Annotated in this window: 43 protein-coding genes; 25 read left to right on the top strand and 18 right to left on the bottom strand. The window is 69.8% G+C overall.

Annotated elements, in window-relative coordinates; genetic code table 11:
• Positions 1-7: 7 nt before the first annotated feature.
• On the top strand, positions 8-1,702 hold the full coding sequence (locus ACZ56E_RS28410) for a proline--tRNA ligase (RefSeq protein WP_471218475.1): 1,695 nt from the start codon (positions 8-10) through the stop codon (positions 1,700-1,702).
• Between the two features lie 56 nt (positions 1,703-1,758).
• Here ACZ56E_RS28410 and ACZ56E_RS28405 read toward each other — a convergent pair whose 3' ends face one another.
• The 3 genes from ACZ56E_RS28405 to ACZ56E_RS28395 are packed head-to-tail and all read right to left on the bottom strand — an operon-like array spanning position 1,759 to position 3,737.
• Complete coding sequence (locus ACZ56E_RS28405; RefSeq protein ID WP_471218473.1) at positions 1,759-2,667, bottom strand: aminoglycoside phosphotransferase family protein; 909 nt, start codon at positions 2,665-2,667, stop codon at positions 1,759-1,761.
• Between the two features lie 27 nt (positions 2,668-2,694).
• Complete coding sequence (locus ACZ56E_RS28400) at positions 2,695-3,180, bottom strand: ferritin-like domain-containing protein (RefSeq protein ID WP_471218472.1); 486 nt, start codon at positions 3,178-3,180, stop codon at positions 2,695-2,697.
• Positions 3,177-3,737 carry a hypothetical protein gene (locus ACZ56E_RS28395; protein WP_471218470.1) on the bottom strand — a complete coding sequence of 187 codons (561 nt, stop codon included), beginning with the start codon at positions 3,735-3,737 and terminating at the stop codon, positions 3,177-3,179. The genes ACZ56E_RS28400 and ACZ56E_RS28395 overlap by 4 nt, the downstream gene beginning before the upstream one ends.
• Before the next feature lie 267 nt (positions 3,738-4,004).
• On the opposite strand from ACZ56E_RS28395, the gene rimP reads away from it, so the two are divergent.
• From rimP to ACZ56E_RS28350, 9 genes are all read left to right on the top strand, one after another.
• Entirely contained in the window at positions 4,005-4,502 is a 498-nt protein-coding gene (gene rimP / locus ACZ56E_RS28390; RefSeq protein WP_471218468.1) for a ribosome maturation factor RimP, read from the top strand.
• Positions 4,503-4,504: 2 nt separating this feature from the next.
• Complete coding sequence (gene nusA / locus ACZ56E_RS28385) at positions 4,505-5,503, top strand: transcription termination factor NusA (protein ID WP_471218466.1); 999 nt, start codon at positions 4,505-4,507, stop codon at positions 5,501-5,503.
• 133 nt (positions 5,504-5,636) lie between these two features.
• Positions 5,637-5,927 carry a YlxR family protein gene (locus ACZ56E_RS28380; protein ID WP_471218464.1) on the top strand — a complete coding sequence of 97 codons (291 nt, stop codon included), beginning with the start codon at positions 5,637-5,639 and terminating at the stop codon, positions 5,925-5,927.
• 146 nt (positions 5,928-6,073) lie between these two features.
• Positions 6,074-9,217, top strand: a complete 3,144-nt coding sequence (gene infB / locus ACZ56E_RS28375; protein ID WP_471218462.1) for a translation initiation factor IF-2 — start codon at positions 6,074-6,076, stop codon at positions 9,215-9,217.
• 139 nt (positions 9,218-9,356) lie between these two features.
• Entirely contained in the window at positions 9,357-9,650 is a 294-nt protein-coding gene (locus tag ACZ56E_RS28370; protein ID WP_398308555.1) for a DUF503 domain-containing protein, read from the top strand.
• A gap of 50 nt (positions 9,651-9,700) precedes the next feature.
• Positions 9,701-10,177, top strand: a complete 477-nt coding sequence (gene rbfA, locus ACZ56E_RS28365) for a 30S ribosome-binding factor RbfA (protein ID WP_471218461.1) — start codon at positions 9,701-9,703, stop codon at positions 10,175-10,177.
• The gene (truB, locus tag ACZ56E_RS28360) at positions 10,174-11,082 is read left to right on the top strand and encodes a tRNA pseudouridine(55) synthase TruB (protein WP_468611370.1); all 909 of its coding nucleotides are present in this window, start codon (positions 10,174-10,176) and stop codon (positions 11,080-11,082) included. Before rbfA ends, truB begins: the two co-directional genes overlap by 4 nt.
• A gap of 274 nt (positions 11,083-11,356) precedes the next feature.
• Positions 11,357-14,986, top strand: a complete 3,630-nt coding sequence (locus tag ACZ56E_RS28355; protein WP_471218458.1) for a trypsin-like peptidase domain-containing protein — start codon at positions 11,357-11,359, stop codon at positions 14,984-14,986.
• A 142-nt stretch (positions 14,987-15,128) separates the two neighbouring features.
• Entirely contained in the window at positions 15,129-16,082 is a 954-nt protein-coding gene (locus ACZ56E_RS28350; RefSeq protein WP_471218456.1) for a bifunctional riboflavin kinase/FAD synthetase, read from the top strand.
• Here ACZ56E_RS28350 and ACZ56E_RS28345 read toward each other — a convergent pair.
• From ACZ56E_RS28345 to eccE, 9 genes are all read right to left on the bottom strand, one after another.
• Positions 16,079-16,354, bottom strand: a complete 276-nt coding sequence (locus ACZ56E_RS28345; RefSeq protein ID WP_471218454.1) for a hypothetical protein — start codon at positions 16,352-16,354, stop codon at positions 16,079-16,081. The genes ACZ56E_RS28350 and ACZ56E_RS28345 overlap by 4 nt on opposite strands.
• A gap of 85 nt (positions 16,355-16,439) precedes the next feature.
• Complete coding sequence (locus ACZ56E_RS28340; RefSeq protein WP_471218452.1) at positions 16,440-17,426, bottom strand: ABC transporter ATP-binding protein; 987 nt, start codon at positions 17,424-17,426, stop codon at positions 16,440-16,442.
• Positions 17,427-17,547: 121 nt separating this feature from the next.
• A complete protein-coding gene (locus ACZ56E_RS28335; RefSeq protein WP_471218450.1) occupies positions 17,548-18,576 on the bottom strand; it encodes an ABC transporter ATP-binding protein in 1,029 nt (342 codons plus the stop codon).
• Positions 18,573-19,505, bottom strand: coding sequence for an ABC transporter permease (locus tag ACZ56E_RS28330; protein ID WP_471218448.1), 933 nt, complete (start codon positions 19,503-19,505; stop codon positions 18,573-18,575). The genes ACZ56E_RS28335 and ACZ56E_RS28330 overlap by 4 nt, the downstream gene beginning before the upstream one ends.
• Positions 19,502-20,596, bottom strand: a complete 1,095-nt coding sequence (locus ACZ56E_RS28325; RefSeq protein ID WP_471218446.1) for an ABC transporter permease — start codon at positions 20,594-20,596, stop codon at positions 19,502-19,504. The genes ACZ56E_RS28330 and ACZ56E_RS28325 overlap by 4 nt, the downstream gene beginning before the upstream one ends.
• 3 nt (positions 20,597-20,599) lie before the next feature.
• Positions 20,600-22,594 carry an ABC transporter substrate-binding protein gene (locus ACZ56E_RS28320; RefSeq protein WP_471218444.1) on the bottom strand — a complete coding sequence of 665 codons (1,995 nt, stop codon included), beginning with the start codon at positions 22,592-22,594 and terminating at the stop codon, positions 20,600-20,602.
• Positions 22,595-23,202: 608 nt separating this feature from the next.
• On the bottom strand, positions 23,203-26,343 hold the full coding sequence (locus ACZ56E_RS28315; protein ID WP_471218442.1) for an SCO5717 family growth-regulating ATPase: 3,141 nt from the start codon (positions 26,341-26,343) through the stop codon (positions 23,203-23,205).
• A 296-nt stretch (positions 26,344-26,639) separates the two neighbouring features.
• Positions 26,640-27,407 (bottom strand): hypothetical protein, encoded by a 768-nt coding sequence (locus ACZ56E_RS28310; RefSeq protein WP_471218440.1) that lies wholly within the window; start codon positions 27,405-27,407, stop codon positions 26,640-26,642.
• Positions 27,407-28,660, bottom strand: a complete 1,254-nt coding sequence (eccE, locus tag ACZ56E_RS28305) for a type VII secretion protein EccE (RefSeq protein WP_471218438.1) — start codon at positions 28,658-28,660, stop codon at positions 27,407-27,409. Before eccE ends, ACZ56E_RS28310 begins: the two co-directional genes overlap by 1 nt.
• 283 nt (positions 28,661-28,943) lie before the next feature.
• On the opposite strand from eccE, the gene eccB reads away from it, so the two are divergent.
• Together eccB and mycP are read left to right on the top strand one after the other, a co-directional pair.
• The gene (gene eccB / locus ACZ56E_RS28300; protein ID WP_471218437.1) at positions 28,944-30,476 is read left to right on the top strand and encodes a type VII secretion protein EccB; all 1,533 of its coding nucleotides are present in this window, start codon (positions 28,944-28,946) and stop codon (positions 30,474-30,476) included.
• Between the two features lie 18 nt (positions 30,477-30,494).
• Entirely contained in the window at positions 30,495-31,745 is a 1,251-nt protein-coding gene (gene mycP, locus ACZ56E_RS28295) for a type VII secretion-associated serine protease mycosin (protein ID WP_471218435.1), read from the top strand.
• A gap of 914 nt (positions 31,746-32,659) precedes the next feature.
• Here mycP and ACZ56E_RS28290 read toward each other — a convergent pair.
• Both ACZ56E_RS28290 and ACZ56E_RS28285 read right to left on the bottom strand, forming a co-directional pair.
• The gene (locus ACZ56E_RS28290; RefSeq protein ID WP_471218433.1) at positions 32,660-33,163 is read right to left on the bottom strand and encodes a hypothetical protein; all 504 of its coding nucleotides are present in this window, start codon (positions 33,161-33,163) and stop codon (positions 32,660-32,662) included.
• A gap of 32 nt (positions 33,164-33,195) precedes the next feature.
• On the bottom strand, positions 33,196-34,536 hold the full coding sequence (locus tag ACZ56E_RS28285) for a hypothetical protein (protein WP_471218431.1): 1,341 nt from the start codon (positions 34,534-34,536) through the stop codon (positions 33,196-33,198).
• Positions 34,537-35,432: 896 nt separating this feature from the next.
• Between ACZ56E_RS28285 and ACZ56E_RS28280 the strand changes: the two genes are divergently transcribed.
• The 4 genes from ACZ56E_RS28280 to ACZ56E_RS28265 all read left to right on the top strand — a co-directional run bounded on the left by ACZ56E_RS28280 (position 35,433) and on the right by ACZ56E_RS28265 (position 39,580).
• A complete protein-coding gene (locus ACZ56E_RS28280) occupies positions 35,433-35,906 on the top strand; it encodes a hypothetical protein (protein ID WP_471218429.1) in 474 nt (157 codons plus the stop codon).
• Between the two features lie 1,616 nt (positions 35,907-37,522).
• A complete protein-coding gene (locus ACZ56E_RS28275; protein ID WP_471218427.1) occupies positions 37,523-38,815 on the top strand; it encodes a S8 family serine peptidase in 1,293 nt (430 codons plus the stop codon).
• A 66-nt stretch (positions 38,816-38,881) separates the two neighbouring features.
• Complete coding sequence (locus ACZ56E_RS28270) at positions 38,882-39,220, top strand: WXG100 family type VII secretion target (protein ID WP_471218426.1); 339 nt, start codon at positions 38,882-38,884, stop codon at positions 39,218-39,220.
• 57 nt (positions 39,221-39,277) lie between these two features.
• Positions 39,278-39,580 (top strand): WXG100 family type VII secretion target, encoded by a 303-nt coding sequence (locus ACZ56E_RS28265; RefSeq protein WP_398308513.1) that lies wholly within the window; start codon positions 39,278-39,280, stop codon positions 39,578-39,580.
• Between the two features lie 92 nt (positions 39,581-39,672).
• On the opposite strand, the gene ACZ56E_RS28260 is transcribed toward ACZ56E_RS28265, so the two are convergent.
• Positions 39,673-39,978 carry a DUF397 domain-containing protein gene (locus ACZ56E_RS28260; protein ID WP_398308511.1) on the bottom strand — a complete coding sequence of 102 codons (306 nt, stop codon included), beginning with the start codon at positions 39,976-39,978 and terminating at the stop codon, positions 39,673-39,675.
• Between the two features lie 83 nt (positions 39,979-40,061).
• On the bottom strand, positions 40,062-44,036 hold the full coding sequence (gene eccCa, locus ACZ56E_RS28255) for a type VII secretion protein EccCa (RefSeq protein WP_471218423.1): 3,975 nt from the start codon (positions 44,034-44,036) through the stop codon (positions 40,062-40,064).
• 366 nt (positions 44,037-44,402) lie between these two features.
• Between eccCa and eccD the strand changes: the two genes are divergently transcribed.
• The 7 genes from eccD to ACZ56E_RS28220 all read left to right on the top strand — a co-directional run bounded on the left by eccD (position 44,403) and on the right by ACZ56E_RS28220 (position 53,242).
• The gene (gene eccD / locus ACZ56E_RS28250) at positions 44,403-45,929 is read left to right on the top strand and encodes a type VII secretion integral membrane protein EccD (RefSeq protein WP_471218422.1); all 1,527 of its coding nucleotides are present in this window, start codon (positions 44,403-44,405) and stop codon (positions 45,927-45,929) included.
• A gap of 51 nt (positions 45,930-45,980) precedes the next feature.
• Entirely contained in the window at positions 45,981-47,453 is a 1,473-nt protein-coding gene (locus ACZ56E_RS28245; protein WP_471218420.1) for an outer membrane protein assembly factor BamB family protein, read from the top strand.
• A 274-nt stretch (positions 47,454-47,727) separates the two neighbouring features.
• Entirely contained in the window at positions 47,728-48,015 is a 288-nt protein-coding gene (gene rpsO / locus ACZ56E_RS28240; RefSeq protein WP_362994044.1) for a 30S ribosomal protein S15, read from the top strand.
• Positions 48,016-48,383: 368 nt separating this feature from the next.
• Positions 48,384-50,600, top strand: a complete 2,217-nt coding sequence (locus tag ACZ56E_RS28235) for a polyribonucleotide nucleotidyltransferase (protein ID WP_468611346.1) — start codon at positions 48,384-48,386, stop codon at positions 50,598-50,600.
• Positions 50,597-51,976 carry a M16 family metallopeptidase gene (locus tag ACZ56E_RS28230; protein ID WP_398308501.1) on the top strand — a complete coding sequence of 460 codons (1,380 nt, stop codon included), beginning with the start codon at positions 50,597-50,599 and terminating at the stop codon, positions 51,974-51,976. The genes ACZ56E_RS28235 and ACZ56E_RS28230 overlap by 4 nt, the downstream gene beginning before the upstream one ends.
• Before the next feature lie 43 nt (positions 51,977-52,019).
• Positions 52,020-52,772 (top strand): 4-hydroxy-tetrahydrodipicolinate reductase, encoded by a 753-nt coding sequence (gene dapB, locus ACZ56E_RS28225; RefSeq protein ID WP_471218417.1) that lies wholly within the window; start codon positions 52,020-52,022, stop codon positions 52,770-52,772.
• A 17-nt stretch (positions 52,773-52,789) separates the two neighbouring features.
• Entirely contained in the window at positions 52,790-53,242 is a 453-nt protein-coding gene (locus ACZ56E_RS28220; protein ID WP_362994036.1) for a tetratricopeptide repeat protein, read from the top strand.
• A 12-nt stretch (positions 53,243-53,254) separates the two neighbouring features.
• Here ACZ56E_RS28220 and ACZ56E_RS28215 read toward each other — a convergent pair whose 3' ends face one another.
• Positions 53,255-53,836 carry a hypothetical protein gene (locus tag ACZ56E_RS28215; protein ID WP_471218415.1) on the bottom strand — a complete coding sequence of 194 codons (582 nt, stop codon included), beginning with the start codon at positions 53,834-53,836 and terminating at the stop codon, positions 53,255-53,257.
• A 117-nt stretch (positions 53,837-53,953) separates the two neighbouring features.
• Positions 53,954-54,193: a hypothetical protein gene (locus ACZ56E_RS28210; protein WP_468611342.1), complete on the bottom strand. Its 240-nt coding sequence runs from the start codon at positions 54,191-54,193 to the stop codon at positions 53,954-53,956.
• 355 nt (positions 54,194-54,548) lie between these two features.
• On the opposite strand from ACZ56E_RS28210, the gene dapA reads away from it, so the two are divergent.
• Together dapA and ACZ56E_RS28200 are read left to right on the top strand one after the other, a co-directional pair.
• Entirely contained in the window at positions 54,549-55,448 is a 900-nt protein-coding gene (gene dapA, locus ACZ56E_RS28205; protein ID WP_471218414.1) for a 4-hydroxy-tetrahydrodipicolinate synthase, read from the top strand.
• Between the two features lie 150 nt (positions 55,449-55,598).
• Positions 55,599-57,284 (top strand): ribonuclease J, encoded by a 1,686-nt coding sequence (locus tag ACZ56E_RS28200; protein WP_468611340.1) that lies wholly within the window; start codon positions 55,599-55,601, stop codon positions 57,282-57,284.
• Positions 57,285-57,671: the final 387 nt, after the last annotated feature.

The following is a 57,671-nucleotide window of genomic DNA, read 5'->3' as shown; positions in this document are numbered from 1 at the left end:
GTTCTCCATGGCCCAGGTCCAGCGCATGTCCCGTTTGATGGCGAAGACCCTGCGCGACGACCCCGCGGACGCCGAGGTGCTGAGCCACAAACTCCTCGTCCGCGCCGGTTACGTGCGCCGTACCGCCGCCGGCGTCTGGTCCTGGCTGCCGCTGGGCAAGAAGGTCCTCGCCAACGTGGAGCGCGTCGTCCGCGAGGAGATGGACGCCATGGGCGGCCAGGAGGTCTCGCTCCCCGCCCTCCTGCCCAAGGAGCCGTACGAGGCGACGGGCCGCTGGACCGAGTACGGCGCGGAGCTGTTCCGGCTCAACGACCGCAAGGGCGGCGACTACCTCCTCGGCCCCACCCACGAGGAGATCTTCACCCTCCTGGTCAAGGACCAGTGCACGTCCTACAAGGACCTGCCGGTGATCCTCTACCAGATCCAGACCAAGTACCGCGACGAGGCCCGCCCCCGCGCCGGCATCCTGCGCGGCCGCGAGTTCCTCATGAAGGACTCCTACTCCTTCGACCTGGAGGACGAGGGCCTCGCCCAGTCGTACGCCCTGCACCGCGCCGCGTACCAGAAGATCTTCGAGCGCCTCGGCCTCGACTACCGCATCTGCGCCGCCACCGCCGGCGCCATGGGCGGCTCGAAGTCCGAGGAGTTCCTCGCCCCGGCCGCGGCCGGCGAGGACACCTTCGCCGACTGCCCGAACTGCGACTACGCGGCCAACACCGAGGCCGTCTCCTTCGCCCTGCGGCCGGTCGACGCGGCCGACGTGCCCGCCGCCGAGGACATCCCCACCCCCGACACCCCGACCATCGAGACGCTCGCCGCGCACCTCGGCGTCCCGGCGTCGGCCACTCTCAAGAACCTCCTCGTGAAGGTCGACGGCGAGATCGTCGCCGTCGGCGTCCCCGGCGACCGCGAGGTCGACATGGACAAGGTCGAGGCCCACTTCGCCCCCGCCGCGGTGGAGCTCGTGACGGCCGAGGACTTCGCGGACCGCGCCGATCTCGTACGCGGTTACGTCGGCCCGCAGGGCCTGGAGAAGGTCCAGTACGTCGCCGACCCGCGCGTGGCCCCCGGCACCGCCTGGATCACCGGCGCCAACAAGGACGGCGTGCACACCAAGAACGTCGTCGCGGGCCGCGACTTCGAGGTCGACGCGTACGTCGACGTCGTGGTCGTCCAGGAGGGCGACCCGTGCCCGAACTGCGGCACCGGCCTCAAGCTGGACCGTGCCATCGAGATCGGCCACATCTTCCAGCTCGGCCGCAAGTACGCCGACGCCTTCCAGCTCGACGTCCTCGGCCAGAACGGCAAGCCGGTCCGCGTGACCATGGGCTCGTACGGCATCGGCGTCTCGCGCGCCGTCGCCGCCCTCGCCGAGCAGCACGCCGACGACAAGGGCCTGATCTGGCCGGAGGAGATCGCCCCGGCCGACGTCCACGTCGTCGCCGCCGGCAAGGCGCTCCAGACCGAGCTGGCCCTCGAGGTCTCCGACAAGCTGGCCGCGGCCGGTGTCCGGGTCCTGGTCGACGACCGGCCCGGCGTCTCGCCGGGCGTGAAGTTCACCGACTCCGAGCTGATGGGCGTACCGAAGATCCTGGTCGCGGGCCGCCGATCCGCCGACGGCGTCCTCGAGCTCAAGGACCGCCGCACGGGCGAGCGCGAGGAGCTCACGGTCGACGAGGCGATCGCCCGCCTGACGGCCTGACGACAGACGAAAGGGCGCACCCCGACCGGGGTGCGCCCTTTCGCGTACCGCTACCGCTACAGCCAGCCCGCGAACTCCAGCAACAGCTCCGCATCCTGCGGCCGCCCCACCCGCAGCGCCCGCACCCCGGACTCCACCGCCCGGAACAGCGTCCAGCCCCGCAGCCGCTCCTGGTCGACCTCCAGGGACTCGGCGAGCTTCTTCACGCGCCGCCGCGTGATCGAGGCGCCCGACGGCGACGCGATCAGGTCCTCCACCCGGTCACGGACGAGCCGCGCCAGATCGAAGGCCGGGTCGCCGACCACCGGGTCGGGGCCCACCGCAAGCCACGGCAGCCGGTCCCCGGCGAGCACCTTGCTCTGCCGGAAGGTGCCGTGCAGCAGCCGCGGCGCCACACCCCCGGACTCCCCGGCGAGCAGCTCGTCGCGGGCCGCGAGCGCCGCGTCGACCAGCGGCGCCACGTCCGCGTCGGCGGCCGCGGAGGCGCGCATCGCGTCGGCCTGCCGCCCCGTCCGCTCGGCGACGGTCTCGAAGCGGTGCCCGGCGGGCGGCTCCACCCACAGCCGCCGCAGCGTCCCCGCGGCTTCGAGGAGCGCCTTCGCCTCGGGCAGCGACCGCACGGACACGTCACGGTGCAGCCGCTCCATGAGCAGCGCCCCGTCCGAGAGCTCCGGGTCGAGCAGCCGCGCGGCGCCGAGTCCGCCCCAGTGGGCGAGCGCGGCCCGCTCGCTCTCCGGCCTGGACCGGGGCGGCACGAGCTTCAGCACGGCGGGTGTGCCGTCGGCCCGCCGCACCAGCAGCACGAGGCTGCTGCGGCCACCGGGAAGGTGCGTCCGCTCGACGGTCGACTCGCGTAGAGCGACGGCCTTGTCCACTGCCTCGGGCAGCTTCGCCAGCCAGTCGTCGCCGTCCTGCGCCGTCTCGCCGAGAGCGGTGACGAGGCGCTGCGGCGGTTCGAAAGCCATGCGCGAGTTGTTCCCTTCCTGAACGCGTTACGCCTTGGGAGTCGCCGGTGCGGACGACGGTGTCGACCGCTCGGCGAGCCCAGGGAAGGCTACGCTCCCGGCCCGCCACCGTGCCGCACGGACCGCCGCCTCCCGCAGCGCACGGGCCGCGGTGCCGCGCCGGGTGCCCGTCGAGGCGCGTACGAGATCGGAGTAGATGCCCGCGACCCGGTCCTCCAGCTCCGTGGCGAGCCGGGCGGCCGCAGCGGAGTCCGGCACCGGGAACGGCAGCGAGTACGCCGCGTCCGCGGACTGCGGCTCGCCGCCCAGGTCGCGGACCGCGCGCTGGAGCTCGTCGCGTCGGGCGCGGTGCGCGTCGTACGCGGTGCGCGCCTCGGGTCTGCGCTTGTCGCCGATCCGGCCGCCGACGACTCCGTAGCCGTACACCGCCGCGTGCTCGGCGCCGAGAGCGGCCTGAAGGGCCTTCAGCTCCTCGTCCTTCGACCCCGCCTTCGGGTCCTTCGCGTCGCTCACTTGTCGCCCTCCGGCTCGGTCAGCAGATATGCGTGGGCCGCGCCGGCTGCCGCCACCGAGGCGAGCAGCCTGCCCTCCTCGGCCGGGGCGTCGAGCAGCGCGTCGCCCCGGCGGTCGGCCAGCTCGCGCTCGGCCTTGGCGAGCGCGCGTACGGCGTCCTCGGGGTCGGAGGGCACGGACGGCGAAGGACCCGCGGGGGCGGACGGCGACGGGGACACGGACGGCGACGCGGCCGCGGAGGGCGTGGCGGACGGCGCACGGCCGGCCGTGAAGGCGTCGGCGTGCTGCTTCACCTCGGACCGCAGCGGCGCGAGCCGCCCGGCGAGCGAGGGATGCGCCGCGAGCACGGCGTCGTACCGCCCGAGGAGCTCCCTGCTGTCCTTGGCGGCCGCGGCACGCAGCCGCCGGGCGGCGGACGAGTCCTCTTCGGTGTCGGAGCCTGTGGAGTCCGTGCAGCCCGCGAGCAGCGCCGCGGAAGCGACGCCTGCGGCCCCGGTGAGCAGACTCCTTCGGCGCGGGCCCGGGCGGGACCGCGGGGCGGTGAGATACGACGGCACGGCAGACGTCCTCGGAAGGAAGGCCAAAAGGCGCGAGCGAGAGGGGAAGAGAAGGGAACAGGAAGGGAACAGCGGGCGGAGCGACGGGCACGGACTGTGTGATCACCGTACCTTCGGACCGGCTCCGCGCCCGCGAGCGGCTCGGGACGGAGCGGCGCATCGTCCGCTCCGTGGGCCGCAACACCCCTCGGGACCGGATACCCTTTGACCTGACACGCAGACTTGCAACGCACCCACAACAGCACACGCGGCCGAGGAGTCACCCGGATGAGCACCACCCAGAGCGAGAGGCTGCGGCAACTACTGGAACCGCTCGTCACCTCGCAGGACCTGGATCTCGAAGAGATCGAAGTGGCCTCCGTCGGACGCAAGCGGGTGCTGAGAGTCGTCATCGACTCCGAGGACGGCGTGGACCTGGACCAGATCGCGGAAGTGAGCCGTCTGCTCTCCGCGCAGCTCGACGAGAGCGACGCCATGGGCGAGGGGGAGTACGACCTGGAGGTCGGTTCCCCCGGCGCCGAGCGGGCTCTGACCGAGCACCGTCACTATGTGCGCGCCGTGGACCGCCTGGTGAAGTTCCAGCTGACCGAGGGCGGCGAGCTGACCGCCCGCATCCTCACCGTGGACGACGAGGGCCTCGACCTCGAAGTGCCCGGCGTGAAGGGCCGCAAGCCCACGTCGCGCAGGATCGCCTTCGACGAGATCGACAAGGCGCGTGTACAGGTCGAGTTCAACCGCAAGGACAAGAAGGAAGAGGAGGCGTAGCCGTGGACATCGACATGAGTGCCCTGCGGGGTCTGGTCCGGGAGAAGGAGATCTCCTTCGACCTTCTCGTCGAGGCCATCGAGTCGGCCCTCCTCATCGCCTACCACCGCACCGAGGGCAGTTTCCGGCGCGCACGGGTGAAGCTGGACCGCGAGACCGGCCACGTGACGGTGTGGGCGACGGAGGACCCGGCGGACCTCGAAGAGGGCCAGGAGGCCAAGGAGTTCGACGACACCCCGTCCGACTTCGGCCGCATCGCCGCGACCACGGCGAAGCAGGTCATCCTGCAGCGCCTGCGCGACGCCCAGGACGACGTGACCCTCGGTGAGTACGCGGGCCGGGAGGGCGACATCGTCACCGGTGTCGTCCAGCAGGGCCGCGACCCGAAGAACGTGCTGGTCGACATCGGCAAGCTGGAGGCCATCCTGCCGGTGCAGGAGCAGGTGCCCGGCGAGGAGTACCCCCACGGGATGCGCCTGCGGAGCTACGTCGTCCGGGTGGCCAAGGGCGTCCGCGGCCCGTCCGTGACGCTGTCGCGCACCCACCCGAACCTGGTGAAGAAGCTCTTCGCGCTGGAGGTCCCGGAGATCGCCGACGGTTCCGTCGAGATCACAGCCATCGCCCGCGAGGCCGGCCACCGCACCAAGATCGCGGTCCGCTCGACGCGCTCGGGGCTCAACGCCAAGGGCGCCTGCATCGGCCCCATGGGCAGCCGCGTGCGCAATGTGATGGGCGAGCTCAACGGCGAGAAGATCGACATCGTCGACTGGTCCGACGACCCGGCGGAGATGGTCGCCCACGCGCTCTCCCCGGCCCGCGTCAGCAAGGTCGAGGTCGTCGACCTCGGCGCCCGCTCGGCCCGGGTGACCGTGCCGGACTACCAGCTGTCGCTCGCCATCGGCAAGGAGGGGCAGAACGCCCGCCTGGCCGCCCGCCTCACGGGCTGGCGCATCGACATCAGGCCGGACACGGAGCAGCCCGACGACCGGGACGACCGGTAGCGGACCAGCGGCGGAAGTCGTCACGGGAATAAATTCCGGGCGGCGACCGCTTCGATCACGACAGTATGTGGCGAGTAGCCGTTCGATTCTTGCCCCGAAGGGGTGAGGTCGGTGCGGGGAGGTAGACTTAAGCGTGTCTGGCCGGACGCATGCCCGCGCACGCCCTGAGCGCACCTGTGTGGGGTGCCGGGAGCGAGCGGCCAAGAGCGATCTGCTGCGCATCGTGGCGAAAGAGGGCGTCTGCGCCCCCGATCCTCGCGGTACGCTGCCCGGCCGGGGTGCGTATGTACACCCCGCCCTGGTCTGTCTGGACCTGGCGGTCCGCCGCCGGGCGCTCCCGAGGGCCTTTCGAGCCCAGGGACCGCTCGACACGGAGGCCTTGCGCCGGGCTGTCGAGGCAGTTGCCGACCAGGCAACACCGTAAGACGTGGTCGCACGGAACCCCGTGCGGCCTTGGTATTCCGCGAGTTGGAAGTAGGTCGAGATTGCGATGAGCACTCGATGAGCACGCGATGAGTACGCCCATGAAGTAGCGACGGTCCGGCGTAACCCGGACCTAAAAGGAGCGAAGTGGCTAAGGTCCGGGTATACGAACTCGCCAAGGAGTTCGGGGTAGAGAGCAAGGTCGTCATGGCCAAGCTCACAGAACTCGGTGAATTCGTACGTTCGGCGTCCTCGACGATCGAGGCGCCCGTGGTACGCAAACTGACTGACGCATTCCAGCAGGGCGGCGGCAACGGCAAGTCCGCCGCCAAGCCCGGCGCGCCGCGCAAGCAGGCCGCCCCCAAGCCGCCGGCCCCCTCGGGCCCGGCGACCCCCTCTCCCGCGCAGGCCGCCCGTCCGGGTCCGGCCGCGCCCAAGCCGCCGGCGCCCAAGCCCGCCGCGGCCGAGAAGCCCGCTGCTTCGCCGGCGACCCCGGGCCCGCGCCCGACGCCGGGCCCGAAGCCGCCGGCCCCCAAGCCCGCGCCGGCCTCGCCGGCTCCGGCCGCCCCGGAGTTCACCGCTCCGCCGGCCGCCCCGGCTGCTCCGGCCGCCCCCGCGGCCCCGCAGAACCCCCGTCCGGCCGCCCGCCCGGGTGCCCCGAAGCCCGGTGGCCGTCCGGCCCCCGGTCAGGGCCAGGGTCAGGGTCAGGGCCGTGGCGACCGCAATGAGCGCGGCGACCGCGGTGACCGTCAGGGCGCCCCGCGTCCCGGCGGCCAGGGCGGTGCCCCGCGTCCCGGCGGTGCCCGTCCCGCGGGTCCCCGTCCGGGCAACAACCCCTTCACCTCCGGCGGCTCCACCGGCATGGCGCGCCCGCAGGCGCCCCGTCCCGGCGGCGCCCCGCGTCCCGGCGGCGGCCAGGGTGGCCCCGGTGGCGCCCCGCGCCCGCAGGGCCAGGGCGGCCCCGGTGGCGCTCCCCGTCCGCAGGGTCAGGGCGGTGCCCGTCCGACTCCGGGCGGCATGCCCCGTCCGCAGGCTCCGCGTCCCGGCGGCGCCCCCGGCGGCGGTCCCGCGGGTAACCGTCCGAACCCGGGCATGATGCCGCAGCGTCCCGCTGCCGGCCCGCGTCCCGGCGGTGGCCCCGGCGGCGGTCGTGGTCCCGGTGGCGGCGGTCGTCCGGGCGGCGGCGGTCGTCCCGGTGGCGGCGGCTTCGCGGGCCGTCCGGCCGGTCCCGGTGGCGGCGGCGGCTTCGCCGGTCGTCCCGGTGGTCCGGGTGGCGGCGGTGCCGGTCGTCCCGGTGGTGGCGGCGGCTTCGGCGGTCGTCCCGGCTTCGGCGGTCGTCCCGGTGGTCCCGGTGCCCGTGGTGGCACGCAGGGTGCGTTCGGCCGTCCCGGCGGGCCCGCCCGTCGTGGCCGCAAGTCGAAGCGGCAGAGGCGCCAGGAGTACGAGGCCATGCAGGCCCCGTCGGTGGGCGGCGTCATGCTGCCTCGCGGCAACGGACAGATCGTCCGCCTGTCGCGCGGTGCCTCGCTGACCGACTTCGCCGAGAAGATCAACGCCAACCCGGCGTCGCTCGTCGGCGTGATGATGAACCTCGGCGAGATGGTCACCGCCACGCAGTCCGTCTCCGACGAGACGCTGAAGCTCCTCGCGGACGAGATGAACTTCGTCCTGGAGATCGTCAGCCCGGAGGAGGAGGACCGCGAGCTCCTGGAGTCGTTCTCCATCGAGTTCGGCGAGGACGAGGGCGGCGAGGAGATGCTCGTCTCCCGTCCGCCGGTCGTCACCGTCATGGGTCACGTCGACCACGGCAAGACCCGCCTCCTCGACGCCATCCGCAAGACGAACGTCGTCGCGGGCGAGGCCGGTGGCATCACCCAGCACATCGGTGCCTACCAGGTCGCGACCGAGGTGAACGGCGAAGAGCGCGCCATCACCTTCATCGACACCCCCGGTCACGAGGCGTTCACCGCCATGCGTGCCCGTGGTGCGAAGTCCACCGACATCGCGATCCTCGTGGTCGCGGCGAACGACGGTGTGATGCCGCAGACGATCGAGGCGCTGAACCACGCCAAGGCGGCCGACGTGCCGATCGTGGTCGCGGTCAACAAGATCGACGTCGAGGGTGCCGACCCGACCAAGGTGCGCGGTCAGCTCACCGAGTTCGGTCTGGTGGCCGAGGAGTACGGCGGCGACACCATGTTCGTCGACATCTCCGCGCGCCAGGGCCTCAACATCGAGCAGCTGCTCGAGGCCGTGGTCCTGACCGCGGACGCCTCGCTCGACCTGCGGGCCAACCCGGAGCAGGACGCGCAGGGCATCGCGATCGAGGCCCACCTCGACAAGGGCCGCGGCGCCGTCGCGACCGTCCTCGTCCAGCGCGGTACCCTCCGCGTCGGCGACACGATGGTCGCCGGTGACGCGTACGGCCGAGTCCGCGCGATGCTCGACGACAAGGGCGAGAACGTGGAGGAGGCGACCCCGTCGACCCCCGTCCTCGTGCTCGGTCTCACCAACGTCCCGGGCGCGGGCGACAACTTCCTGGTCGTCGACGAGGACCGTACGGCCCGTCAGATCGCCGAGAAGCGTGCCGCCCGTGAGCGCAACGCCGCGTTCGCCAAGCGCACCCGCCGGGTGTCCCTCGAGGACCTCGACCAGGTGCTCAAGGCGGGCCTGGTCCAGGACCTCAACATCATCATCAAGGGCGACGCGTCCGGTTCGGTGGAGGCTCTCGAGTCCTCGCTGCTCCAGCTCGACGTCGGCGAAGAGGTCGACATCCGCGTCCTGCACCGCGGTGTGGGTGCGGTCACCGAGTCCGACATCGACCTGGCGATGGGCTCCGACGCCATCGTCATCGGCTTCAACGTCCGCGCGGCCGGCCGTGCCGCGCAGATGGCGGAGCGCGAGGGCGTCGACGTCCGCTACTACTCGGTGATCTACCAGGCCATCGAGGAGATCGAGGCGGCCCTCAAGGGCATGCTCAAGCCGGAGTACGAGGAGGTCGAGCTCGGCACCGCGGAGATCCGCGAGGTCTTCCGCTCGTCCAAGCTCGGCAACATCGCCGGTGTCCTCATCCGGTCCGGCGAGGTCAAGCGCAACACCAAGGCCCGCCTGCTGCGCGATGGCAAGGTCATCGCGGAGAGCCTCAACATCGAGGGTCTGCGCCGCTTCAAGGACGACGTCACCGAGATCCGCGAAGGGTTCGAGGGCGGTATCAACCTCGGCAACTTCAACGACATCAAGGTCGACGACGTCATCGCGACGTACGAGATGCGCGAGAAGCCGCGCGGCTGATCACGACAGCTCGAACCGGGGCCGGTCGAGGGGAGGAAATCCCGTCGATCGGCCCCGGCCGTTCCGTGTACGGTTCTTGTGTCCCTGCCAAGTGGTTGGCGGGGCGCCGAACCCGTACCGGCGGGACATCCGGACACACATGTATGTGGGGACTCTGTCCTTCGATCTGCTCCTCGGCGACGTACATTCGCTGAAGGAGAAACGCTCCGTCGTCCGTCCGATCGTCGCCGAACTCCAGCGCAAGTACGCGGTGAGCGCGGCGGAGGTCGGCGGTCAGAATCTGCACCGGCGGGCCGAGATCGGCCTCGCCGTGGTGTCGGGCGACTGGGCCCATCTCACGGACGTACTGGACCGGTGCGAACGCCTCGTCGCCGCCCGGCCCGAAGTGGAGCTGCTGTCGGTCCGGCGGCGGCTGCACGGCGACGACGATTGAACACAGCAAGACAAGCCCAGGGAATGCCCGGGGATAAGGGAGACGGAGCAGTGGCCGACAACGCGCGGGCGAAAAGGCTGGCGGACCTCATTCGAGAGGTGGTTGCTCAGAAGCTGCAGCGCGGGATCAAGGACCCGCGGCTCGGAACGCACGTGACGATCACGGACACCCGGGTGACCGGTGACCTGCGGGAGGCCACGGTCTTCTACACGGTCTACGGGGACGACGAGGACCGTGCGGCGGCCGCCGCGGGCCTGGAGAGCGCCAAGGGCGTGCTCCGGTCGGCGGTCGGACAGGCCGCGGGCGTGAAGTTCACGCCGACCCTGTCCTTCGTCGCCGACGCCCTGCCGGACAACGCGCGGGCCATCGAGGACCTCCTCGACAAGGCCCGGATGTCCGACGAGAAGGTGCGGGAGGTCTCCGCGGGCGCCGAGTTCGCGGGCGGCGCGGACCCGTACAAGAAGCCCGAGTCCGACGAGGACACGGACGGCACCGAGGACGAGACGGACGGCGACGCCCGCGCATGAGCAACAGCAGCACCACAACGCCGGACGGCCTTGTCATCGTCGACAAGCCGTCCGGCTTCACTTCGCACGACGTGGTGGCCAAGATGCGCGGGATCGCCAAGACCCGCCGCGTCGGCCACGCGGGCACCCTCGACCCCATGGCGACGGGCGTCCTCGTGCTCGGCGTGGAGCGCGCCACCAAGCTCCTCGGTCACCTGGCGCTGACCGAGAAGGAGTATCTGGGCACCATCCGCCTCGGGCAGAACACGATCACCGACGACGCCGAGGGCGAGATCACCTCGTCCGCCGACGCCTCGAAGATCACCCGTGCGGCCATCGACGAGGGCGTCGCCAAGCTGTCCGGCGACATCATGCAGGTGCCGTCGAAGGTCAGCGCCATCAAGATCGACGGCAAGCGGTCGTACGCCCGCGCCCGCAAGGGCGAGGAGTTCGAGATCCCGGCCAGGCCCGTGACGATCTCCGCCTTCACGGTGTACGACGTCCGTGACGCCGTCGCCGAGGACGGCACGCCCGTCCTCGACCTGGTCGTCTCGGTCGTCTGCTCGTCGGGGACGTACATCAGGGCGATCGCCCGTGACCTCGGCGCCGACCTCGGCGTCGGCGGCCACCTGACCGCGCTGCGGCGCACCCGCGTCGGCCCCTACAAGCTGGACGCGGCCAAGACCCTCGACCAGCTCCAGGAGGAGCTGACCGTGATGCCCGTGGCCGAGGCCGCGGGGCGGGCCTTCCCGCGCTGGGACGTCGACGAGAAGCGCGGCCGGCTGCTGCTCAACGGCGTCCGCATCGACATGCCCGAGGAGTACGCGGGTGTGGGCGCCGTCGCCGTCTTCGACCCGGAGGGCCGCTTCCTGGTCCTGGCGGAGGAGTCGCGGGGCAAGGCCAAGAGCCTGGCCGTCTTCGCCTGACGGCCTTCACGTCCGGTCGCCGTGCGACCCCGACGGCCTTCTCGTCCGGTGGCCTGCCCGCCCGACGACATTGTGGAGCGGCGGACCCTGGTCCGCCGCTCCACCATTCCCCCCACTAGAGGTGTTTCCATCGCCACCCGCCGATTCACCCCTTCGGGCAGGCGCTCGGAGTGAACCGGGGGGTCGGAAGGGGGCGCGTTCGCGCGGCCTTCTGTCCCGCTGATCACTCCCGACCTACGGTCGGGAGAACGGGGCACGGTGGGGAGGTTCGAGCATGGCGGGACACGGCGGAGGAGGGCTCTCGGCTCCGGCGCCGGACCGGTCGGTGGTGCGGGTGTGCGATCTCGCCGGGCGCCCGCGCGGCATGGGCTTCGCGGCCGACGAGCACGGCACGGTCGTCACCAGCCACGAGGCGGTCGACGGACTCGCCCGGATCGTCCTGCACGGGCCGGACGAGCGGACCTGCGTGGTCCCCGCCGACGCCGTGGTGGCGCTGCCCGAAGCCGACCTCGCGCTCATCCGCACGGAAGGGCTCGGACTGCGGCCCCTCCCGGTCACCACGCGGAACACCGTGCCGACGGGAACGTACGTGCGGATCACCGCCCGCGGCTGGCGCGAGGCACGCGTCCTCGGCACCTCGGCCGTCACCTACACGGCCACGGACCGCTTCCACCGCGTGGGCGCCGCTCTGGAGCTCGCGATCGGCACGGACGGCGCCGACGCGCTGCGGCTCGGCGGCGGGGCCGCGGGCGGGCCCGTCGTGGACGCCTCGTCCGGCGCCGTCCTCGGCGTCCTCGGGACGGCCCTGCTGCCCCAGGCCGCAGGCCCCGCCGCGCCCGGGCAGGACGCCTGGACGCACCGCCCGGCCGGCTTCGCGGTGGCGCTGCGGGACGCGGCGGCCGCCGACCCGGGCGGACCGCTCGCCGAGCTCCTCGCGCGCAACGCCGCGACCGTGCCCGCGTACGGCGAAGACCTCAACCTCGCGGGCGCGCTGCACCTGACCGCCACGTCGGCGGGCTCCGACGGCCCGCACGCCGCTCTTCCGCACACCGCCCCCCTCGAACCGGTCGAGCGGCCCGACACGGCACGGGAGTTCACCGCCTTCACCGCGGGCCCCGCGCGGGTGCTCGGCCTCGTCGGCGACCCCGGCACCGGACGCACCACGGAGCTCGCCGCGCTCGCCGCACGCCGGGCGAGGGGCGCCGAGCCCGCCCCCACGCTGTGGCTGCGCGGCGCCGACCTGCTCGGCATGGACGCGTCCGTGGCCGACGCGGTGGAGCGGGCGCTGGACCGCGCCGGGCGGATCCTGGCGGCTGCGGAGGAGGAGTCCGCGGACCGGGACCTCGGAGACATCTCGGCACACCGCGTCGCCCGGCTCGTGCGGAACGCGGGACGGCCCCTGCTCCTGCTGCTCGACGGCCCCGAGGAGATGCCGCCCGTGCTCGCCCACCGCCTCGCGGAGTGGAGCGACGGCACGGCCAGGTGGCTGCGGGACACCGGCGCCCGCCTCGTCATCGCCTGCCGTGCGGAGTACTGGGAGCAGGCCGGCGCCCACTTCGGCGCGGCGTCGCACCCGGCGGACGGCGTGGGGCTCCCCGGCTGCGTACACCTCGGTGATCTGCCGGAGCCACAGGCCCGCCGGGCCCGTGCGCGGTACGGCATCCCCGACGGCGCGGTGTCGCACCCGGCGGGAGACGGCGTGGGGCTCCCCGGCTGCGTACACCTCGGTGATCTGCCGGAGCCACAGGCCCGCCGGGCCCGCGCGCGGTACGGCATCCCCGACGGGGCGATGGCCGACGCCGACGCGCGGCATCCGCTGGCGCTGCGGCTGCTCGCCGAGGTGCGGGCCGCCCGGCCGGACGCGCCGCCGCCGGGCACCCCGGACCGGGAGGACATCTTCGGCGCCTATCTCGACCTGGTGTGCCTGCGGGTCGCGGTGCGGCTCGCGGCGCCGAAAGGCCTGCGGGGGACCGCCGTGCGCCGTCTCGCGGCGACGGTGTCCGGCCAGGTCCACGAGGCGGCGCGGCGCTGCCTCGGGCCCGGCCAGGGGCAGCTGGACAGGGCCTCCTTCGAAGCGGTGTTCCCGTGGGGAGCGCTGCCGGGCCGGGGGAGCGGGGCCTGCACGGGATGGGCGTCGGCGGTGCTCACCGAGGGGCTGCTCGTGCCGGCCGGGCCGGGCTACCGCTTCGCGCACGAAGAGGTGGCCGACTGGCTCCAGGGCATGCACCTCGACGTCGACGGGGCGCTGGCCTCACTGGTCCACCGGCACCGGGACGCGGCACGGAACCCGTCGGTTCCCGCACAGCGACGGCGCGACCCGGCCCGCCCGGCGCCCGTGCCGGTGCCGCGGCACCGCATCGGCCCGGTGATCCAGGCGCTGCTGTCGCTGGGCCGGCAGCGGGGCGCCGCCGAACTGGCCTCGCGCCTTGTGGACTTGGCGGACGCGCTCGCGGACTTCGACGCCTCCGGGACGGCCGGCTTCGAGGACGCCGCATGGTGGGCCCGCCGACTGCTCGGGGAGGTACTGCTGCGGGTCCGCGACGCGTCCCCGTACCTCGCGGTGCTCGAACCGCTCGCGGACCGGGCGGAGTTCGGGACCGCCTTCTGGCTGCGGCTGCCGCTGGGCGCGGCCGACCGGTTCGCGCTGCTGCGGCGGCTCGTCGTGCACGACGGACCACCGGGGGCCCCGGACCGCTGCCTCGACGCCGTCGCGGAACTGCTCACCGCCGACCCCGTGGGCGTACAGCCACAGCTCGCCCAGTGGTTCGCCGACGAGCGGCCGCTGGCCGCCACGCCCGACGCCACCGTCGCCTCCGCCGCGCAGGCGCTGCTCCACACCCACCGGCACCGCGCCATCGACGACCTCACGGAGACTTTGGTCGACCGCGCCCACGCCCGCGCCGACGAGCTCCTCGCCGCGCTAGCCGAGGAGGAGCCATCGGCCGTCTGCCGCGCGGTCGGCCGCTGGGCCCACGACGAGCGCCCCGCCCGCCGCGTCGCCGCCGCCACCTACGGCCTGCGCGCCGCCCCGCACACCACCACCGCCACGGACCGCGAGCTCCTGCGGCAGGCAGCCTCCGCGCTGCTCGCACGCCCCGCCGACGACACCCTGCACGGCGCCGCGCTCGCCCTCCTCGTCCGCGACCCGCAGACCCGCTCCCAGCACCTGCCCCGGGCCCTGCGACGCTTCGCCGCCGCCGACCCGCAGCTGCCCGCGAGCTCCCTCGCCACCGCCCTGCCCACCCACCCCGAGCCCGTCCTCGACGCCTTCCGCGCCCGCCTGCACGCCCAGGGCCCGGCCGCCGACGACGTCCTGTGCGCCCTCGCCGACGTGACCACGCCCGCCCTCGCCCACCGCGTCGCCACCCTCGTGCACGACCTCCTGGAGGCCCGCCCCGAGGCGGCCGGGATCGCCGCCGCCTACATCGACCGGCGCCTCGAACACGGCCCGGGCGTGCGCGGCGTCCTCTTCCCGCTGGTCGCCGGGCTGCTGCACAGCAAGCCCGTACAGGTGAGGGCCGCCCTCGCGCCCGTCCTCGCCGCCCCGGGGACCGCCGCGTCGCGGGCCCTGCGGGACGAACTGCTCGACGTACTGCTCAGCCAGGAGCGGGACGCCGCGGTCCTGGAGAGCGTCCTGCGGTCGGTGGCGCGCGGCGCGGGGGAGCGCGGCGAGGACCGCACCCGCGAGCTCGTGCGGCGCGTCGGACTGCTGCTCGTCCGCACTCCGGAGGGCGCGGCCTGTTTCGACCGGCGCCTGGTCGAACTGGCTCGCGGGCGCCCCGGCTTCGCCACGCTCGTCGCGGGCTGGCTCGAAGCCGCCCCGCAGGACTGGGCCGCCCTGGTCGGCCCGAGCGCCCACCGCATGATCGAGAACCTCACGGGCGGCATCCGCGTCCTTGCCTAGAGGGTGCCCGGACAGAGTGACCCCTGCCACTCCCTCCGGTGCGAGCCGGGACCCGTCGGCATGGCAGTCTTAGACCTGCGCAATCGGCAATGGGAACGTACAGATGTACGTGACGTATACGGGTTCGGCGAGGAGCAAAGAAGTGCAGCGCTGGCGTGGCTTGGAGGACATCCCCCAGGACTGGGGGCGCAGCGTCGTCACCATTGGTTCCTACGACGGCGTGCACCGCGGTCACCAGCTGATCATCGGGCGTGCCGTGGAGCACGCGCGTGAGCTCGGCGTGCCCGCCGTGGTCGTCACCTTCGACCCGCACCCCAGCGAGGTCGTGCGCCCCGGCAGCCACCCGCCGCTGCTCGCCCCGCACCACCGGCGCGCCGAGCTGATGGCCGAGCTGGGCGTGGACGCGCTGCTGATCCTCCCCTTCACCACCGAGTTCTCGAAGCTGTCGCCCGCCGACTTCGTGGTCAAGGTCCTCGTCGACAAGCTGCACGCGCGCGTGGTCGTCGAGGGCCCCAACTTCCGCTTCGGCCACAAGGCCGCGGGCAATGTCGACTTCCTGACCGAGCTCGGCCGGACGTACGACTACGAAGTCGATGTCATCGACCTGTACGTGAGCGGCGAGGCGGGCGGCGGCGAGCCGTTCTCCTCGACGCTGACCCGGCGCCTGATCGCCGAGGGCGACGTGACGGGCGCCGCGGAGATCCTGGGCCGCCCGCACCGCGTCGAGGGCGTCGTCGTGCGCGGCGCCCAGCGCGGCCGCGAGCTGGGCTTCCCCACGGCCAACGTGGAGACGCTGCCCCACACCGCCGTCCCCGCCGACGGCGTCTACGCCGGATGGCTGCACGTCGAGGGCGAGGCCATGCCCGCGGCGATCTCCGTGGGCACGAATCCGCAGTTCGACGGCACGGAGCGGACGGTCGAGGCGTACGCGATCGACCGCGTCGGGCTCGACCTGTACGGGTTGCACGTGGCGGTGGAGTTCCTGGCCTTCGTGCGGGGACAGGCGAAGTTCGACTCGATCGACTCGCTGCTCGTGGCGATGGCGGACGACGTGAAGCAGTGCCGCGAACTGGTCGAGGCGGCACGGAACGCCTAGCCGCACGGGCCCGGTGTCCCGGTCCCCGATTTCTCCTGTCGGCCCGCCGACTGCCGGAGTGCCTCCGCCTCCCTGATGCGTTCCGTGCAGGAACCCGGGTCCTGTTTCTCGTCTTCCGTCCGCCGGACGAGACCGTGGCGCACGCCCGCGCGGTCCTGGGTCCGTTTCTGCCCCTCTTCGTCGAGGGGTGGCCTCGGCCCGCGCTGGGCCCACTCGTGGAGGAGTTCGGCCGCTGGTTGCGTGACGACACCGCTCGCGGCCCAGGTCGACATGCTGGCCGACTCGTTCCAGCTGTCCTAGCGACCGGTCCGTCCCCTGTCCTGGCGACCGGTCCCGCGGACTCCGGGGCGTGGCGCGTTAGCGCGCCCGCGCCCAGTGGCAGGCGACCTGCGTCTCGCCGCCGCCGGACAGGACCGTCAGGTCCTCCCCTCGGCAGCGGTCCGCGACTCCGGCCCGCTCCGCCTCGCCCGAGGCAAGCACCTGGCACCGCGCGTGGAACCGGCACCCGCCAGGAATCCGCGAGGGGTCCGGCGGCTCACCCGTGAGGACCACCGGGGCACCGGGCGCCTCCGGCAGCACGGACAACAGTGCCTGGGTGTATGGGTGTTGAGGTGCCGTCAGGACCTCCTCCACCGTTCCCGTCTCGACGATCCGGCCCAGATACATCACCGCCACCCGGTCCGCGATGTTCCACGCGAGCCCCAGGTCGTGCGTCACCACCAGTGCGGACAGGCCGAGTTCGTCCCGCAGCCGGAGCAGCAGCGCCAGGATCTCGCCGCGCACCGACGCGTCGAGGGACGCCACCGGCTCGTCGGCGACGATGAGTTCGGGTTCGAGGACAAGTGCGCCCGCGATGACGACGCGCTGGCGCTGGCCGCCGGAGAGTTCGTGCGGATAGCGCAGGAAGAAGCGGTCCGGTGGACGCAGTCCCGCCCGCGAGAGGGCCTCGGCGACCGCCGCCCGCTCGTCGCCCCCGTACCTGTGGATGCGCAGGCCCTCCGCCACGGCGTCGTACACCGTGTGCCGGGGGTTGAGCGAGCCGCTGGGGTCCTGGAGGACCAGCTGGACGCGTTTGCGGTACGCCTTGAGGGCGCGGCCCGAGTAGTCCAGCGGCTTGCCGCCGAACGTCACCCTGCCGGAGGTCGGCGGCACCAGGCCGAGCAGTGAGCGGGCCAGTGTCGTCTTGCCGCACCCCGACTCGCCGACCAGCGCGACGATCTCGCCGCCCTTGATGTCGAGGTCGACGCCGTCCACGGCACGGGCGGTCGGCGCGCCGCGGCGGCCGGGGAAGGCGATGTGCAGATCGGCGGCCGACAGCAGGGGTCCGGCGGCTTCGGTCGTCATGTGCTGCTCCTGGTCACGAGGACGGTCATGAGAGCTGTCGGTGCCGAGGGCTGATGGTCATGGGAGCTGTCGGTCCCGAGGGCTGATGGCCATGAGGGATGACGGTCACGAGGGCGGACGGTCACGTCGTGCGCTCCGCCGTCGTCGGCGCCGACGTGGGCTGTGCCGGGAGTGGCGCGCCCGCGTGGACGCAGGCCGCGCGGTGGTGCGGGCCCGCGTCCCGCAGGGCCTGGTCCTCCGTGGCGCAGGATTCGAGTGCGACCGCGCACCGCAGGTGGAACGTACAGCCCGTGGGGAGCGCCGACGGGTCGGGCGGGTCGCCCGGCAGGCCGCGCGGGGCGAACCGCGACGCCGCGTCGCCGATGCGCGGGAAGGCGGCCGACAGGGCCTTGCCGTAGGGGTGGCGCGCGTTCTCGTACACCTGTGTCGCCGGGCCCTCCTCGACGACGCGGCCCGCGTACATCACGGCGAGCCGGTCGCAGGTGTCGGAGAGCACCGCCAGGTCATGGCTGATCATCATCAGGCCGAGGTCCTGCTCGGCCACCAACTGCTCGATAAGGCGCAGGATCTGAGCCTGGATCATCACGTCAAGCGCGGTGGTCGGCTCGTCGGCGATGATCAGCCGCGGGTCGCAGGCGAGCGCCATCGCGATCATCACGCGCTGTCGCTGGCCGCCGGACAGCTCGTGCGGGTAGGCGTCCGCGCGCGCGGCGGGCAGCCCCACCTGTTCGAGGAGCTCGCCCACCTTCTTCTTCGCGCCCGCCTGCGTCGCCTTCTTGTGCAGCAGGATCGGCTCGGCGATCTGGTCGCCGATGCGGTGCACGGCGTTCAGCGAGTGCATAGCGCCCTGGAAGACGATCGAGGCACCGGCCCAGCGCACCGCGCGGACCCGCCCCCACTTCATGGTGAGGACGTCCTCGCCGTCGAGCAGGATCTCGCCGGACACCTTCGTGCCGGCGGGCAGCAGCCGCAGCAGGGCGAGCGCGAGCGTGGACTTGCCGCAGCCGGACTCGCCGGCCACGCCGAGCTTCTGGCCCGCGTCGACGTGGAGGTTGACGCCGCGGACGGCGGCGGCGCCGTTCGCGTACGTCACTTCGAGGTCGCGCACGTCGAGGAGCCGGTGCCCATCGGTCTTCTGAACGTCGTTCAACGGGTGGCCCCCAGCCTGGGGTTGAGCACGGATTCCACGGCGCGGCCGCACAGGGTGAACGCCAGCGCGACGACGGCGATGGCGAGACCGGGCGGCGCGAGATACCACCAGTGGCCCGCGCTGACCGCGCCCGCGTCGCGCGCGTCCTGAAGCAGGCCGCCCCACGACACGCTCGTCGGGTCGCCGAGGCCGAGGAACGCGAGCGTCGCCTCGGTGAGGATGGCGCCGGAGATGACGAGAGTGGTCTGCGCGAGGACGAGCGGCATCACGTTGGGCAGCACGTGCCGGGCCATGATGTGGCCGTGGCCGCCGCCGAGCGCGCGGGCGCGTTCGATGTACGGCCGCGACTCGACCGCCAGCGTCTGCGCGCGGACCAGGCGTGCCGTGGTCGGCCACGTCGTCACGCCGATCGCCAGGATGATCGTCCAGATCGTGCCGGACATCACCGCGGCGAGCGCGATGGCGAGCACCAGCGTCGGCATCACCAGGAACCAGTCGGTGACCCGCATGATCACGGTGGCGTACCAGCCCTTGAAGTGCCCGGCGGTGATCCCGACGAGCGTGCCGATGGCCACCGAGAGCACGGCGGCGAGCAGCCCCACGGACAGCGAGATGCGCGCGCCCCACACCAGCAGGCTCAGCAGATCGCGGCCGAACTGGTCGGTGCCCAGCGGGTAGGCGCCGCTCGGCGACTCCATGGGATCGCCCGGCGCGTCGGTGACGCTCTGCGCGTCGGAGCCGACGAGCAGCGGCGCGAGGACCGCGGCGAGGGCGATCAGGACGAGCGCGGCGAGACCGAAGAGCCCGGCCTTGTGCGTGCGGTACTCCCGCCAGAAGCGGGCCGCGGAGTGCCTGCGCCGGGTCCGGGCGAGCGACCGGGCGCTCTTGACCGGCGCGGCGGGTGTGGTCGGTGCGGATTCGGTCGTCATCGGCCCACCCGGGGGTCGAGCAGCGGATAGATCACGTCGGCCAGGGTGTTCATCAGGATCACCGCGGCCGAGAAGACGAAGAACAGCCCCTGCACCAGCGGCAGGTCGGGCACGCTCAGCGCCGCGTAGAAGAGCCCGCCGAGCCCCGGCCAGGAGAAGACGGTCTCGACGAGGATCGCGCCCGCGACCACCGTGCCGAGGTTGACGAACATCAGCGTGACGGTCGGCAGCATCGCGTTCGGGACGGCGTGCCGGCGCCGCACGAGATCGTCGCGGAGCCCCTTGGCGCGCGCGGTCGTCAGATAGTCGCTGCCCATCTCGTCCAGGAGGGAGGACCGCATGACGAGCAGTGTCTGCGCGTATCCGACGGCGACCAGCGTGATCACGGGGAGCACCATGTGGTGCGCGACATCGATGACGTACGCGAACCCTGTCTCGTCGCCCGACTCCAGACCGCCGGTCGGGAACATGCCGGGGATCGGCCCGATGCCCACCGCGAAGGTGATGATCAGCAGCAGACCGAGCCAGAACGACGGCACGGAGTACAGCGTCAGCGCGAGCCCGGTGTTGAAGCGGTCGCCGAGCCCGCCGTTGCGCCAGGCGGTGCGCGTGCCCAACCAGATGCCGATGAGGCTGTAGAGGACGTACGCCGTTCCGGTGAGGAGCAGCGTCGCGGGCAGCGCCTCCGTGATCTTCTCCATCACGGGGGCGTGGAACTGGTACGACGTGCCGAAGTCGCCGCTCAGGACATTGCCGGTGTAGTCCCAGAACTGGGCCATGACCGGCTTGTCGAGGCCGAACTCCTTGCGCATCGCGGCGAGTTGCTCGGCGGAGACGCGCTTGCCGCCCGTCATCTGCTTGACGGGGTCGCCGGGGATCAGCCGGAACAGGAAGAAGCTGGTGACGAGCACGGCGAACAGCGACACGACCGCGCCGCCGAGCTTGCCCGCCACATAGAGGAGGTAGGCGCGGGTGTTGCGGGCGCGCGGCCCGCGGGCCGACGCCGGCCCGGCCGATGCCGGGTCGCCGTCGGCCCCGGGACCCAGCGGGCCCTCGGTGTCGAGCAGGGCGGGATTGCTGTCAGCGGTCATGCGTTACTCGCGGTCCTCTGCGGTAGAACGGCGGCGCAGGGCGAACAGGACTCCGCCGCCCACGAGCACCACCGCGGCAGCGGCGATACCGATGATGACACCGGTCGAGCTGCCGTCCTTGGAGGAACTCTTCCCATCCGCGGGGACGGCCGACCACCAGCTCCAATATCCATCCTGGCCGTAGATGTTGCCCGCGGCCTTCGGCATGGTGGTGATGGACTTGATCTGGTCGGTGCGGTAGGCCTCGACGGCGTTCGGGTACGCGAGGACGTTCATGTACCCGGAGTCGTACAGCCACGACTGCATCTGCTTGACGATCTCGGCGCGCTTGGCCGGGTCGTACTCGGCGAGCTGCTCGGCGTACAGCTCGTCGAACTTCTTGTCGCAGATGAAGTTGTCGGTGGCGGCGCTCTCCTTCGCCTTCTCCGGCAGCGCGGCGCAGGTGTGGATGCCGAGCACGAAGTCCGGGTCGGGGTTGACGGACCAGCCGTCGAAGGCGAGGTCGTACTCACCGGCGTACCAGGGCACGGACACGTCGTCGAGACAGTTGACCTTCAGCCCGATCCCGAGGTCGCCCCACCACTCCTTCAGATACTTGCCGACGGCCTTGTCGTTGGGGTCCGTGGCATGGCACAGGATGCGGAAGTCGAGGGGCTTGCCGTCCTTGCCGACACGCTTGCCGTCACTGTTCTCCTTGTAGCCCGCCTCGTCGAGGAGCTCGGCGGCCCGCTTCGGGTCGTACTTCAGCTCCTGGTCGGCGGACGGCTTCCAGGCGTACTCGGAGAAGCGGGGCGGGATGTACCCCGCGCCCGCGACGGCGTTGCCCTGGAAGACCTTGTCGACGAGGGCATCGCGGTCGACGGAGAGGAACAGCGCCTGCCGGACCCTCTTGTCCAGCAGCGCCGGATGCCCGTCACCGAACTTCTCGCCGTCCTGCGTCTTCGCACCCGGGTTGGTGGCGATGGCGAAGAAACGCCGCCCGGGCCCTTCGTTGACCTTGATGTTCTCGACGTTCTCCAGCGACTTGGCCTGAGCCGGCGTGAGCGCGGGCTGCCCCGCGACGAAGGACACCTCGCCCTTCCTGAGGGCGGAGACGGCGGCGTCCTGATCCTTGTACGTCTTGAAGACCAGCTCGTCGAATTTCGCCGGACCGCGCCAGAAATCCTTGTTGGCCTTGAGCCTCACGTACCGGTCGACCTTGTAGTCCGTCAGGATGAACGGACCGTTGCCGACGACGGGGAAGTCCTTGTCGTTGTTGAACTTCGAGATGTCGTCGACCTTCTCCCAGACGTGCTTGGGGACGATCGGCACGTCGAGCGCGGCCATCGTGGCCTGCGGTTTCTTCAGCTCGATGACCAGCTTGGTGGGGCTGGGCGCGGTCACCTTCCTGAAGTTGGTGACGAAGTTCGAGTTCGCGGTGGCGGTGCCCTCCTTGGACATCACCTTGTTGAACGTCCAGGCCGCGTCCTCGGCGGTCGCCTGCTTCCCGTCCGACCACTTGGAGTCGTCCCGGATGGTGTACGTCCAGGTCAGCTTGTCGGCGGACGGCTTCCAGTCGGTGGCGAACCCGGCAATCGCCTTGTTGTTCTCGGCGTCGTAGTTCGTCAGGTACTCGTACGTCAGCCGGTGCAGGCTGGTGCTGAGCAGCCGCTGGGCGAGGAACGGACTGAGCGAGTCGACGCTCTGCGCCACGGCGACGGTGAGCACCTTTTTGCCGCCGTCTTCGGCGTGCGCCTGCTGCGGCCCCGGATTGAGCGGCGTGGCGAGACCGGCCGTCAGGGTGAACGCGGCGGCGCCGGCGGCGAGCAGGAGGGTCGGGCGACGGTGGCGGTTGCGGTTGCGGGGGCGGTCGCGGTCGCGGGGGTGGTGCGGTGCTGCTGTCTTGAAGGCTCCGGTCTTCGGTCCTGCCGCCTTCGGTTCTGCCGCCTTCGGCACTGCTGCCTTCGGTTCTGCCGCCTTCGGTACTGCTGGTCTGCCGTGCTGATCTTGTGTGTCCATGGGTCGGTGACCTCGCGTCATCGCTCGCGCAGGGATGGCTGGTTACACGCAGGTGGATCAAGAAGTGTCAGCTGGTTGCTGTGTGTTTACCAGCGCCAGTCTGCACGCGTCAACGGCGGGTGAACCCCATGTGGCCTGCGGAAATAACGAGTTGACCGGGATTTCATCCGCATTGGTCAAGACCACTGACGCCTGGCTGGTGAGGGGGTGGCGCCGGAGGGTGGGGGGACTTGACCTGGCGGTCCGTTCGGGGGCGGGACCGGCTGTTACTGCTGTGGGCTGGTGCTGGTGGTCTGTTCGGGCGGGGGTGCGGTGGATGGGGCGGGGCTGGGCCGGCTGTTTCCGCTGTGGGCTGGTGCTGGTGGTCTGTTCGGGGTGGGGCCGGTTGTTCCTGCTGTGGGCTGGTGCTGGTGGTGTGTTCGGGCGGGGGTGCGGTGTGTGCGGTGGGGCTGGGCCGGCTGTTTCCGCTGTGGGCAGGCGTTCCGCACGGCGGAACGGGTGGGCACAGCCCCCGGTGCCGGGTGCGGGGAACGGGGGCAGGAACGCCGGTGGGCCCGCACCGAGGGAACGGTACGGGCCCACTTAGGAACTGACGGCGGCTCTACGTGCTACTGCTGCGGAGGCGGCGCCTGCTGGAACGGCGCCCCGGGCTGGAACGGCGCACCCGGCTGCACGGGGGGTGGCACCTGCCCTTCCTGGGGCTGGGCCTGCGCCTGGGGCGGCTGCCCCTGCTGCTGCGGCGGCGCCTGCCACCCCTGCGGCGCCCCCGGCTGCTGCGGCGGGTAGGACTGCGGCTGCTGAGGTGCGTACGGCTGCTGGGGCTGCTGCGGCTGCTGAGGAACGTACGGCTGCTGGGGCGGCTGCGGCTGCTGAGGCGCGTACGGCTGCCCCTGCGGCTGAGCCACCTGTTGCCCCGGCATCGGCGGAGCCATGTGCGGCGGCGGATTCCCGTCCGACGTCCACAACCCCTGCTGCTGCTGAGCCCGCACGAAGTCCTCGGCCACCATCGCCGAGAGATTGAAGTACGCCTCCCGCACCTTCGGCCGCATCATGTCGAGATCGACCTCGGCACCGGCGGCGAGATGCTCGTCGAAGGGGATGACGACAACGCCCCGGCACCGCGTCTCGAAGTGCGACACGATGTCGTCGACCTTGATCATCTTGCCGGTCTCGCGCACACCGGAGATGACGGTGAGGGACCGCGAGACGAGATCGGCGTACCCGTGCGCGGACAGCCAGTCGAGCGTCGTCGAGGCGCTGCTCGCACCGTCCACGGACGGCGTCGAGATGATGATCAGCTGATCGGCGAGGTCGAGGACCCCGCGCATGGCGCTGTAGAGCAGACCCGTACCGGAGTCGGTCAGGATGATCGGGTACTGCTTCCCCAGTACGTCGATCGCGCGCCGGTAGTCCTCGTCGTTGAACGTGGTCGAAACGGCCGGGTCGACGTCGTTGGCGATGATCTCGAGCCCGGACGGCGCCTGCGAGGTGAAGCGCCGGATGTCCATGTACGAGTTGATGTACGGGATCGCCTGGACGAGGTCACGAATCGTGGCTCCCGTCTCGCGCCGCACGCGCCGGCCGAGCGTACCGGCGTCGGGGTTGGCGTCGATCGCGAGGATCTTGTCCTGGCGCTCGGTGGCGAGCGTGGAGCCGAGGGCGGTGGTGGTGGTCGTCTTGCCGACGCCGCCCTTGAGGCTGATGACGGCGATCCGGTAGCAGGACAGGACCGGCGTCCGGATCAGCTCGAGCTTGCGCTGCCGCTCGGCCTCTTCCTTCTTGCCGCCCAGCTTGAACCGCGAACCGCCGCCAGTGGGCCGACTGCTCTTGGCCTTGGACTTGGTGTTGCGCAGCAGCCGGTCGGAGGACAGCTCGACGGCGGCGGTGTAACCGAGCGGGGCACCCGGGTTGGTCCGCTCCCGCTGATCGTGCCGCACGGCTTGCGGCCAGGCGGCACCGGTGCGGGGGTCGATGGGCGGTTGTCCGGGCTGCGCAGGCTGTTCCTGATGGGGGATCTGAGGAGCCTGCGGGGCCTGCGGCTGAGGCGCCTGGGGTTGAACCGGAGGCTGCGGCTGAGCCGGAGGCTGGGCCTGCGCCTGGAACGCCTGGGGCTGCTGCGGCGGGGAAATGGGCTGCTGCCCCGGGAAGGGCTGCCCCGGCTGAACGGGCTGCTGCCCCTGCGGCGCAGGCGGCTGCGGGAACCCGTAACCGGCAGCCTGGGGCGCCGGGGGAGCCTGCGGCTCGGGAGCGGGAGCGGGAGCGGCCTGCGGGAAGCCGTAACCGGTCGGAGGCGCCGGGGGAGCCTGCGGCTCAGGGGCGGTCGGCGCAACGGGAGCGGCCTGCGGGAACCCATACCCACCCTGCGGAGCGGCAGGCGCGGGTTGAGGCGCGGGCGCAGGGGCGGGCGTGGACGTGGGCCACGCCCCCGGCGCGGCCTGCGGAGCCTGCGGCTGCGCCGGTGCGGGGGAGGGAGCAGCCTGCGCGGCAGGCGGAGTGGTCGTGGTCGCGGGCCACTGCGGCGCGGACGTCGGAGCCGCAGGCTGGAACGCGGGCGGCAACGGCGGAAGCACGTCCTGCGGCGAGGGCGGCGGAGGCCAGGCGGACGGCACGGAGTCCTGAACAGCCTCGCCCTCGCCCTCGCCCTCGCCCTCGGCATCGTCGGCAGAGCCAGGCACGGCGGCATCCTGCGGAACAGCGTCTTCCACTACGAGACCGGAGTCACCGTCAGCCCTCGCATCAGCCCCGGAATCCAGCCCGTCACCCTGCTCATCGACCTCATCGACAGAAGCCTCCGGGACCTCCGGGGCCTGCGGGGCCTCCGCGGCCTCGGCAGCGGCAGCCCGCTCCTCGATCTCCTGCTTGAGGGCGCGAGCGGAGAACCGCATGGTGGCGCCACTCTCGAGGTCACCACTGCCAAGGGGCTCCCCGACAGGAGCAACAGCCACAGGCGAAGAGGTAGAAGCACCCTCAGACGCCCCCGCACCCGCATCCGCACCCTGGTCCGAATCCACGCCCTCAGCGCCCTCGGCGTCGCCATCGGTATCGCCGTCACCCTTAGCCTCGGCCAAGGCATCGACCTCGCTCTTCGGGACGACACCGGTCACATGGACCGAGGCAGCGGGCCCGGCAACGGCCCCGCTCCAGTCGGCGGCACCACCACCGGAAGCCACGGGCGGCACGACGGACGGCTCCACATGCTTGCCATCCGTCTCCTCGACACCCTCCACATCCTCGACCGGATCCGGCTCCGGATCGGCAGGCTGGAACCCACTACCAAGGGGCAACTTGGGCACGACACTGGGCACGCTCCCCGAAGGCGGACCCACAGACACCGGCGGAGGCGGGGGAGCGGAGAAGGACGGCATGGCGGGCGGCGGCGTGGAGGCAGCCGGAGCCGCAGCCTCCGCACCAGCCGAATCAGCCGAAGCCTCCGAACCAGCCGAAGCCTCCGAACCAGCCGAAGCGCCGGCATCCGAACCAGAAGACGTGGATTCAGCCGGAGCGGCCACGGGCGGAGCCGGAGCGGACACAGGCGGAGCAGGGGCAGCCGGAACGGAGGCGGACGGCGTGGAGACAGGCGGCGCCGAAGGCGTCTCCCCCGCACTGCCCGAAGCGTTCTGCGTGTACCAGGCGGGCGGCGCGTAGTCGATGGTGAACTCGCCCGTCGTCTCGGCAGCGGACTCCGCGTCGGACTGATCATCGACGGGTGAGTCCCAGCCCCCGCGGATCTCGTCCCGATCGCTGTTCACAATGCCTCCTGGTGTGGTCGAGCACCCTCGTGCCGTGGTGGGGGGCGACCGTTCCTGTCGTCCGATCCGCCTGGCTCTCCCCGTTGCCGGACGCGCACCACCCGTTCGAGGGTTCCGGCGATGCGCCCTGTCCCAGCCTAATCATCAAAACCACCAGTACGGCAGGGCAGTCCACCCCACCCATGCTGTCCATTGCGTCACGCCCCACCCCGGAGCGATCCACGTACATCAAACCGTGACGGACAAATCACTCAACGGCCGACACCTCACCCCGAATTGCCGGAGGCGGCGCCGACTCAGTCCATCCGCCGAGCGGTACCCAACAATCCGGTCTCGGCGTCGGTGGCCTGCGTCATCACGTACTGCCGGTCACGGTCGGCACACCACAAGGTCACCCCGTCGGCCAGCGTCGGCAGCGACTCGACGTCCCCACCCGGCAACCCGAGCAACCGCCCGATCTGCACCGCTTCATCCGGCGACACCCGCTGCACCCCCATGAGCCGCGCCTGCCGCACGAGCCGAGGCGCGACGGGACTCAGATAGGGCAGCACCGTCAGCACGGACTGCCAGGGCGCGGACACGACCCGCCCCCGAGGCGGCCGCATCCCGCAGTCCCGCACCACAAGCACCGGACTCCCCGCGGAAGCCCCCAGAGGCGGCACCCGCCCCACGTCATGCACACCCATCCCACTGGGCCCCACCCCGAGCGCCCGCACCAACGGCTCCCAGGCCCCACCCCGCCCGGTCTCCACAGCCACCCGCGCCCCGGTCGCGGCCGCCCGCAACGCGATGACCTGCGCCGTCCACAGTCCACCGAGGAAGAGGATGTCGTACGGAGTGGGGCGATTGACGCCGAGCGTCGCGGGGCTGCCCTGTGCGTCCACGCCGATCACGACCCCGTCGTCCCCGATCGGCAGTGCCAGCGCGTCCACCTGCTCCGCGGAGAGCGCGTGTCTGCCGTGCCGAGGACCGATCAGCCCGAATCCACCCCGCAGGGCAGCGGTGAACGATCCCCTGGCCGGGACACCCGGGGAACCCGTGACCGGAGGAGTCGAGACAGCCATCAACGAGCACCCCCGAGCGGCAGCGTCGCCAGCATCCCCGGCAACTGTTCGCGGTCCAGCCGTACCAGGCCCGTCCCGGCCTGACGGGCAGCCTGCTCCAAAGACCGCCGCGCGGCCACCAGTTCGGCGTCCCCGCGGCCCGTCACCCGCAGATGACCGCGCAAGGCGATCTCCTTCCGTGCACCGCGTCCGAGCGTGAGGCTGAAGGTCGTGGTCAGCGCCGGAACCGCAGTGAGAAGGGCTACGACCTGCGGCAGCGCGGGTCCCCCGGCCCCTCCCAACTGCGGCCAGCGCGCCACCCAATAGGTGGTGTGGCGCCGGTTGTCACACCGCCAAGCGCGCGGGGACTCCTCGGTCCTGCGCTCCGGGACCCCGGCCCGGCCGGCCTGAGCCGTCACCAGGGGATTGGCACAGGCGGAGGTCGCTATGGCGGAGGCCACCTCTTCCTCGTTCAGGACGGTCACGTGAAAACCCGCTCCTGTGAGTCGACTCGCGAGTTGGTCCGCGACACGCACCACGCACTTCTGTGCACCGGCCAGACCGCCCCCGCGCGCCGCCACGGCCTCGGGGCAGAGTTCCGGGTCGAGTTTGAGGGCGACCCAGGTGATCCGCACCGCGGGCGCCCCCGTGAGGGCCTGCAGCGGTGCGTAGTTGCTGACGGCCAGGGACTGTTGCGGAAGGTGCAGCGCGGGGGCGGGCTGGGTGTGCAGAACGATCTGGGCGGACTCGAGCCGGATGCCGTCCACTTCCAGCGCGTCCCGCACCAGGTTCACCGGCAGCGGCTGCCTTCCGCGGTCGGCCCGCAGGGCGGTCACGTCCGATTCCACCTGCAGCACCGCGGTCACGAATGTCCCGTCGCCGATCATTCCGACCTCGCGACGGTCGCGGCCGCTGTAGGCGTACGTACGGAGGGCAGCGTCACACTCGACCGCCGGGGCGAAGGCGGGGTCGGTGCCCGGCGGTACCGATCTCTCCGCGGCGCTGCGTTGCCGGGCCTTCAACGCCCGTGCGGTGCCCAGCCATTCATGCACCGGGCGCCCACGGCGACGTACGACGGCCAACAGCACCAACACCGCAGCGACCACGGATGCCAGGGCGAGAGCCAGCGGACCGATGATCCAGGCCGCGACGAGCAGAGCGGCGGCGAGCTCCAGCAGAACGAGTCGCAGCAGGCGGAACGAACCCGACTTGCCCGCGACCGGCCGCAGGTGGAGCGTGGCGGCGGGGCCGGGAACCCCTGACGTATCCGGCAAGCCGCTGCCAACCCGTGGCGGCGTCCGAGTGGCGGACTCCGTACGTCCTCCCCTCCGCCTGCGCGACGTCGAAGCCACCAGCCCCACCCCCGTAACTCTCCCGAACCGCCTTCATGAGCAAGGTGCTTGGACCTCAATAACCTCACCCAGCCCGCACGTGCGATTACTCAACAGGCATAGTAGGGGCCCGGCCCGACAACGGAGAGCGCGGGCATGGGCACGACCCGCCACCGCACGAGGAGCAGCAGCCACTCAGGTCGCTCACGGGGAGAACCAGACACGCATGGCATCACGACGGGACGAACTCAACGCGTACATCTTCGCGAAGCGCCGCACGCTGGCCGCGTTCATCCAGCCCTCACCCTCGGGCTCCGAGGAAGGAGCGCCTCGCCCCCTGCGCGCGGTGGTGCCCGGCCTCATCGTCGCGGTGATCGTCCTGGCGGTCTTCGGCGCGTGGGGGATGTTCCGGCCGGCGGCCAAACCCGGCTGGGACAAGCCCAAGGAACACGTCATCATCGCGAGCGACTCGACGACTCGTTACGTCGTCCTGAAAACCCACGGCAAATCCCAACTGCACCCGGTCCTCAACATGGCGTCGGCGAAGCTCCTTCTCGACTCGGGCAAGGGCGAGGTCATCAACGTCGACGAGTCCGTGCTCGACAAGGGCACGATCCCGCACGGCGCCACCATCGGCATCCCGTACGCCCCCGACCGGCTGCCCTCGGCATCGGAGGCCGGCTCCGCCAAACGCTGGGCGGTCTGTGAACGCCCGGTCGAGGGTGGCAGCAGCATTCAGAAAGCGGCGTTCGTACTCGGGGAGCGTGACCGGAACAGGACCGAGGGCCGTGAACGTCTGCGGGGCGGCGAGCTGTTGTACGTCATGGGACCGGACAAGACGCGCTACGTGGTCGACGCCCACGGCAGGGCGTACCGGATCTCGGAGAGGGAGGAGCGTGGGCTCCTGCTGCGCATCCTCGTGGGGTCCGGGCGTGAACCGCAGCGGGTCTCCAAACAGTGGCTCGACACTCTGCTTCCCCGAGACGCGATCGCCTTCCCCGAGATCGACGGCCCCCCGGGTGCGGACGCGAAGGTGCCGGGCCTGCGGGACCACGCGGCTGACAAGGTCGGCATGATCCTCAAAGCGACGGACGGCGAAGGGCCTCAGCACTACGTGGTTCTCCCCGGGCGGATCGCCCCGGTCTCCGACTTCACCGCGAAACTCCTCCTCAGCAGCCCCGACCTGGTCACCCTCGGACAGAACGGCCGGGCCCGGCAACTGAGCGCCGCGGCCTTCAGCCCCGGGACGAAGGAGTTCGGGGCGGAGTACAGATGGCCGCGTGAGGGGCCCAGGACCGCCAACGAAGCATCCACCACGCGCGGCAGCCGCAACACCGTGTGCAACGTCCTGCGCGACGTCGACGCCGACGACGGCGCGACGACTCTCAGCACCTGGGCAGGCACCGACTTCCCGGCCCCGCTTCCGACCGGCTCGTCCAGCGCGTACGTCACGCCGGGCTCGGGCCAGCTCTACCGGCAGTTCCTCGGCTCCGAGACGAAGGCCGGCGGTGTCTTCCTGGTCACCGACACGGGTCTCCGGTACGCGATGCAGTCCAACAGCGACAGCGCGACCGAAGACGCGGGCATCGGCACCTCCGCGAAGCAGCGCAAGCAGCAACAGCAGGAGGCGCAACAAGCCCAGACACGCCTCGGATACGGGGACACGGACGTGACCCCGATCCCAGCGGCCTGGTCCAAGTTCCTGCCCACCGGGCCGCGACTGTCGACGGCCGCGGCACGACAGCCGCAGGGCTCCTGAGGCATGAGGGGACGTTGCATGACGAACGGTTCCGTTGCTTTCTCGCGCGGCTGGCGCGGCACGAGAAGGGCGGCCGGGGCAATCACGGCTGCTCTGACCCTTGCAGTGGCGACGCCGACACCGGCCGACGCCGATCCGGCGTCGTCCGGACAGTGCACGTTCCCCTCCAAGCCCTACGAGGGGCGCCCCTGGTCCCTGCAACGCGTGCTCCTGGACGAACTGTGGCTCCAGTCAACGGGGAAGGGGGTGCGCGTAGCGGTGATCGACACCGGTGTGGACACCAAGAACCCGCAGTTGAAGCCCGCCGTGGACGCGTCCCGTGGCCGCAACTTCCTCCCCACCAAGGACGACAAGGGAGAGAAGATCGAGCGCGGCAAGGCGAACGGCACGACGGACGCGGTCGGTCACGGCACCCGCGTCGCGGGCATCATCGCGGCACGCCCCGCCAAAGGCACAGGCTTCGTGGGCCTCGCACCGGACGCGACGATCATCCCGATCACGCAGAACGACGCGGAGGGCCACGGCACCGCGACGACACTCGCGAAAGCCATCGACCACGCGGTCGACGCCGGCGCGGACGTCATCAACATCTCCCAGGACACCGCCAACGCGGCGAAGCCCGCACCGGAGCTGAAGCGGGCAGTGGACAGGGCGCTCGGCCAGCGGCGGGTGGTGGTCGCCTCGGCGGGCAACGACGGCCTGGGCGGCAATATCAAGAAGACCTACCCCGCGTCCTACGACGGTGTGCTCGCGGTGGCGGCCTCGGACCGCAACAACGAACGAGCCGCCTTCTCCCAGTCCGGCGACTTCGTCGACGTGGCGGCCCCTGGTGTCGACATGATCTCCACGGTCCCGGGCGGCGGCCACTGCGCCGACAGCGGCACGAGCTTCGCGGCCCCGTACGTCGCCGGCCTCGCGGCCCTCATCAAATCCAAGCACCCCACCTGGTCTCCACGTCAGATCACGGCCCAGATCCAACAAACAGCGGAACGGTCGGTACCCGGCCACGACCGCTTGGTGGGCTGGGGCATAGCGGACCCCGTGCGCGCATTGACGGAAGACAACCATCGGCTTGAGACACCATCACCCCGAGGAGGCGTCACTGTGGGAGAGGCGCCTACCCCTGCGAAGCTGCACCTCGGCGAGACGGCAGAGGAACGAACGGCGCGCATCGCCACCTACGTCGCTGTAGGCGCTGTGATCGTCGTGGTGGGGCTGGGTGGAGCAGGTGTGGCCGTGCGGGATGCGCGCCGGCGTGATCGCGGCTAAGTATTACTACCGCAGCTGACCCCACTTGCGTTCGAGATCTTTCTGGTTCGGGCAGTTCACAGTGCCAACCGCTCGTTGACGAGTAGCGACGCGCTGCAGGGTGGTCGACGACCCCCACCACTCTCTTGTGGTTGAGAAAGCTGGCTTTGCGTCGATCACAGACGGCAACGCTTGTTCCAGGCTGAAGATCATCCCATGCGGCCGCAGCTCTGAACTTCGGTTGTCACGTCGTCCGCCATCCTGCGCCCGGCTGTAGACGCGTCGCTGAAGCCAGTGGCTGTTCCATCACGGAATCCATGCCGCCATATGGTGCGGCAGTGCCAGTCATACGTTCCAGTGATGCAATCGCAGATTTCCCCAGAGGGGAATGAGGTGATGCATTTGAATCCTCACGCGGCAGGATTGACACAGGCCGGTCCGGTTTGTCCGTATCCACGTGATGATCTGACGTTATAGCTTCAATACCCCCCGCCAAGTCCACCCGGAGGCCAGTACGGCACTGGCGAGAGGATCGGTCACCTCCCGCGTGTCGAAGCGATACACCTCGACCTGGCGCCTCTTGCCGTCGGCTCCTTGCACAGTTTCCCGCTGGCGAAATACGGCGGGTGCGTGGCCGCGACCGTATTGGGAACTTGAGTTTGTAGCCGAACGATTCTCCCATCGCTCCTGCAGGACGCGCACCTCGTGCTTCTGAGGGACCAGGCGCATCCTGATTTTCATTTTCAAGCCCACCCTCGCGATCTGGCACTCCGCTACCAGATCGGCTTTCTCGGCGGGCAGGGCATTGCGTACACGATACGGCACATCAGGTCCGTTAAGTGCGAGTAGCGCGGCCCGGACTTCTATCGGATGCAGCGACGCTGCATCGCTGTTGGGGAACTGTGTACCGGTCAGCTTGCTCCAAATTCCCACGACTAATCTCCCGATTTCGCTTCCGATTCCGAATCCGGACGGACTGTGCGGACGAATTTCTGGAAGTCAATCAAGACTGTGTCATGCTGATTTTCGGTGGCCGTCAGGGTAAGCTGGACGGCTATACGTTTAGCTATGGGATTCTCCTTGTCCGCGAGTGTCAAGTAAACCTGCGATTGGGCAAGGTTCTGACGCACTCCATTGATGGTGGCCGCGAAAAGCAGCCGTTGAATCAGGGCGGGTTCCTCGCGAGGTCCGGCTTCGCGACGAGCGGTCAAGGTCACACCTTCAGCGACTCCGTGCAGGTGCTCAACCGATTCATCTGCTAGGTCTGACAGAGTGGTTTCGCCCGATAGCGCTTTGCTGTTTATGGTGATGTTGGCCGCGAAGCCTGAATCCGGCACAGGGAGCATTGCGGCGAAATCTGTGATGCCATTGATAAACATTTTCGGGTGGGCCGGGACCCAGCCGTCGGGCAATCGAAACTTGACAGGTGCACGCGTCATGATCAGGTGAATCCCTCTGCAAGAGGAGTCCGCTAAAGCAAACCGGTGACAGAGTCCTTAAGGGATCCCAGGCCGTCGCCGACTGCGTCAATTCCGTCGCCGACTGCGGAGACCCCTTCGCCCAGCGCGTCAGCGGCGTCGGAAGCGGACTTGGTGAACTTGTCAGGGTCAACAGTGATTTCAACTCCCAACGCGCCACCGATGATAGGCGAAGCGCCAGCTTTTCCTCCGAGGTGGAACGTGCCGTCATCGTCCTTTTTGTATCCCCACCAAGCTTCGGCGCCCGGGCCGTACCAGCCTTCGGCAGTCCCGCCGATTCCAACGCCGGCTACTTCCCCTCCTCCCGCAAGGGTTCCCTTCGCTGCGGCGAACGCCTTCGCTCCGACGGTGATCTCTTCCTTAGTGGCTTTGACGTTGACTCCTGCCTCTCCTCCGGCGAACCCTTCGGCGCGCCCGTATCCGGCGGCGTAAGGACCGTATTCGGCGCGTCCTTCGGTCAGAGCCCGCAACCCTACAGAGGCCTCTGCCTTACCGACGGCACCCTCTGCGTTGAAACCGTAGTTCGCAGTAGCCCTGGCACCGGCGTAGCCGTCTGCTATGCCGGCGAGTTTCCAATCTCCGCGAGTCAGCGTCCCCTCGACAGTCGCGTGTATCGCATCGGCGTATGCCTTCACGGCGGCCTGCTTGCCATACTTCGGATCGGAGGTGACCAGGAACCCTGCGTCGAGCAAGGACAGCTTGACCTTTCCGTCGGCTTTCCAGCCATCATTCTGCGTTCCCAAGTTCTCCCGGTGTGCGTATTTCTTTATGTCACCCTGAGCCTGACCATTAAAGCCCTGAAGGGTGCCGTCACTGACATCCCCGTCTATCGCTACACCTTGCAGGGCTGTCTGAACATCTTTGTCGGCATCACATACGTCTTTCACGATCTGGTCGATGCGTTCTTGCCACGAATTGGCAGCATTCTTTGCGCTGTCCTGGTACCCGGGGTCATGAAGGTAGGCGGTCAGTTGCGCCGCAGTCAGTCTCTTGGTGTCATAAGACACGGCTCCCTGGTCGGAAATCTTCATGCCGGCTTCGATTGCGTCTTCACAAGCGGTCTTGAGGTTGCCGCGTAACGCGCGGAACAGACCCTCTGCCTCCCGGAGAAGGGACGCGATGGCTTTTGCTTCTTTCTGTGCTTTCTTAAACTCCTTGAGGGTTACCTCGAAGCGCTTATCTGCGGCTTCCGCACTCAGGCCCGTCCAGGTTGTCCCCATCGAAATCCGCCGTACGTCACGCTTGTAAGTCATTTCTTGGCCGTGCAGCTTCTTCGCTGCCATTTCCTCCCAGCGGTCGGCAGCAGTGCTCAGTACTGACAGATCTGTCTTCATGATTTCGCTGTAGGTTGGCATTTGTCCCCGTTGGCTGTGTGGCGGCGGTGGGCTGCGGTCAGTAGGAATTCAGGGCGGATGAGTTCCGCACCCCGGACTCAACTGCCCTGTCTGTCGCGGTCAGCACATTGTTGTTGCTCCGCAGTGCTGCTTTCTCGGACGACAGGCGGTGCATGAGGTTCCGCACCTGGTCGCCCCAGATCTTGTGAGCTTCTTTCAGCGCACCGGATGTAAGCCACCCGCCATCCGCCCTCAGAGCCGTCACGGCGGTCCTCGTCTCTTCGTCAGCCCACGCGCCCGCCGCCTTGGTGCCCGGCTCGATGTGATCCTCGATTGCTCGGGCGGCCGCTTGCTTCTCGGCCGGGGAGGATGCCAAATCTGGTGGGCTGTGCAACGGGCTGCTTGGACTCGGATTGTCGGGAAGGGCATTCAACTGAGTCCCGACAGGACGCGTACCTCCTCCGTCATCCGTTGTGTTGTGTGCCCCTGCCTTCATCAAGTCGTCCCATCTCTCGACTAGTTGTGCTGCGTGGTGTCCGGCGGCCTAGGCAGCCGTTGGGAGTGATACCGCAGCATCGCTGCGGCAGGCACCGAGCGTCAGGATGTCTGCGTATCGGAGCAACTTAACAACGTGCCGTGCTGTGGGCGGTGTTGTGGTGCGCCTGTCCGGCTGTGTTGGCCGGTAATGGTTCCGCGACGAGCCTGTATATAACTTGTGGGTGGTTTTTGGGCGCGTGTGTGTGCCACTCACTGGCTGAATCACAACTGCCCCATCGAGCAAGCCCGTTGGGGTAGCGATGCGTAGTGGTTAGAGTGGCGTGGGGGGTATCTGTTGACCACCAGCCACCGCGATCTTGAGGGTCTCGGGCAGGCAGGTAACGGGGAGGGAAGGCCTGGTGCTTCCTACGCACGGGCATGGGGAAACCGCGCCATCTGCAGGCGCCGATGTCAAGCGCGGGCTGGAAGCGTTGAAGACGTTCCGGCGGCGCATCAACACGCTTCTTACTGAGTTCGAGGGTTCGGCCGGCAGCGCGTCGAAGGTCGGCGCGCAGAAGGTCTCTCGGGGATCCTTCAGCGGCGCCGGCAGCGCCTTTCCCGAGGCCGACGCTCTGTACTCGCAGTACGACCAGGTCCACGAGCGGCTGACCTCGCTCTCCAAGATGCTCGGAGACCAGATCGACGCCATGGGGATCGCTGTGCACGGCGCCGACGTCGGCTTCGACAACATCGAAGAGGACCTGCGGCAGCGCTTCTGGGCAATCCAGACCAGAGTCGGCCACCAAGAGATGCCGGACGAGCGTCAACGCGGTGGCAAGCCCGACGCGCAGGGCGGCCACGGCAGCGACAAGTCCGATGCGGGGTGGTCCTAGTGAGCTTCGAAGGACATCGCCTCAACGACATGATCGACTTGGTCGATCAGGCCAAACCGGAGGACATGGAGAGCGCCGGCAAGGCGCTGCAGGGAGCGCGGAACGCGATCGCTGCTGCTGCCCGGGAGCTCGGTCAGCACATCGACCGGGTCGACTGGGAGGGAGAAGCGGGCGAGGCATTCCGCAAGTGGGGCAAGAACCTGGTCAACGACACGCACAAGCTCTCGGACTTCGCCGCTGCCGTGAGTGTGCATATGCAGTCGGCGGGGGCGGGGTTGGCGTCCGTACGCGCCTCCATGCCTCCTCGGGACAACCGTGCCGACCCGAAGGCCGTGGAGGACATACCCGCTCCGAAGCGGGTCAAGGGGAACGAGGAGTACGGCGCTGCCGTCAAGGCGGAGAAACACCGTCAAGAGGCGATCAACCAGATGAACCGGTTGGCGTCGTTCTACCAGGTGTCCCGGGAAGGCATGGCGAGTCAGGAGCCGCCCTCGTTTTCGGCTATGCCAGAGGTAGGGGTGCCGGAGCCGGTCGTGGATGATGGGTTCTTTTCGCCCGCGGCGGGGCAGGGTGGACAGTCCTCGACTGCTCCCGCCCCCGTCAGCGGTGGCGGGGCTTCAGCAGGCTCCCCTCCTCACTCCCCTGGCCCGGCTCTCCCCGGAGGGCCGGGCTCGGTGGACGGCCCTTTGCCGACTCACCGCGAAGGGCCCGGCCCAGTCGTCGCTCCGGAACGAGTGGTGGGCACAGAGATCGACAGCGTTCATACGTTGCCTCCGCAGACCACTGCTCCTCAGCCCGGGCCTCCGTCTCCGACCCCGGGCCCAACGCCCCATGAGGGGCTCCCGGTTCCCCCGTTCGGGAGCGGGCGCTCGACCCTCATGCCTGGTGACCGCACCGCACGCGGACCGGCGCCTGCGGCGAGTTCGAAGCAGACTCCGCCAGCGCAGGGGCGCACGGGGCCGAGCGGCCCCGGAAGAGCGCAAGACAGCGCCGGGCGCGGTCCGACCACGCCGGTCGGCCGCAACGCCCCTGTCGGTCCGACCGCACAAGGGCGAAGCAACAGCAACCCCGTGACGTCCGGGCAACCACCCGTGGGACGCGGCCTCACCGGCGGTACTCCGAGACGTCTCGGCGAAACGGGCCCGAGGCCCGGTATCCCGAACGTGACCGGCTCACAACAGGGGCAAGGCGTAGTCGGTGGTCGGCCCAGCCCGGGGCCGACTTCCGGGCTGAGGGATCCCAGAGTGCCGCAAGGGCCCGTTATCGGTACCGAGGGTTCAGGCGGCTCCCGCGCCACGAGCGGCGGTACCGGCCAGCGTGGGCTCGTGGGCATCGCTCCGCAGGGCAACGGCGCCAAGGGGCAGGCCCCACGCGGGGTCGTCAGCAACCCGGGCGTCGTGGTCGGTGCTCCCAAGGGCCGTGAGCGAACCGCAGGAAACCGTGGAAGCGGCTTCACCGCCGGAGGTGCTGGTCTCATCCGAAACCATGTCGGCGATCGTGGACGCTCCGATCGGGAGGACGGGGTGGGAACACCACGGCCCCATGATGCGGGCGAGGGCTCAGAGGCACATCTGCCCGCGGGGCGACGCCATGTACCACCAGTGATCGACTAACCCGTGGGCGAGGAAGTGCAGGACATGGAGTCGGGACTCGACCGACGTGGCAAGCGGGACCTCACGAGGATGAGCCGTAAACAGAGACGGCTCATCGCTGTGGGCCCGGCGATCGGCGCATTCACGCTTCTGTCAGTAGGGGTGATTCCGGGTGCGGCTGCCGACGACATTGAGTCGAGGCAGTGGTACTTGGAGGCGATGGAGGCCGAGAGACTGTGGAACGCCAGCACTGGTGAAGGCATCAGGGTGGCAGTCATCGACTCAGGAGTTTCCGAGACCTCCTCCCTGCAAGGCCGTGTCGTGCCGGGGAGAGACTTCTCTGGAATTCCCGGCGGTCCGTTGGACGACTACGACAGCCACGGGACCACAATGGCGGAGCTCATCGCGGGATCCGGTCGGGAAGGGCTGAAGGGACTGGCCCCGGGGGCCAAGGTCATCTCCTTCCGGGTCGGCATCGGGGAAAAGTTCAAAGGCACTGCAAAGAGCGGGATTCCCGAAGCCATTCGCGCCGCAGCCGACAGTGATGCCCGGATCATCAGCATGTCCTTCGGTGGAAAATACTTGCGACCCAGTGAAAAGAAGGCGGTGGAGTACGCGCAGTCGAAGGGTAAGTTGATGTTCGCAGGCGTCGGAAATGATGCGGAGCGTAACAATTACATCGGATACCCGGCCGCGTACCCGAATGTGATCGGAGTGTCTGCCGCAGACAAGACGGGTAAAGTCGCCAAGTTCTCTGAACACGGACAGTACGTCGACCTCGCCGCCCCCGGCCTCGACATCCCCCGCTGGTGCGACAAGACCTTCCGCTCCTATTGCGATGAAGGAGGCGGCGGTACCAGCGCCGCCACCGCCATCGCCTCCGCCTCCGCCGCCCTTGTCTGGTCCAAGCACCCCGACTGGACCGCCAACCAGGTCCTCCGCGTCCTCATCGACACCGCCGGCCGCGACTGGCCGAAGGACGAGCCCAGCGACTACCTCGGCTACGGACTGATTCGCCCTGCTCGCAATGTCGTCAAGGGCGAGGGGAAGCCCGGGCCCGCGGACGTCGATCCCATCACCAACAAGAAAACCGCCGTGGACGGTGCCGGTTCCGATGGCGGCGGTGGCTCGAAGCCCGACGCGTCGTCGCAGCCCGCGAAGGAGGCGGCCTCGGTCGGCAAGGAGACCTCCGCCGCCGAGCAGTCATCGGATGAGGACAGCAGCGACTGGCTGTGGCCGGCCTTGGGCGGCCTCGCCGCACTTGTGGTGATCGGCGGCGGCGCTTTCGCGGCGAAGCGCGCTCGGCACCGCGCCTGATCTCGGTACGGCAGGTTCGACAAGACCCGATACATCTCAGCGAGATTTCACGAAGGGAGTCCAGCCATGTCTGACGGCCGGAAGTTGAACAACGAGCAAGTGGCGCTTCTGAAGAAGGAGATCGTGGGAAAGTACGACTCGGTCCAGAAGCAGCTCAAGCGCCTCCAAGGGACCCTGGACATGATGGAGACCCACTGGCAGGGCATCGGCGCACACGCTTTCGACGGGAAGCAGAGGGAAATCAATGAGCAGATGAGGGCGATCGGCAACATTTTGGTGGACTTCCTCGACGGCATCAGTGGCAACGAGAAGCTCACCGAGGGACTCGAGGACCAGATCCGGTCGACGATGACCGGTATTGACGTCGAGTACGGCGCCAAGCAATCGGCCATCAGCAGTTACTGAATCGGTGGGCCGATCGGCCGTTCGATTTTGCACATCTACTGAGAAACGGGGCAGGGCATGGCAAACGTCCACTTGAACGAACTCGCCGTCAAATACAGCGGACTTGACGCGATCGCCACCGAACTCGGCATCCAGGCCAAGCAGCTGGAAGCCGACCTCGCGGACATCAAGCGCGCCGTGGCCAAGGTGGCCGAGGGCTGGGAGGGCGAGGCGCACAAGGCGTACCTCGTGAAGCAGGAGGCGTGGGACAAGCACGCCCAGGCGATCCACCGCGCGCTCGTCGACATCGGCCAGAAGGTCGGCCAGGCCGGCGGTGACTACCGGGGCGGCGACCTGAAGGGTGCCAGCTACTTCCAGTGAAGCTGGGGAGTCGCTTGAACAGCGGAGAGGGTGGACGCGCGCGGGAGGCGTCCACCGTCTTGTCCGTGGGCCCGGCGGAGTGACACCACGCGTCACTCCGCCGCCGCGACACCTCCATTGCGCACCGAAGGCTCCAGATCGAACTCCCCGTCCCGCGCACCCAGGACGAACGCCCGCCACTCCGCCTCCGTGTACCGCAGCACCGTCTCCGGTTCCAGGGACGAGCGCATGGCCACGGCACCGTCGGGGAGATAGGCGATTTCGACCCGCTCCTCGTGCTCTTCGGTGCCCGGTGCGCTGTGCCACTCGACGTCTGAGATATCGAGGGCGTAGAGCTCTTCCTTCTCGCGTTCCTTACGGGCCTTGTCCTGAGCCGCGGATTCGGATGCGTCTGTCATGGCGGAGAGGTCCCTTCACAACGTACGAAAGAGCTGTGCGCCCACCCTACTTGGGGTGTTCCCGCGCTGTTCAGAGGTTGCGCTCAGAACTCCCCGGCCACCAGCCCTGTCTGTACCATCGGCTTCCCCCGCTTCCGCGACACGAAGATCCCCCGGCCGACCGGCATGGGCCTGGGCCGTACCCCGCCCAGGATGTCGCCCTCGTCCGGATCACCAGCCAGAACCACTCCCTGGGCCCCGAGCTCCTTCACCCGCTGCATGAACGGTTCGTACGACGCCCGGCCCGCACCCGCCGTCGACCGGGCGATGATGAAGCGCACCCCCACGTCACGGGCGAACGGGAGCAGTTCGGTAAGGCCGCCCAACGGGTTGCCGCTGGACGTGGACACCAGGTCGTAGTCATCGACGATCACGTACACCGTGGGGCCCTGCCACCAGCTGCGGTCGCGGAGCTGGCGCGCGGTGACGTCCGCGGGCGGGGTGCGTCGCTGGATCAGGTCGGCGAGCGCCGCCATGTGGTGGTCCATGGCGTTGGACATCGGGATGTACTCGGCAAGGTGGGAGGCCGGGACGGCGTCGAGGAGGGAGCGGCGGTTGTCGACCACGAAGAGCTTGCAGACGTCGCCGCTGTAGCGCTCCGTCAGCCGCTTGATGAGCAGCCGCAGCAGATTCGACTTGCCGGACTCGCTCTCTCCGAAGACGAGGAAGAACGGGTCCTGCTCGAAGTCCACGAAGACCGGCTCGAGGCTGTTCTCGTCGAGGGCGAAGGACAGGCCCCGATCCGGGAAGACGTTGCCTGGGGGCAGCTCGCCGGCCGGCAGTTCTCGCGGCAGCAGACGGACCGCGGGAGCACCTGGAGCCGTCCAGTGGCGGGCGACCTCGGTGGCCATGGCTGCCGTGGCCCCGGCGAGATCCGCGTCGGAGGACAGCCCGTCGATGCGGGGAACGGCCGCCATGAAGTGCTGCTTCTGCGGCGTCTGGCCGCGACCGGGCACTCCCGCGGGGACGTTGGCGGCGACCTTCCGGTCGAACTCGGAGTCCATGGTGTCGCCGAGCCGCAGTTCGAGACGGTTCATGAGGTGGTCCTTGAGGTTCGCGCGGACCTCCATGGACCGTGACGCGGTGAGGATCAGGTGGACGCCGTAGCCGAGGCCGCGCGCCGCGATGTCGAGAACGGCGGGCTCAAGACCCTCGTACTCGGAACGGAAGTTGCCCCATCCGTCGATGATCAGGAAGACGTCGCCCCAGGGCTGGTCCGTCACCGAGATCTCGCCCCGGGCTCGGCGTGCCCGGAAGTCGGCGATCGACGCGATGCCCGCCGTACGGAAGTACTCCTCGCGCCGGGACAGCACGCCGTACACCTCGGCGACCGTGCGGCGTACCCGCTCGGGGTCGAGGCGCGAGGCGACGCCACCGACATGGGGGAGCCCGGCGACGGAAGCCATCCCGCCACCACCGAAGTCGAGGCCGTACAACTGGACCTCGTACGGGGTGTGGGTGAGGGAGAAGGCCGCAATCAGCGAGCGCAGCAGGGTCGACTTACCGGACTGCGGTCCGCCGACGATCTGCATGTGGCCGGCCGCCCCGGCGAAGTCGCACCACAGGGTGTCGCGGCGCTGTTCGTACGGCTTGTCGACCAGGCCCAGCGGGATGACGAGCCGTCCCGCTCCCTCGTAGCCGGGCTGGGTGAGGCCGCGCCCTTGCACCGCCGTGAGCCCCGGGAGCAGCGTGTCCAGAGACGGCGGGCTGTCCAGCGGCGGCAGCCAGACCTGGTGGGCGGCCGGGCCCTGTGCCTCCAGGCGGCGCACGATCACATCGAGGACGGTGTCGGCGAGCGCGTCGTCCGTCTCAGGCCCCGTGGCGGCACGTGGTTCGGGCACGGTCACGGCCGCGTAGTGCACCGGCACTTCGGCCGCGGTGAACAGCACCGGTCGGCGGTCCACGGGGCGTGAGCCGCCTGAAGGCGCGGCCTGCCCCGATCCCGACCGGTACACCCCGGAGACGTACGCCGCCTTGAAGCGCACCATTTCGTCCGTGCCGAACTTCAGATAGCCGGACCCGGGCACGTTCGGCAGGTGGTACGCGTCCGGCACCCCCAGCGCCGCGCGCGACTCGGCGGCCGAGAAGGTGCGAAGCCCGACGCGGTACGAGAGGTACGTCTCCAGACCCCGGAGCCGCCCTTCCTCCAGGCGCTGCGAGGCCAGCAGCAGATGCACGCCGAGCGAACGGCCGATGCGGCCGATCTGCACGAACATGTCGATGAAATCGGGCTTGGCGGTGAGCAGTTCGCTGAACTCGTCGATGACCAGGACGAGTGAGGGAATGGACTGGAGCGGCGAACCCGCCGCCCGGGCCTTCTCGTAGTCGTGGATGTTCGCGTAGTTGCCCGCGTCCCGCAGCAGTTCCTGCCGGCGGTTCAGCTCGCCCCGGATGGAGTCGCCCATGCGGTCGACGAGGGTGAGGTCGTCCGCCAGGTTGGTGATGACCGCGGCGACGTGCGGCATCTGCGCCATGCCCGCGAAGGTCGCACCGCCCTTGAAGTCGGCGAGGACGAAGTTGAGGGTCTCCGAGGAGTGCGTCACGGCGAGGCCGAGCACCAGCGTGCGCAGCAGCTCCGACTTGCCGGAGCCGGTGGCTCCCACGCACAGCCCGTGCGGGCCCATGCCCTCCTGCGCCGCCTCCTTCAGGTCGAGCATCACGGGGCGGCCGTCCTCGCCGACGCCGATGGGGACGCGCAGCCGTTCCGCGAGCGAGCGGGCGCGCCACGTCCGCCTCGTGTCGACCGAGTCGGCGTCACCGAGGTTGAGCAGGTCGGTGAACTCCAGATTGGCCAGCAGCGGCTGGTCGTCATCGCCTCCGGACGGCACGCGCAGCGGGGCGAGCTGCCGGGCCAACGCCTCGGCCCCCTCGTACGAAAGGACATCCGGAGTTCCCTCGTACACCAGGCCGTGGTCCGACTCGATCCGCAGCGCCCCGGGACGCACCGAGAGCGACAAACCGCCACGCCCGTGCGCGAGTTCGCCCGGCACGACTTCCACGACCGTCACCCCCTGCAGTCCTTCGGGTGAGGCGAGCGCCGCCGTCGGAGGCAGCGACAGGCCATCGAGTACGACGACGATGTGCGGCTCGTCCGGCAGCGGGGACCCCTCGGGGTGGAATCGCGGCCGCCCCTGCAGCCGGGCGGTGAGCATGGCCTCCAGTTCGACCGCGTCACCGGTGATGAGCCGACGGCTGCCCGCTCCGTCCGCGGCTCCCGGGACCTGGCTGTGCGGCAGCCACTTGGTCCACTCCCAGGCGGGTGCGGCGGCCGTGCCCGCCCCGACAGCGATCACCAGGTCCTGCGGGGAGTGCAGCGAGGCGAGGGAGGCGGTGAGCGCACGCGCCGTGCCCCGCACCGTCTCGGGCTCCCCGCTGACCGTCACGTGATAGAAGGCGCGCAGTGAGATGGCCATGGGCAGGTCTTCCAGCGTGCTGTGTGCGGCGAGGAAGCGCTGCATCGCGCCCGCGGTGAGCGGCTCCAGCTCGTCCACCGGCCCGGTCTGCGGTGGCACGAGGGGAGTGGCGAGCGCCTGCGGGCCCAGACCGATGCGCACCTGTCCGAAGTCCGCGTCGCCCGCGCGCCGCTCCCAGACCCGGCTGCCCTCGGCGACCAGGGCCCACAACTGCTCGGGGGAGGGGTGGAGGTAGTACTGCGCGTCGCGCTGTGCCCGCGCCGTGTCGACGGCGGCACGGCGAGTCTGCTTCAGGTATCCGAGGTAGTCGCGCCGCAGGTCGGCCAACTGCCCCTGGTTGCCCCGGCGGTAGCGGATCAGCATGGCTACCGACATGGCCACCGTCGACGCCACCATTACCATGCCCATGACCTTCATGAACGGATGGGCGCTCGGCATGAAGAAGAACACGACGGAGCCGCCCATGCCGAGCATGGGCAACAGCTGCATCATCGCCCCCTCCTGCTGCCCGCGCGGCAGCTCGGGCGGGGGCTGCAGCACGACCTCGTCGGTGGGGACCGCGGAGGGCAGCGTGCGAGGCGGGCGCTTCACGACGATGTGGCTCACTGAGACCAATTCCCTTGTAGGGGCGGGCGTTCGGTCCGCCGCCCGGTGGCCGGGCGATGCGATCGCCGTGTGATCCTACTGACACCGCCAGTCACCACTCGGGGATAGGGTGCCGGATGTGCACATGAGTGGCGGTTGAACCGGCCAGTCGGCGTGACGGGTAACTGCCCGAAGTATGGGGGCATTTCGGGGTATGCAGCGGGGGGACGGCCCGACAATCAGCCAGGTGGGCCGGTTTCTGCGCGCCGCGCCGCGCGATGCGACACAGTCGGTGAACAGTACGTGGGCGCCACATCAGCACCACAGGCACCGGAACCGACCGCGACCGACGGCGACAGCGGCATCAGCATTGAGGGGGAGCAGCAGGTGAGCACGACGGCCTCCACGAGGGCCACCGGATTCGGGCGGCAGGGCAGCGGAATGCCCCCTGAGAGCGCATCCGGACGCGGCTCGGGCGCCGGCCCCGGCACGGCCTTCGGCTTCTGCCGGGTCACCATCGTCGCGCCCGACAGCCGTATCGACGTGGCGCTGCCCGACGACGTTCCTGTCGCCGACATCTACCCCGAGATCCTGCGGCTCTCCCGGCAGAGTCCGGCCGAAGGCGCTCCGGTCGGCTATCACCTCGTACGACGCGACGGCACCGTCCTGGACAGCGCCCGCACCTTCGCCGCCCAGCGCATCCTCGACGGCGAACTCCTCACGCTGCGTCCCTTCTCCGAGTCTCTGCCACCCGCGGTCTTCGACGATGTGTCCGAGATCGTGGCGTCAGCGGTGACCCGCGACCGCGTGCTGTGGACCGGCGACCTGACGCGAGGCGCCGGGCTCATCGGCGGGACCGTACTGTCGGCCCTCCTCGCCTACGTGGCCTGGGCCGCTGCCCCACGCCATGACATGCACGGACTGTCGGGCATCCTCGCCGCCGTCGCGGGAGTTCTGCTGCTCACCCTCGCGGCAGTCCGCGCGCGGGTGTACGACGACCGGGCATCGGCCCTCGCCCTCGGCCTCGGCGCGCTGCCGAACGTGGCGGTGGCGGGCTCCGGGCTGCTCCCCGTGGCTGACGGGCAGGGCGTGGGCAGGCTCCAGCTCCTGCTGGCCTGCGCCGCCGTCCTGACAGCATCCGTGATCCTCGGCATGATCTCGCCACGTGGCGACGGCCCCTTCGTCGCCTTCGTCTTCGCCTCCGCGGTCGGTCTGCTCGCCACGTTCCTTGCGGCGCTGTGGCAACTGGAACCTGTTGAGACAGCCGCCCTGTGTGCCCCGCTGGCTGTGGGGGCGCTCGCCTTCCTGCCCGGACTGTCCATGCGGTTCGCCCGGCTGCCCATCGGCTTCGAACCTCCGCACGGCACGCGCGGCAGTTACGGGACGGATCCCGCGCCGCAAGAGCCCGTCGACGCCGATCGCATCACCGCCCAGGCCCGCCGAGGCCAGGAACTCCTCGTCGGGCTCGTCGGCGGTTGCGCGCTGGTGGCGATCGGCTCCACCGCGGTACTCGGCTTCTCCGAGGAGACGTGGGGACAGGTGCTGGCCCTGGCCACGGGTGTCGCGATGCTGATGCGAGCGCACCTCTTCCGCTACACCGCGCAGGTCGCCGCCGTGCTGTTCGCCGGCCTGGTGGCCCTCGTCCTGCTCGGTATCGGCCTCTGCCTCGACCTGCCCTCAGGCTCGGCCGGTGACAGCGGGGCGCTGGAGCTGCGGACCATCTGGCTCGCCGCGGTGATCGCGGTGGTGGCGACCCTGGTGACCGGCATCGGCCTGGTCGCCTCACGTACCGGTGTGACGCCTTTCTGGGGCCGGTTCCTGGAGATCGCCGAGACCTTCGTCCTGCTGACCCTGGTGCCGCTGACCCTCGCGGTCTTCGACGTCTACGCCAAGGCCAGGGCCATGACCAGCTGAGCCCCGCGGCGCCCCGACTCATTCGTACCCGCGTAGAAAGGCTCGACCAGCGTGAGCTTCGGCCCGCCCCCGCCCTTGACCCAGCCCGTGCCGACGGCTGCCGAGGGAAAGAAGCGCCGCACAGCGATTGTCATCGGCGTGCTGCTCACGCTCACCGCCGCGCTGTGCGCAGGTGGCTGGGTCCTCTGGGGCCCGGACGGCGACAGCGCGTCGAAGCAGCGCACGGCCTCGGCACCGCTGCCCCCCGACGCCATCAGGGAGACCGTGGAGACGCCTCCCAGGACCCCCGAGGGCGGCACCGTCGCCGAGTACATACACAAGACCCTCAAGGATGGTGAGACCGCCCCGGCGAAGGGCGCCTGGGCGACGGAGAAGATCGTCGCGAAGGGCATCGCGAACGTCGTCAAAGGCTTCAGGATCGGTGACTCCGAGAAGGTCTGGCAGCTCGACTTCCCCGGTCCCATCTGTGCGGTGACCCGGCACGTCAGCGTGGACGGCCGGACAGCGGTCGCCTTCTCGGGAGAACGGCCCGAGAAGGGCAGCGACGGCGAGGACGTCACCGCCCCGTGCGACCGGGTCGCGGTGTTCGACGTCGACACGGGCAGGAAGCTCTGGGACAAGAAACTGCCCGGCGAGAGCGCCCTCGCGATGAGCGTCAACGTGACGATGACACGGGGGGCCGTCCTTGCCGCCACCGGGCAGGTCTCGGTGGCGTACGACATGACCAGTGGCAGGCGGCTCTGGACGGACACCGACGCCTCGAAGTGCACGGACATGGGGTACGCCGGGGGCAAGGGTCTGATCGCCCTCGTCCAGTGCGGCGACTCGGCGGAGCCCGAGTTCCGGATCCAGAAGATCGCCCCGCGTACGGGCAAATCCCTGTGGACGTACACCGTCGCCGAGGGGATCGAGGGAGTCCACCTGGCCTCTTCGTCACCGCCCGTCATCGCCGTCGCGTCCGGAGACATGGGGTCCACCCATCTGATCGTCCTCAGCGGTGACAAGGGCAGACAGCGCGGCACGATCCCGCTGGAGGGTGATCGCTACGTCCACGGCTGCGACGAGGTCTTCAGTGCCGAGGTGGAGCGCTGCACCGGGGTGGTCGTCGGCAAGCGACAGCTCTACATGGCGACAAAGCCGCGAGACTTCTCCCCGGAGACGGCACGCGGACGGGTGGCCAACGAAGTCGTCTCCTTCGACCTCGCGACCGGGAACACCGTGCGTAAATTCGACGCGAGGCCCGGCCGCCCGATGTTCCCGCTGCGGATGAGCGGCGACAAGGTGATCGCCTACCGGGAAGCGGCGAGCGCGCCCTCCGCCGCCGTCAGCCTGGACCCGGACACCGGGAAGGAGACCCTCCTGTTGCTCTTCGGGGAGGACGAGGCGCCCGCGATGGACGGTCTGGAGCCGCCGCTTGTCGTGTACGAACGCGGCCGTATCTTCCTCGCCACCACAAGCGTCACGCGGAGTGAGGGCGACGGCCCCAACCAGTGGGTGATGAGAGGATTCGAGAGCAGCGGCTGACCGACGGCGTCGGCGGGCCGGGTGCTCCCGGGCCCGCGCCGAGCCCCACAAGCCGACTGGTACCCTGTGAAACAACCGCCTGTCTGCGCACCCGCGAATCCCCAGGGATCCGAACCCGGCCTGCACAGACCCGGCCCGACCCCCGGATCCGCCAAGGACTCCGGGCCCGGGACCGCGCCCGGCGGCCCATTCCGGCCTCCCGAGTCACGGAAGCTCCCCTGAGATGTAGACCAGGGGCACTCGGAGGCACTCGAAGACATCACGAGGAGTACGCGTGTCGCTCGACGCCGCTACGAAGAAGCAGATCATGACCGAGTTCGCCCAGAAGGAGGGCGACACCGGCTCCCCCGAGGTTCAGGTGGCGCTGCTCTCCCGCCGCATCTCGGACCTGACCGAGCACCTCAAGACCCACAAGCACGACCACCACTCGCGTCGTGGTCTGCTGATCCTGGTCGGCCAGCGTCGCCGCCTGCTGCAGTACCTGGCCAAGAAGGACATCCAGCGCTTCCGCGCCCTGGTCGAGCGCCTCGGCATCCGTCGCGGTGCGGCGGGCGCCAAGTAAGACGGCGTGAAGGGAGCGGTTCCCACTCGAAGCACTCGAAGGGGGCCGCTCCCTTTGCTGTACATGCGCGCTGTCACCGGCGCTTTGTACTCTGGTGACACCAGCACGAAGACAAGCACGTCCCCGAGGGTGGCAAACGCCCCGGGGCGTCAGAACGAAAACCCCCACGAGGGAGAGGCGCACGCAGCCGCCGCCGGTCCTCGGTAGTGGCCCCCGGGAGCATCCCGGGTGCTTCGATCGAAGACCGGCCCGCATCCACGGCGCGCTTCTCCGCACAGTCCCCGTCCGCCAGAGGACGCATGGGACGCCGCCCCCGGGTCACACGGGTCCAGGGGCGAGAAGACGAAACGTAGACACGTAGGAGAACAGTGGAGAACGAGACCCACTACGCCGAGGCCGTCATCGACAACGGCACGTTCGGCACCCGCACCATCCGCTTCGAGACGGGCCGCCTGGCCAAGCAGGCCGCCGGCTCCGCCGTGGCGTACCTGGACGACGACACCATGGTGCTGTCGGCCACCACCGCTTCCAAGCGGCCCAAGGACCAGCTCGACTTCTTCCCCCTGACGGTGGACGTCGAGGAGCGGCAGTACGCCGCAGGCAAGATCCCCGGTTCGTTCTTCCGTCGTGAGGGCCGTCCCTCCGAGGACGCGATCCTGACCTGCCGCCTGATCGACCGCCCGCTGCGTCCTTCCTTCAAGAAGGGCCTGCGCAACGAGATCCAGATCGTCGAGACGATCATGGCGCTCAACCCCGACCACCTGTACGACGTCGTCGCGATCAACGCCGCCTCCTGCTCCACGCAGCTGGCCGGCCTGCCCTTCTCGGGCCCGATCGGCGGCACGCGCGTGGCGCTCATCAAGGGCCAGTGGGTCGCCTTCCCGACGCACACCGAGCTCGAGGACGCCGTCTTCGACATGGTCGTCGCCGGTCGCGTCCTCGAGGACGGCGACGTCGCGATCATGATGGTCGAGGCCGAGGCCACCGAGAAGACCATCCAGCTCGTCAAGGACGGCGCGGAGGCCCCCACGGAGGAGGTCGTCGCCGCCGGTCTCGAGGCCGCGAAGCCCTTCATCAAGGCGCTCTGCAAGGCCCAGTCGGACCTCGCCGCGAAGGCCGCCAAGCCGACCGGCGAGTTCCCGGTCTTCCTGGACTACGAGGACGACGTCCTCGAGGCCCTCACCGCCGCGGTCAAGACCGAGCTCGCCCAGGCGCTCACCATCGCCGGCAAGCAGGAGCGCGAGGCCGAGCTGGACCGCGTCAAGGAGCTCGCCGGCGAGAAGCTGCTCCCGCAGTTCGAGGGCCGAGAGAAGGAGATCTCCGGTGCGTACCGCGCGCTGACCAAGAAGCTGGTCCGCGAGCGCATCATCAAGGACAAGGTCCGCATCGACGGCCGCGGCATCACGGACATCCGTACGCTCGCCGCCGAGGTCGAGGCCATCCCGCGCGTGCACGGCTCGGCGCTGTTCGAGCGTGGCGAGACCCAGATCCTGGGCGTCACCACGCTGAACATGCTCCGCATGGAGCAGCAGCTCGACACCCTCTCCCCGGTGACGCGCAAGCGCTACATGCACAACTACAACTTCCCGCCGTACTCGGTCGGCGAGACCGGCCGCGTCGGTTCGCCGAAGCGCCGCGAGATCGGCCACGGCGCGCTCGCCGAGCGCGCCATCGTGCCGGTGCTCCCGTCCCGCGAGGACTTCCCGTACGCGATCCGTCAGGTCTCCGAGGCCCTCGGTTCGAACGGCTCGACGTCCATGGGCTCGGTCTGCGCCTCCACGATGTCGCTGCTGAACGCCGGTGTGCCGCTGAAGGCCGCCGTCGCCGGTATCGCCATGGGCCTGATCTCCGAGGAGATCGACGGCCAGACGCACTACGTCGCCCTCACCGACATCCTCGGTGCGGAGGACGCCTTCGGCGACATGGACTTCAAGGTCGCCGGCACGAAGCAGTTCGTGACCGCGCTGCAGCTCGACACCAAGCTCGACGGCATCCCCGCCTCGGTCCTGGCCGCCGCGCTGAAGCAGGCCCGTGACGCGCGTCTGCACATCCTCGACGTGATGAACGAGGCGATCGACGTTCCGGACGAGATGTCCCCGAACGCGCCGCGCATCATCACTGTCAAGATCCCGGTGGACAAGATCGGTGAGGTCATCGGCCCCAAGGGCAAGATGATCAACCAGATCCAGGAGGACACCGGCGCCGACATCACGATCGAGGACGACGGCACCATCTACATCGGTGCCGCCGACGGCCCGGCCGCCGAGGCCGCCCGCGCCACGATCAACGGCATCGCCAACCCGACCATGCCGGAGGTCGGCGAGCGCTACCTGGGCACCGTCGTGAAGACGACGACCTTCGGCGCGTTCGTCTCGCTCATGCCGGGCAAGGACGGTCTGCTGCACATCTCGCAGATCCGCAAGCTCGCCGGCGGCAAGCGCGTGGAGAACGTCGAGGACGTCGTCGGCGTGGGTCAGAAGGTCCAGGTCGAGATCGCCGAGATCGACTCCCGCGGCAAGCTCTCCCTCATCCCCGTCATCGACGGCGAAGAGGGCGAAGACCAGAAGGACGACACCGACAAGTGACGTCGCGTAGCACCACGACGACGGCCCGCCCCTCTTCGGAGGGGCGGGCCGTCGCCCGTACCCAAACCCTCATCAAGGGCGAGCACGGCATCGGCACCGTCCGCAGGACGACCCTCCCCGGCGGCCTGCGCGTCGTCACGGAGACCCTGCCCTCCGTGCGCTCGGCCACCTTCGGAATCTGGGCCAACGTCGGATCACGCGACGAGACCCCTTCGCTGAACGGCGCCACGCACTACCTGGAGCACCTCCTCTTCAAGGGCACCAAGAAGCGCAGCGCTCTGGACATCTCCGCCGCGCTCGACGCGGTCGGCGGCGAGATGAACGCCTTCACGGCGAAGGAGTACACGTGCTACTACGCGCGCGTGCTCGACACCGACCTGCCGCTCGCCATCGACGTCGTCTGCGACATGCTGACCGGCTCCCTCATCCGCCAGGAGGACGTCGACGCCGAGCGCGGCGTCATCCTCGAAGAGATCGCGATGACCGAGGACGACCCGGGCGACTGCGTGCACGACCTGTTCGCGCACACGATGCTCGGCGACACTCCCCTCGGCCGCCCGGTCCTCGGCACCGAGGACACGATCAACGCCCTCACCGCGGACCGCATCCGCCGCTTCTACAAGAAGCACTACGACCCGACCCACCTCGTGGTCGCCGCCGCGGGCAACGTGGATCACAACAAGGTCGTACGCCAGGTCCGTGCCGCCTTCGAGAAGGCCGGCGCGCTCCAGCGCACCGACGCGGTCCCGATGGGCCCCCGTCAGGGCTCCCGCGCCCTGCGCACCGCGGGCCGCGTCGAGGTCATCAACCGCAAGACCGAGCAGGCCCACGTCATCCTCGGCATGCCCGGTCTGGCCCGCACCGACGAGCGCCGCTGGGCCCTCGGCGTCCTGAACACCGCCCTGGGCGGCGGCATGTCGTCGCGCCTCTTCCAGGAGGTCAGGGAGAAGCGCGGCCTGGCCTACAGCGTGTACTCGTACACGTCGGGCTTCGCCGACACCGGCCTCTTCGGTGTCTACGCGGGCTGCCGCCCCAGCCAGGTCCACGACGTCCTGAAGATCTGCCGCGACGAGCTCGACCAGGTCGCGGAGCACGGACTGACGGACGACGAGATCACCCGGGCGATCGGCCAGCTCGCGGGCTCCACCGTCCTCGGCCTCGAGGACACCGGCGCCCTGATGAACCGCATCGGCAAGAGCGAGCTCTGCTGGGGCGAGCACATGTCGGTCGACGACATGCTGGCCAAGATCTCCGCGGTCACCCCCGACGAGGTGCGCGAAGTGGCCCGCGACGTGCTCGGCCACCGCCCGTCCCTGTCGGCCATCGGCCCGCTCAAGGACAAGCAGGCGGCCCGCCTCCACGAAGCGGTCGCGTAGGTAGCGCAGTCCCCGCAAGGGACCGACGTAAGGAATGAAGGACATGAGCAAGCTGCGCGTGGCGGTCATCGGCGCCAAGGGCCGTATCGGCTCCGAGGCCGTCAAGGCCGTCGAGGCCGCCGACGACATGGAACTGGTCGCCGCCCTCGGCCGGGGCGACGATCTGGAGTCGCTGGCCGAGGCCGGCGCCCAGGTCGCGGTCGAGCTGACCCATCCCGACTCGGTGATGGAGAACCTCGACTTCTGCGTACGACACGGCATCCACGCCGTCGTCGGTACGACGGGCTGGACCGACGAGCGCCTCGCGCAGCTGCGGACGTGGCTGGCCGCGTCCCCGGAGACGGGCGTGCTCATCGCCCCGAACTTCTCCATCGGCGCGGTCCTCACGATGAAGTTCGCGCAGATCGCGGCGCCGTACTTCGAGTCCGTCGAGGTCGTCGAGCTGCACCACCCGAACAAGGCCGACGCCCCCAGCGGCACCGCCACGCGCACCGCCCAGCTCATCGCCGAGGCGCGCAGGGCGGCGGGCAGTGCCCCGCAGCCCGACGCCACGACGACGGCCCTGGACGGCGCCCGCGGCGCGGACGTGGACGGCGTGCCGGTGCACTCCGTGCGCCTGCGCGGCCTCCTCGCACACCAGGAGGTCCTGCTCGGCGGCGAGGGCGAGACCCTGACCGTGCGCCACGACTCGCTGCACCACAGCAGCTTCATGCCGGGCATCCTGCTCGGCGCGCGCCGCGTGGTCAGCACCCCGGGGCTCACGTTCGGCCTGGAACACTTCCTGGATCTCGGCTGATCCGGGGAGCGGACCTCATGCGCGCGAAGATCACCTACGCCGTCACGGCTGCCGTCCTGGTCGTCTACTTCGTCCTGGTCGGCAGCCGCGGCGTGCTCCTCATAAAGCACGGCACCGCGCTCACCGTCACCTTCGGTGTCGCGGTGCTGATCCTGCCGGTCATCGGCGTCTGGTTCCTCTGGAAGAACACCCAGTTCGTCCAGCGCGCCAACCGCCTCGCCGCCGAGCTGGAGGCCGAAGGCGGCCTGCCCGTCGACGAGTTGAAGCGCACGCCGGGCGGCCGCATCGACCGCGACTCGGCCGACGAGGTCTTCGCCCGCCGCAAGGCGGAGACGGAGGACTCACCGGACGACTGGCGCTGCTGGTTCCGGCTGGCCGTCGCCTACCACGACGCCAGGGACACCCCCCGCGCGCGGAAGGCCATGCAGCGGGCCATCGCCCTGCACGCGGGCAAGCCGGTGAACGTCTGAGCCGGCAGGCGGTTAGGCGGTGGGGCTGTACTCGGCGGCGGGCCGGAACTCGTCGGCCCACACCTCGATGGAGTCGGCCGCGCGGTTGAACGCCTCGTGCCGTGCCAGGAAGTCGGCGTTCCGGTCGGTGAGGAGCAGCTGCCGCGCCTCGACGGCCTGCTGATCACGTCGTACGAGGATGAGTGCCTGCCCTTGCACCGTGCGGGGCAGACCCAGCCAGCGCACGGGCTGCTGCGCGGTCCGCACCGCGGAGATGCGGCTCCAGGGGAGCGTCTGTGTCGTCAGGAAGCCGACCTTGCGCAGTCCGTGGGCGCTCACCCAGATGCCCATGCGCAGCAGCCGCAGGGAACTCACGATGACGAGGGCGGCGAGCCCGGCGCAGATCGCGGCGCCCGCGAGGGAGTCCGCGAACGCGATGACCACGGCGGCGAAGAGGACGAACGAGGCGAGCAGCAGCAGAAGTGCCGCGGCGCCCACGCGCCAGGGACCGGGCCGGTAGGGCCGGCGCCAGTGATCGCGGTCTTCGAAGGGCAGCGCGGTGTCGGCGGCCACGTCGTCGAAAGTGCGGTCCGCGGTCAGGAAGGGCAGGGGCACGGGCTGATCCTCACTCGATCCACACATGGGCTGTGCCCGGTGAGGCTATCGAGCCGTGCCCCCTGCTACCACCCTTGGGGGTCCGGACGAGTCAGTCCGGACGACGGTCGGCGCCGGTCAGCGGCCGTCGGCAGCTTCGGACTGCTGCGTCTGCGCCGGTGACTGGTCGGCCGACATGGCGGGCATCCCGAAGAGCAGGGATCCCACAAGCCCGGCCACCACGGTCAGGCCGATGAGCGTGCGGCCCACGATCTGACTGGCCGATGCGCGCTCACGGGGTGGGGGAGTGACGTTACTGCGGAACTTGTCGGCTTCGGCGATGAAGGCGAACGGAACGGGCTCTCGCCGACGGAACATGGGGCGCGCTTCTCCTCACGGGTCTCGAACGGAGCTCTGTGGACTCTGTTGTATAGACAGACGCGTGAAACGCCCAAAAGGTGCCCTGTTTCAGCAAATTAGTCGAAGAATGTGCTGGCGATTCACCGAACGGCCGATTGTCGGGGCCTACCCGCGAGCGGGCGAGGCACTGATGTGCGGGTGGACCGAGCGAAGTGTCCGTATTGCGGCACTTCGTGAAGTTCATCTAGCCTGATCAAACGGACCCGGCACTGCTTGAACCCCCGAGCAGGCAGTGCCGGGCTCCACACTTGTCAGGTCCGCACACATCCCCCGAGGGGCGACCCCGCGCTGAGCAGCGAGTAGCGTGTTACCCATGGCTCCGACCTCCACTCCGCAGACCCCCTTCGGGAGGGTCCTCACCGCCATGGTCACGCCGTTCACGGCGGATGGCGCACTCGACCTCGACGGCGCGCAGCAGCTCGCCACTCATCTGGTGGACGCAGGCAACGACGGCCTCGTCGTCAACGGCACCACCGGTGAGTCCCCGACCGTCAGTGACGCGGAGAAAAACGATCTCGTACGAGCCGTACTGGACGCCGTCGGAGACCGCGCCCACATCGTCGCCGGCGTCGGCACGAACGACACCCGCCACAGCATCGAGCTGGCCCGCGCCGCCGAGCAGGCGGGCGCCCACGGCCTCCTGACCGTCACGCCGTACTACAACAAGCCCCCGCAGGAGGGCCTGTTCCGGCACTTCACGGCCATCGCCGACAGCACGGAGCTGCCGGTCATGCTCTACGACATCCCGGGCCGCAGCGGCGTACCGATCAACACCGAGACGATGGTCCGCCTCGCCGAGCACCCCCGCATCGTCGCCAACAAGGACGCCAAGGGCGACCTCGGCCGCGCCAGCTGGGCCATCGCCCGCTCGGACCTCGCCTGGTACTCCGGCGACGACATGCTGAACCTGCCGCTGCTGTCCGTCGGCGCGTGCGGCTTCGTCTCGGTCGTCGGCCACGTCGTCACCCCGGAGCTGCGCGCCATGCTGGAGGCGCACCTCACGGGTGACGTACAGAAGGCCACGGAGATCCACCAGAAGCTGCTCCCGGTCTTCACCGGCATGTTCCGTACGCAGGGCGTGATCACGACCAAGGCGGCGCTGGCGCTCCAGGGCCGTCCCGCGGGACCGCTCCGCCTCCCCCTGGTGGAGCTGTCACCCGACGAGACGGCCCAGCTCAAGATCGATCTCGCCGCCGGCGGGGTACAGCTGTAACCACAGACTTCACAACTGAATAAGCGGAACACGCGGGCGCGCGGCAGCAGCCGACGGCCGCCCGCACCCCACACAACAACTGCTAATGCACGAACGTCATACGCGCCACGTGCCCCGGAGGTACGTGGCGCGCGTGGTGAGGAGAGTCTTTTGAGTCATCCGCATCCTGAACTCGGCGCCCCTCCGAAGCTCCCGAAGGGCGGCCTGCGGGTCACCCCGCTCGGCGGCCTCGGTGAGATCGGCCGCAACATGACCGTCTTCGAGTACAACGGTCGCCTGCTGATCGTCGACTGCGGAGTGCTCTTCCCCGAGGAGGAGCAGCCCGGAATCGACCTGATCCTGCCGGACTTCACGTCCATCAGGGACCGCCTCGACGACATCGAGGGCATCGTGCTCACGCACGGCCACGAGGACCACATCGGCGGTGTCCCCTACCTCCTGCGCGAGAAGCCGGACATCCCGCTGATCGGCTCCAAGCTGACCCTCGCGCTGATCGAGGCGAAGCTCCAGGAGCACCGCATCCGGCCGTACACGCTGGAGGTCGTCGAGGGCGACCGCGAGCACCTCGGCCCGTTCGACTGCGAGTTCATCGCGGTCAACCACTCCATCCCGGACGCCCTGGCCGTCGCCATCCGCACCCCCGCAGGCATGGTCGTCGCCACCGGTGACTTCAAGATGGACCAGCTGCCGATGGACGGCCGCCTCACCGACCTGCACGCGTTCGCGCGGCTGAGCGAGGAGGGCATCGACCTCCTCCTCTCCGACTCGACGAACGCCGAGGTCCCGGGCTTCGTCCCGCCCGAGCGCGACATCTCGAACGTGATCCGCGGTGTCTTCGCCGGCGCCCAGAAGCGCATCATCGTCGCGAGCTTCGCCAGCCACGTGCACCGCATCCAGCAGATCCTGGACGCCGCGCACGAGTACGGCCGCAGGGTCGCCTTCGTCGGCCGCTCGATGGTCCGCAACATGGGCATCGCCCGAGACCTCGGCTACCTCCGGGTGCCGCCGGGCCTAGTCGTCGATGTCAAGACGCTCGACGACCTGCCGGACAGCGAGGTCGTCCTGGTCTGCACGGGTTCGCAGGGCGAGCCCATGGCCGCGCTCTCCCGCATGGCCAACCGCGACCACCAGATCCGCATCGTCCAGGGCGACACGGTGATCCTGGCGTCGTCGCTGATCCCCGGCAACGAGAATGCGGTGTACCGCGTGATCAACGGCCTGACCCGCTGGGGTGCGAACGTCGTCCACAAGGGCAACGCCAAGGTGCACGTCTCCGGCCACGCCTCGGCCGGCGAGCTCCTGTACTTCTACAACATCTGCAAGCCCAAGAACCTGATGCCGGTCCACGGCGAATGGCGCCACCTGCGCGCCAACGCCGAGCTCGGCGCCCTCACCGGCGTCCCGCACGACCGCATCGTGATCGCCGAGGACGGCGTCGTCGTCGACCTCGTCGAGGGCAAGGCGAAGATCGTCGGCAAGGTCCAGGCGGGATACGTCTACGTGGACGGCCTCTCCGTGGGCGATGTCGGCGAGCCCGCTCTCAAGGACCGCAAGATCCTGGGCGACGAGGGCATCATCTCGGTGTTCGTGGTGGTGGACTCCAGTACGGGGAAGATCACCGGCGGTCCGCACATCCAGGCGCGCGGCTCCGGCATCGACGACTCGGTGTTCAGCAGTGTCGTCCCGAAGGTCCAGGAAGTCCTGGAGAAGTCGGCGCAGGACGGCGTCGTCGAGCCCCACCAGCTGCAGCAGCTCATCCGCCGCACGCTGGGCAAGTGGGTCTCCGACAACTACCGCCGGCGCCCGATGATCCTGCCGGTGGTCGTGGAGGTCTGACCCTCCTGACCGCGCCTTCTTCGGAGCGGGGCACCTCGATTTGCATCGGGGCGCCCCGCTCCGTTAGGTTTACGGCTCCGCCTGCGAGGGAACCCGGAGCACTCAGGTGCCTTGGGACCACCCGAACGGGGCGGGAAATCCGACTCAGAATCTCTGATAAAGTCGGAACCGCCGGAAAGGGAAACGCGAAAGCCGAAAGGCGGAGCGGGAACCGGAAAGGCACCGAGGAAATCGGACACGAAAGAGTCTGATAGAGTCGGAAACGCAAGAACGAAGAACAAAAAGAAACACTGAAGGGAAGCGCCCGGAGGAAAGCCCGAGAGGGTGAGTACAAAGGAAGCGTCCGTTCCTTGAGAACTCAACAGCGTGCCAAAAGTCAACGCCAGA

The organism is Streptomyces sp. NPDC039480, from assembly GCF_055597165.1.
This window is presented reverse-complemented; position numbering and strand designations above follow the sequence as displayed.

What these genes read in the sequence shown, in the direction of transcription:
- ACZ56E_RS28330 (WP_471218448.1), bottom strand. Translation starts at nt 19,505, where the DNA reads ATGACGACCGAATCCGCACCGACCACACCCGCCGCGCCGGTCAAGAGC.
- ACZ56E_RS28310 (WP_471218440.1), bottom strand. Translation starts at nt 27,407, where the DNA reads ATGGCTGTCTCGACTCCTCCGGTCACGGGTTCCCCGGGTGTCCCGGCC.
- ACZ56E_RS28220 (WP_362994036.1), top strand. Translation starts at nt 52,790, where the DNA reads ATGCGCGCGAAGATCACCTACGCCGTCACGGCTGCCGTCCTGGTCGTC.
- ACZ56E_RS28270 (WP_471218426.1), top strand. Translation starts at nt 38,882, where the DNA reads ATGTCTGACGGCCGGAAGTTGAACAACGAGCAAGTGGCGCTTCTGAAG.
- mycP (WP_471218435.1), top strand. Translation starts at nt 30,495, where the DNA reads ATGACGAACGGTTCCGTTGCTTTCTCGCGCGGCTGGCGCGGCACGAGA.
- ACZ56E_RS28325 (WP_471218446.1), bottom strand. Translation starts at nt 20,596, where the DNA reads ATGACCGCTGACAGCAATCCCGCCCTGCTCGACACCGAGGGCCCGCTG.
- eccB (WP_471218437.1), top strand. Translation starts at nt 28,944, where the DNA reads ATGGCATCACGACGGGACGAACTCAACGCGTACATCTTCGCGAAGCGC.
- dapB (WP_471218417.1), top strand. Translation starts at nt 52,020, where the DNA reads ATGAGCAAGCTGCGCGTGGCGGTCATCGGCGCCAAGGGCCGTATCGGC.
- ACZ56E_RS28210 (WP_468611342.1), bottom strand. Translation starts at nt 54,193, where the DNA reads ATGTTCCGTCGGCGAGAGCCCGTTCCGTTCGCCTTCATCGCCGAAGCC.
- ACZ56E_RS28285 (WP_471218431.1), bottom strand. Translation starts at nt 34,536, where the DNA reads ATGAAGACAGATCTGTCAGTACTGAGCACTGCTGCCGACCGCTGGGAG.
- ACZ56E_RS28320 (WP_471218444.1), bottom strand. Translation starts at nt 22,594, where the DNA reads ATGGACACACAAGATCAGCACGGCAGACCAGCAGTACCGAAGGCGGCA.
- ACZ56E_RS28410 (WP_471218475.1), top strand. Translation starts at nt 8, where the DNA reads ATGGCCCAGGTCCAGCGCATGTCCCGTTTGATGGCGAAGACCCTGCGC.
- ACZ56E_RS28290 (WP_471218433.1), bottom strand. Translation starts at nt 33,163, where the DNA reads ATGACGCGTGCACCTGTCAAGTTTCGATTGCCCGACGGCTGGGTCCCG.
- ACZ56E_RS28260 (WP_398308511.1), bottom strand. Translation starts at nt 39,978, where the DNA reads ATGACAGACGCATCCGAATCCGCGGCTCAGGACAAGGCCCGTAAGGAA.
- rimP (WP_471218468.1), top strand. Translation starts at nt 4,005, where the DNA reads ATGAGCACCACCCAGAGCGAGAGGCTGCGGCAACTACTGGAACCGCTC.
- ACZ56E_RS28355 (WP_471218458.1), top strand. Translation starts at nt 11,357, where the DNA reads ATGGCGGGACACGGCGGAGGAGGGCTCTCGGCTCCGGCGCCGGACCGG.
- dapA (WP_471218414.1), top strand. Translation starts at nt 54,549, where the DNA reads ATGGCTCCGACCTCCACTCCGCAGACCCCCTTCGGGAGGGTCCTCACC.
- ACZ56E_RS28370 (WP_398308555.1), top strand. Translation starts at nt 9,357, where the DNA reads ATGTATGTGGGGACTCTGTCCTTCGATCTGCTCCTCGGCGACGTACAT.
- ACZ56E_RS28340 (WP_471218452.1), bottom strand. Translation starts at nt 17,426, where the DNA reads ATGACGACCGAAGCCGCCGGACCCCTGCTGTCGGCCGCCGATCTGCAC.
- ACZ56E_RS28265 (WP_398308513.1), top strand. Translation starts at nt 39,278, where the DNA reads ATGGCAAACGTCCACTTGAACGAACTCGCCGTCAAATACAGCGGACTT.
- ACZ56E_RS28405 (WP_471218473.1), bottom strand. Translation starts at nt 2,667, where the DNA reads ATGGCTTTCGAACCGCCGCAGCGCCTCGTCACCGCTCTCGGCGAGACG.
- ACZ56E_RS28345 (WP_471218454.1), bottom strand. Translation starts at nt 16,354, where the DNA reads ATGTCGACCTGGGCCGCGAGCGGTGTCGTCACGCAACCAGCGGCCGAA.
- truB (WP_468611370.1), top strand. Translation starts at nt 10,174, where the DNA reads ATGAGCAACAGCAGCACCACAACGCCGGACGGCCTTGTCATCGTCGAC.